A 52,807-nucleotide genomic window follows, 5' to 3' on the forward strand; every position below is an offset into this window, starting at 1 on the left:
GTTTCGGCGTGTTTCGTTTCTTTTCACTCACCCGCGGGGTGAGTGAAAAGTACGCTCGTGGCGTCAGCCGGTCAGCCAGCCATTGCGGCGGCGGGGTCGTCGGAGTCGAGCACGCTCTTTGCCCATGCCTCGAGCTTGCCGGTGTCGGCGCGCAGCACCTCCTGCTTGACCGCGAGGATGCGCGAGGGATGCATCGAGAAGCTGCGCAGGCCCAGGCCCAGCAGCAGACGCGTGAAGGCCACGTCGCCCGCCATTTCGCCGCACACGGCCACGCCCTTGCCTTGTCGGCGGCACTCGGCGATGGTGTCGGCCACCAGGCGCAGCACGGCCGGATGCGCCGGGTCGTAGAGGTGCGCCACCGATTCGTCGGCGCGGTCGATCGCCAGCGTGTACTGGATCAGGTCGTTGGTGCCGATCGACAGGAAGTCGAAGTGCTTCAGGAAGATGCGCAGCGTGAGCGCGGCCGCCGGGATCTCGATCATGGCGCCGAGCTTCACGTGGCCGTACACCGCGCCGCGGTTGTCGAGTTCGGCGCGCGCGAAGTCGATCAGCGAGAGCGTCTGCCTGATTTCGCTCGCGTGCGCGAGCATCGGGATGAGCAGATGGATCTCGCCATGCGCCGCCGCGCGCAGGATGGCGCGCAGCTGCGTGAGGAACATCGCCGGATCGGCCAGGCTCCAGCGGATGGCGCGCAGGCCCAGCGCCGGGTTCAGGTGCTCCTGCTTGTTGGCCGACTTGCTGTCCAGCGGCTTGTCGGCGCCCACGTCGATGGTGCGGATGGTGACCGGCATGCCCTGCATGCCCTCGACCGCGCGCCTGTAGGCCTGGTACTGCTCCTCCTCATCGGGCAGCCGGGTCTGGGGCGAGCCCGTGTCGCGGCCCATGAAGAGGAATTCGCTGCGAAAGAGGCCCACGCCCACCGCGCCGGCCTTGACCGCGCCCACGGTGTCTTCCGGCATCTCGATGTTGGCCAGCAGCTCCACCCGCTGGCCGTCGAGCGTGACGGCGGGCTTGTGGCGCAGCCGCGCGAGCCGGCCGCGCTCGAGGTCGCCCTGGCGCTGCTTGAAGCCGTACTCGGCCAGGATGATCGGCGACGGATCGACGATCACCACGCCGGCGTCGCCGTCGATGATGACCCAGTCGTCCTGCCGCACCAGCTGGCTCGCAGTGCGCGCGCCGACCACGGCCGGGATGTCCATGCTGCGCGCCACGATGGCGGTGTGCGAGGTGCGCCCGCCCACGTCGGTGACGAAGCCGGCGAACACGCTCTTCTTGAACTGCAGCATGTCGGCCGGCGAGAGGTCGTGCGCGATCAGCACCAGCGGCACGTCGATGCCGTCGCCCGCGGTGGGGTCGTCGTTGTCATCGTCAGCGGAGGCCGCGCGCTTGCGGCGCGGCGGGCTCGGCGCCAGCACGGCGGCCGTGCCCTTCATGCGGTGCAGCAGCCGCTCGACCACCTGCTCGAGGTCGGCCTTGCGCTCGCGCAGGTACGGGTCCTCCATCTCGTCGAACTGGCGCGCGATGATCTCCAGCTGCGTGGTCAGCGCCCACTCGGCGTTGTACAGGCGCTCGCTGATCCAGTGCTTGACGCCGCCGCTCAGGGCTTCGTCCTGCAGCAGCATCTGGTGCACCTCGAGCAGCGCCGCAAGCTCGTGCGGCGCGTCGTTCGGGCCCATCTGCGCGACGTTGGCCTGCAGCTTGGCCAACTCGTCGGCCACCGCGTTGCGCGCGGTGCGCACGCGGTCGATCTCGGTCTCGATCTCTTCGGGCTTGATGAAGTAGTGGGCGACGTCGATGCGGCTCGACACCACCAGCACGGCGCGCCCGATGGCAATGCCACGGGCAACGGGGAGGCCGTGGACTGCGAAGGTCATGGGACGGTCCTTATTCGCCTTCGCCGAACTTGTCGTCCATGAGCTGGACGATGGCGTTCATCGCTTCTTCTTCCTGCGGCCCGTTGGTTTCGAGCTCGACGGTGGAGCCCAGGCCGGCAGCCAGCATCATCACGCCCATGATGCTCTTCGCGTTGATGCGGCGGTCGCCGCGGGAGAGCCACACCTCGCAGGGAAAGCTGCCTGCGAGCTTGGTCAGCTTGGCCGATGCGCGTGCATGCAGGCCCAGCTTATTGCTGATGGTCACGGATTTCTTGATCACTGTGCTTTCTTTTCGCCTGGTTCTGGGGAGCCGCCACCGCCACCTGCATCACGCCCGCGGTGCCGCCCGCGAGGGCGCGCTGCACCAGCGTCTCCAGGGGTTCGTGCCGGTAGGTGACGGCACGCAGCAGCATCGGAAGATTGACCCCCGCCACCAGCCGCGACCGGACGCCGTCCACCAGCTTCTGCGCCACGTTGCAGGGCGTGGCGCCGAACACGTCGGCCAGCACCAGCACCTGCGAACGCGGCGCGTGCAGCTGCTGCGCGAGGGTGATGCGCGCGGCCGCCAGCGTTTCTTCGGGCGACACGTTGGGCAGCACGTCGAGCGCGGCGATGGCCTGTTCGCAGTCGGGAAACACATGCAGCGCGCACTGCCGCATCGCATGGGCGAACGGAGCGTGGGCGATGATGAGGATGCTGTTCATGCAAAAGGGAGGACGACGCGTCGATTATGCGGGGGCGCCCAGGGGAAGTAGATATGCGACATAACGCGGCAGCCCCGGAAAACGGACAGGACCGTGCGGACGGTCTGGCCACCGCAGCTATCGGAACCATAGCAGGCGAGGCCGCCGCTCATGGAAGCCTGAGGCCCTCGAAGAAGGTCTTCGACGCCTCGGCCGAGGAAGGCTGGCCGAGCACCGTGGCCTGGTAGAGCGCCACCGAACCGTCTTTCTGCGACTGGGCGAACCAGAGCACCTGCAGGGGCGTGGCCGTACCTTTTTGCGGCGGCTGTGTTTCCAGGCGCAGCGGCGCGGGCACTGCCGTTGCGCGCAGCACGCTGGCGGCGGATTCCGTCACCTGCGCCTCGCCAAGTTGCCCGCGCGTGGCGGTGTGCCAGGCGCGCAGCCAGGCTTCGGCCTGCTCTGGGCCGTTCGCGGAGGCATGCGCGATGGCGAATGTCGCGCCGCCGGCTTCGCAGCCCGTCATGTCGACCTGCACCGATTCGGTGCCCAGCGGCAGCGCGCGGGTCGCACGGTCGGCCTTGCAGGGCAGCATCGCGACCAGGCCGGCCCCGGCGATCGGCACTTCGCGCCAGTTGAAGGCGGGGCTGCAGGCTGCGAGCAGGGCTGCCGCGGCCAGCACTGCGAACCTGGAGCGGGGAATGGCGGGGGACGGCGACGGCATGGGGCAGCGATTATCGAACCGTGCACGCCGGTCGGGATGTCGCCAGCACGATCGGGCACGCGGAACTAAAATCGCGCCGCCCTTCTCTTGCACCAAGCCATGAAGAAATACCTCGCCGCAGCAGCTGTCGTCGTCGCATTGGCCACCGGCGTGGGCGTGTACCTCGGCTCCGGCGCCACTGCCGCTCCCGCCTCCACCTTCGTGCTGCTGGACGGCTCGCAGAAGAGCACGGCGGACCTGAAGGGCAAGGTCACCCTGGTCAACTTCTGGGCCACCAGCTGCGTGACCTGCGTGGGCGAGATGCCCAAGGTCATCGCCACCTACGACAAGTACAAGGCCCAGGGCTACGACACCCTGGCGGTGGCCATGAGCTACGACCCGCCGAGCTACGTCGTCAATTTCGCCCAGACACGCAAGCTGCCGTTCAAGGTGGCGATCGACAACACCGGCAGCGTGGCGCAGGCCTGGGGCGACGTGAAGCTCACGCCGACCACCTATCTGGTCAACAAGCGCGGCGAGATCGTGAAGCGCTATGTGGGCGAGCCGGACTTCGCCGAGCTGCACAAACTGATCGAAAAACTCCTGGCCGAAGCCTGATCTCTCGCCAGCCCCAACGAAAAGGCGCCCCGAAAGGGCGCCTTTTGCTTTTGTCCTGTCGCGATCCGCTGCTTACTGCGCGCGGAAGCTGTCGTGGCAGGCCTTGCAGCTCGCGGCGGTCGGGCCGAACTGGGCCTTGAGGGCATCGAGATTGCCGGCCTTGGCGGCGGTCACCAGCTTGCCGGTTTCCTCGAGCAGCTTCTGCTGGCGTTCCTTGAACTTGGCGTCTTCCTTCCAGATGTCGGGCCTGGCCTTGCCGCCCTCGGCACCGGCGGAGAAGCCTGCCCAGGGCAGCTTCGCCATGTCGGCGACCACTTCGGCATTGGCCGCGGCGGCGGCTGCGTCGTAAGGCGCGCGGCCGTTGGCCATGGCGCCGAGGCGGCCGAAGTGCTGGCTCATCACGAACAGCGAACTCTGGCGGTACTTGATGGCGTCTTCGGGCTTGGCGAACTGGGCGGCCGCGGGAAGGGACATGGCCGCGCAGGCGGCTGCGACGGCCAGGGAGGCGAATCGTTTCATGGGTGATCCTCGTGTGGGGAAAAAACGCCATCGTGCGCGGCGCTGCGGGCGAGTGTAGGGGCGGGCCGTACCGGCCGCATAGCAACAACCCGAAGCGGCCTGGGGCCCGGACTTTGCTAATCTGCGCCTTCCGCAGCACCGCGCCCCCCAGCGCCTTCCTCGATGACCGACACCTCCGTGGCCGCCTTTCGCGCGGCCCCCGGCCCCGGCGCCCGCACCCGGGTCTGGGACCTGCCGACGCGCCTTTTCCACTGGGCGCTGGCCATCGCCGTCGTCGGCATGATCGGCACCGGCCTGAACGGGGCCATGGAGTGGCACTTCCGCATCGGCTACACGGTCCTGGCGCTGCTGCTTTTCAGGCTGCTCTGGGGCTTCATGGGCGGACGCTGGTCGCGCTTCGGGGCTTTCGTCTACGGGCCGGGCTCGCTGGCGGCCTACCTGCGCGGCCGGGCGCATCCGGACCACCTGATCGGGCACACGCCGCTGGGCGCGCTGTCGGTGTTTGCGGTGCTGGCCATCCTGGTGCTGCAGGTCGCGACCGGGCTGATGGCGGACGACGAAATCTCGGCCTCGGGGCCGCTCACCCGCTTCGTCTCCGGCGAGATCGTTGGCATGGCCACCGGCTGGCACAAGGCGCAGGGCAAGTGGATCGTGATCGCCCTTGCGAGCCTGCATGTGCTGGCCGTGCTGTTCTACGTGCTCATCAAGCGGCACCGCCTGGTGCGGCCGATGGTATCGGGCGACAAGCTGGTCCCTTCCGAAAGCGGCCAGGTGGCGCCCAGCCGCGACGATGCGGCCTCGCGCTGGCTGGCGCTGGTGCTGTTCGCGCTATGCGCGGGCGTGGCCTGGTGGATTTCCTCGTTGCGCGTATGAGCTTCTCTGTTTCACGCCCCCTGCCGCTGTCGGCCATGCCGGCGGTGGTGCTGCTCACCCCCGAAGAGGCCCACGAGATCGAGGCGACACGCACGATCTTCCGTGACTACGCGGCTTCGCTGGGCATCGACCTGGATTTCCAAGATTTCGACGGCGAACTGGCGCAATTGCCCGGCGAATACGCCGAGCCGCGCGGCACGCTGCTGCTTGCGCTGGTCGATCCCGCGAACGTCAAGGAAGACGCCGGACGGCGGGCTCCGACGCTGCAGCGCGCCGACGGCACGCTGGCCCATGTGGCGGGGTGCTGCGCGCTGCGTCCGCTGGACAACGCGGACTACGCGAACGCGGCGGAAATGAAGCGCCTGTACGTGCGCCCCGGCTTCCGCGGCCTCGGGCTGGGCCGCCAGCTGGCCGAGGCGATCCTCGATGCCGCACGCAGCGCGGGTTACGGCTGCGTGCTGCTGGACACCCTCGACGACATGGAATCGGCCCGGGCGCTCTACGAAGACCTGGGTTTCGTGGAGGTACCGCCCTACTATCACAACCCCGTCGCCGGGGCTCACTACTTGAAAGTAGATCTCTGACCCGTCGGCCTCAGCCGCGGGCCTGGGCCAGCAGCGTGCCGGCGTCGCTCACTTCGAACTTGCCCGGTGCCTCGACGTTCAGCGTCGCGACCTTGCCGTCCTTCACCAGCATCGAGTAGCGGTTGCTGCGCAGGCCCATGCCGCGTCCGGTCAGGTCGAGCGTGAGGCCGGTGGCCTTCGCGAAGTCGGCGCTGCCGTCGGCCAGCATGCGAACCTTGGCGCCGGTCTTCTGGTCGCGCGCCCAGGCGCCCATCACGAAGGCGTCGTTCACGCTGACGCACCAGATCTCGTCCACGCCAGCGGCCTTGAAGTCGTCGAAGTGCTGAACATAGCCCGGCACGTGCTTGGCCGAACAGGTGGGGGTGAAGGCGCCGGGCAGCGCGAACAGCGCGATGGTCTTGCCAGCCGTCGCCTTGGCCACGTCCACGGGGTTCGGGCCGATGCTACAGCCTTCGCCCTCGACTTCGGAGTATTCCTGCAGGGTGGCCGAGGGAAGGGTGTCGCCGACTTTGATCATTGAATGTGCTCCTGAAAAAGAAAAACGGCCCACATTGTGGGCCGTTTCCGGATTGGATGCCCCTGGGGGCTCCAATGATTGATCAGACCAGGACGGCCTTCTCGACCAGACGGGTCACGACCCAGTTCTTGGTCTTCGAGATCGGACGGCTTTCCGTGATCTCGATGGTGTCGCCCAGCTTGTACTCGCCCTTTTCGTCGTGGGCGTGGTACTTGCTCGTCTTGGCCACGATCTTGCCGTAGAGCTCGTGCTTCACACGACGCTCGACCAGCACCGTCACGGTCTTCGCGCGCTTGTCGCTGACCACCTTGCCGATCAAGGTGCGCTTGAGGGATTTTTTAGCTTCCGTCATGTTCACTCCTTACTTGGCGGCTTGGGCTTCTTGCTGCTTCTGGGCAAGAATGGTCTTGGCGCGCGCGATGTCGCGGCGGGTCACGCGCAGCGTCGAGGTGTTCGACAGCTGTTGCGTGGCCTTCTGCATGCGCAGGCCGAAGTGGGCCTTCTGCAGATCCTTGATTTCGGCTTGCAGGCCTGCGACGTCCTTCGTGCGCAGGGTTGCGGCCTTCGTCACCTTGGCCGGAGCCGCGGTTTCCTTCTTCTTACGTGTTGCCATGGATGTTCTCCTCTCAGGCGCCGAGCTGGCGAGCGACGAACGTCGTGCGCAGCGGCAGCTTGGCGGCAGCCAGGCGGAACGCTTCGCGGGCGAGCTCTTCGGGCACGCCGACGATCTCGAACACGATCTTGCCGGGCTGGATTTCGGCGACGTAGTACTCGGGGTTGCCCTTGCCGTTACCCATCCGCACTTCTGCGGGCTTGGTCGAGATCGGCTTGTCGGGGAACACGCGGATCCAGATACGGCCACCGCGCTTCACATGACGCGAAATCGCGCGGCGAGCGGCTTCGATCTGGCGCGCCGTCAGGCGGCCGCGGTCGGTGCATTTGAGACCGAAGTCACCGAACGCAACCGAGTTACCCGTGGTTGCGATGCCGGTGTTGCGGCCCTTTTGTTCCTTGCGGAACTTTCTGCGTGCAGGTTGCAGCATGTTTTGTTACTCCGTGAGGGCCCCAGGCGCTTGCGCGCCCGGGAGCGACCGATTACTCGGCCTTGGCACCGTCCGCTGCTGCAGCGGGCGCGGCTTTGCGGACGCGCTTAACGGCGGGTTTCGAGTCTGCACCGGCACCGCCGGTTGCTTCTGCGGGCTTGTCGCTGCCATCGGCCGGAGCGGTGTTGCCACCGATCGGACCGCGGGCACCGGCGCGCGGGCCGGGGCCACGGCGGTCGCTGCCCGGACGGTCGCCACCAGGGCGGCCATCGCGGCGGGGACCACGCGGGCGACGTTCTTCTTCAGGACGCGGCGTCTCGACGGCGGGCAGGTCGTTGCGACCCAGCGTGTCGCCCTTGTAGACCCACACCTTCACGCCGATGACGCCGTAGGTCGTCTTGGCTTCGGAGGTGCCGTAGTCGATGTCGGCGCGCAGGGTGTGCAGCGGCACGCGGCCTTCGCGATACCACTCGGTACGAGCGATTTCGATGCCGTTCAGGCGGCCAGCCGACATGATCTTGATGCCCAGGGCACCCAGACGCATGGCGTTCTGCATGGCGCGCTTCATGGCGCGGCGGAACATGATCCGCTTTTCGAGCTGCTGCGTGATGCTGTCGGCGATCAGCTGCGCATCGATTTCGGGCTTGCGCACTTCTTCGATGTTGACCGCAACCGGCACGCCGAGCTGCTTGCCCAGTTCGCGCTTGAGGTTCTCGATGTCTTCGCCCTTCTTGCCGATCACGACGCCCGGACGAGCCGAGAAGATCGTGATGCGTGCGTTCTTGGCGGGACGCTCGATCATGACGCGCGAGACCGAAGCGTTCTTCAGCTTCTTCTTCAGGTACTCGCGAACCTTGATGTCTTCGGCCAGCATGCCCGCGAAATCGCGGTCGCTTGCGTACCAGCGGCTGGACCAATTACGGGTAACCGCCAGGCGGAAGCCGGTTGGGTGGATTTTCTGTCCCATATTTCTTCCAGGCTTAGTTGCCAACCGTCACGTACACATGGCACGTGGGCTTGCTGATGCGATTGCCGCGACCCTTGGCGCGCGCCGTGAAGCGCTTGAGCGTGGCGCCTTGCTCGACGTAGATGGTCTTGACCTTCAGTTCGTCGATGTCGGCACCGTCGTTGTGCTCGGCGTTGGCGATAGCCGATTCGAGCACCTTCTTCACGATCACAGCGGCCTTCTTCTGCGTGAATTGCAGGATGTTGAGCGCTTGATCGACCTTCTTGCCGCGGATGAGGTCAGCGACCAGACGGCCCTTGTCGACCGACAGGCGGACACCGCGGAGGACTGCACGTGTTTCAGACATGGTCGTTCCTTACTTCTTCTGGACTTTCTTGTCCGCGGGGTGCCCCTTGAACGTGCGGGTGAGCGCAAATTCGCCGAGCTTGTGGCCGACCATCTGGTCGGTGATGTACACAGGCACGTGTTGCTTGCCGTTGTGCACGGCGATGGTCAGGCCGATGAACTCGGGCAGAACCATCGAGCGGCGCGACCAGGTCTTGATCGGCTTCTTGTCCTTGGTCGTCACGGCCTTGTCGGCCTTGGCCACGAGGTGGTGGTCGACGAACGGACCCTTCTTGAGAGAGCGAGTCATTGGCTATCCCTTACTTCTTGCGACGCGACACGATGAATACCTGCGTGCGCTTGTTGTTGCGGGTCCGATAACCCTTGGTCAGATTGCCCCACGGATCGACCGGATGACGGCCTTCGCCGGTACGGCCTTCACCACCACCGTGCGGGTGGTCGATCGGGTTCATCACCACGCCGCGGACGGTCGGGCGGATACCCATGTGACGCTTCACACCGGCCTTGCCGAGCTGGCGCAGGCTGTGCTCTTCGTTCGCCACTTCACCGATGGTCGCGCGGCACTCGATGTGAATGCGGCGGACTTCGCCCGAACGCATGCGGACCTGGGCGTAGACGCCTTCACGGGCCAGCAGCGTGGCCGAGGTACCGGCCGAGCGGGCGATCTGCGCGCCCTTGCCGGGCTGCAGTTCGATGCAGTGGATCGTCGAACCCACCGGAATGTTGCGGATCGGCAGGGTGTTGCCGGCGCGGATCGGGGCTTCTGCGCCCGACAGCAGCGTTGCACCGGCTTCCAGACCGCGCGGGGCGATGATGTAGCGGCGCTCGCCGTCGGCGTAGCAGACCAGAGCGATGTGGGCGGTACGGTTCGGGTCGTATTCGATGCGTTCGACCTTGGCCGGGATGCCGTCCTTGTTGCGCACGAAGTCGACGACGCGGTAGTGGTGCTTGGCACCGCCGCCACGATGACGGATCGTGATGTGGCCGTTGTTGTTGCGGCCGGCCTTCTGGAACTGGGGTTCCAGCAGGGGGGCGTGAGGAGCACCCTTGAACAGGTGGTCACGCGAGATCTTCACCGCGCCGCGTTGGCCCGGCGAAGTGGGTTTCATCTTGATGACGGCCATGATTAAGCGCCTTCCCCGACGAGGTTGAGCTCTTGACCGGCCTTCAGGGTCACATAGGCCTTGCGAACGTTGTCGCGGCGGCCGACGGACTTGCCGAAGCGCTTGGTCTTGCCCTTGGTGTTGAGCACCGACACGCCCTTGACTTCGACCTTGAACATCAGTTCGACGGCGGCCTTGATTTCGGGCTTGGTGGCGTCTTGCAACACCTTGAAAGTGACAGCGTTCGACTTCTCGCCGACCATCGTGGCCTTTTCGGACACAATCGGGGCGACCAGCACCGACATCAGTCGGCCTTCGTCGAACGTACGTTCAGCGGCGGTGGGGTTCACGCGGCTCATGCGAACATCTCCTTGAGCTTGTCGACGGCACCCTTGGTGACCAGCACCTTCTTGTAGTGAACCAGCGACACCGGATCGGCGTAACGGGGTTCGACCACGAGAACGTTGACCAGATTGCGCGAGGCAAGGTACAGGTTTTCGTCGACTTCTTCGGCGATCACGAGCACGGACTCGAGATTCATCGCCTTGAAACGGGCTGCCAGCGGCTTGGTCTTGGGCGAGTCGACCTTGATCGAGTCGACCACGGCCAGACGGCCTTCGCGAGCGAGCTGCGAGAAGATGGACGCCATGCCGGCGCGGTACATCTTCTTGTTGATCTTCTGCGAGAAGTTTTCGTCAGGCATGTTCGGGAAGATCCGGCCGCCCCCGCGCCACAGCGGCGAGGAAGTCATACCGGCACGGGCGCGGCCCGTTCCCTTTTGCTTGAAAGGCTTCTTGGTCGAGTGCTTGACCTGCTCGCGGTCCTTCTGGGCGCGAGTGCCTTGGCGTGCGTTGGCCTGGAAAGCAACGACGATCTGGTGGACCAGGTCTTCGTTGTAGTCACGGCCGAACACGGTCTCGGGGGCGTCGTACTTCGACGCGGCCTGGCCTTGTTCGTTCAGGAGTTCGAGTTCCATTACTTCGCTCCTTGGGCAGCCTGCGGCTTGGCCTTGATGGCGGGACGCACGGTGACGAAGCCACCCTTGGCACCCGGAATCGCGCCCTTGATGAGCAGCAGTTGACGTGCTTCGTCGATACGGAAGACGTCGAGGTTTTGCGTGGTGCGGGTGACGTCGCCGAGGTGGCCCGTCATGCGCTTGCCGGGGAACACGCGACCGGGGTCTTGCGCCATACCGATCGAGCCGGGCACGTTGTGCGAACGGCTGTTACCGTGCGACGCGCGCTGCGAGCTCATGTTGTGACGCTTGATCGTGCCAGCGTAGCCCTTGCCGATGGAAGTGCCCTGCACGTCCACCTTCTGGCCCACGGAGAAGACGCTTGCCACCGGGATCACGCCGCCAGCCTTGTGCTGACCAGCGGTATCGGCGGTAACGCGGAATTCCTGGATGATCTCACCGGCTTCGACACCCGCCTTGGCGAGGTGGCCGGCTTCGGGCTTGGTCACGCGCGATGCCTTGCGCGAACCGAACGTCACCTGCAGGGCGACATAGCCATCGTTCTCTTGGGACTTGATCTGGGTCACGCGGTTGTTGGACACATCCACCACCGTGACGGGAACTGCGTCCCCGTCATCGGTGAAGAGACGCATCATCCCCACCTTGCGGCCCAGCAACCCGAGGGAGTTGCTCAGACTCATTTGTTTTCTCCAAAATGGAAGCTTCCTTCGCCGCTGCCACTTCAATTGGCGACAGCGTTTGTCGGGCTTCCCCGAACTGCGGAAGAAGGTTGATAAATCTCTGCTCGCATAGCGCCCATGCGGGCGCAACAAGGGCAGAGCCAGCGATTATAGCCCGCGCTGCGGGCCTGGTGCAAGTGCCGCCATTGCGGCGCTTTCAGGCCTCGGAGGCCTGTTTTCGGGGCGTTTTCGAGCCTATTTCGGCTCTTTGGCCGGCATCGAGATGATCTTCTCGCCCTCCGCCGACGATTTCATCTCGCCCGCAGCCTTCATGGCGGGCGCAGCGGCCCCGGTCTGGATGGGGATGGCGACGATGCTCATGGCACCGTTCTGCGTGACGAAGACGTTCAGGTAGGCAAGGCCTTCCCGGTCGACGGTGACACGCGCGGTGGCCGTAGTACTCTGGCCTGCCGGCAGGGCAAGGCTGCTGCTCGTCGCCAGGGAAAGGCCCGCATCGGTCGTCAAACGTGCGGTAGCGCCGGCAGGATCGCTCACGCCATCGAACTGGAGAACGACGGCGACCGAGCGCCCGACCTGCGCCGCGCCCTCGACCCTGTACTGGATCGCCACGCCGGAATCATTGGGCTTGCGAGCCGCAGCCGTCATGGGTGCTGCGTTGCGGGAAGCGGCGGCCTGACTGGCCGCGCGCTGCCCCGGGGCACCGTCTGCGCACGCCGAAGCGGCAGCGAGCGCCAGAAGTGCAGCGGCGGTGGCAATCATCGGACTGGAACGGAGGTTCATGGTGGACTTCCTCGCTGCTGCTTATTGGATCAGCACGCCGAAGCAGGTGTTTGCGCCGGAGTTGTTGACATCATTGACGACCAGAACATGGTCGCCGGCCGACAGGTTGACCGAATTGGTGTTCCGGCTCACCACCCCACCCCTGTAGATCACGAAATTGGGGCTGGCGCCCGCAGGCGGGGTGATCGCGAACTGGTAGCTGCGGCTCGCGGGTGCCGTGAAGCGCAGGTAGGAGAAGCTGCCGAGCTTGTTTCCGTCGCGCTGGGGATCTTCTGCGTTCGTCACGCAAGCCGAGGTGCTCGCACCGACCGTCGCCTGGTTGTACATCGGCAACACGTAGTTCACGGTCGGCGACCCGCCACCGTTGGTTTCCTGCGTGCCGTAGGCATCGTTGGAGGCGGCGTTGATGCTCTGGCCCGCCAGCAGCGCCGCCAAAGCTGGCGCATTGCCCGACGCCACCACATTGAAAGCAGCAGTGAACGGGTGAATCGAGGTAACCGGCGCACCGCCCCTGAACAGCGCACTCGTCATCGTGTCGTGGATCGGCTTGAACCCGACCTGCTGGTTCAGGTTCCAGAAGATCGACTGGATCGAGGATTCGCGGAACCACCCTGGATTGGTCGTCGGCCCTCTCGTCAGATCGAGATTGCCGCCCTGCGCCTGGCCGGGCCCGCCCGAATCGACATAGTTGCTGCGCCCCAGCGCAATTCCCGACCAGCCGTTGCCCCACCCTTCGGAGAAGGCCAGCCGGCGATCGACGCGCTCGCTCGTGGAGTGCGCGCCGCCAGTCGAGTCGTCGCGGCTGAAGGAGGCCTGGTAATAGTGGCCCCACTCGTGGGCAATCACCGGCGCATCGAATTCGTCGGTATCCACGTTCTCCTTGCCGAGCACGTAGATCTCGGCGCCCGAGCTCCTGCCCACGAAGAAGGTGGTGCCGATCTGCCCCAGCGCGATGCTGCCGCCGGAGTTGGTGTTGTTGACGCTCCAGAACAACTTCAGCGAAGGGAATGCCGTCGCCGGAGCGGCCGTCATCACCTTCTGCATCGCGGTATAGACCGTGTCCATGATGGCGAACGGCCCCGACACGCGCTGACCGGTGTAGCTCGACCCGCCCCAGCCGCTGGCGGCGCGCAGATCACGGGTGAGCGCAGCGCTGCCCGTGGAGAACACCGAGGACTGCATGGAATAGATCGCGCTCGACTGCGTGTTGTCCCGGACGGTGACGTCCCAGGTCGGGAGCGCGCCGGTACGGGTCAGCTGGGCCCGCACACGCACGATGACGTTCGTGTTGCCCTGGACATTCACCGAATAGGCCCCGTTCTCGTCGGTGGCCGTCGTGGCAAGCTGGTTGCCGCTGGCCGCATCGAGCACTTCCACGAACGCGCCGCGCACCGGCTTGACCGTGGTGTCGGCGTACACGAGGCGGCCGCTGGGGTTGGGCACCGACTCGTAGGTGGCAGTGCCGCTCAGCGCGACGGGCGCGGTGGGAATCAGGGGGAGCAAGGGAATGCCGCCACCGCCGCCCCCTCCTCCTCCGCCACCGCAAGCAGTCAGAAGCGCTGCCGCGAAACAGGCAACCAGGCCCGACGAAAAAGAGATGCGTTGTCCCATAGTTGTGCTGCCCTCGCTTCAGCTACCCGACGCCTCGGAAATTGGCGGGCGTCGGCACGGGAGGATGCCACATTCGTGAGACATAAAGCACAAAACCCGCCTGCATTTCTGCAGGCGGGTTTTGCAGCACTTGCGGCGCGAAGCCGAATGGATTACTGCAGCTTGATTTCGACGTCCACGCCAGCCGGCAGGTCGAGCTTCATCAGCGCGTCCACGGTCTTGTCGGTCGGGTCGACGATGTCCATCAGGCGCTGGTGCGTACGGATTTCCAGCTGGTCGCGCGACGTCTTGTTGACGTGCGGCGAACGCAGGATGTCGAAGCGCTTCATGCGGGTCGGCAGGGGCACGGGGCCCTTGACGATCGCGCCGGTGCGCTTTGCGGTGTCCACGATTTCAGCGGCCGACTGGTCGATCAGCTTGTAGTCGAATGCCTTCAGGCGGATGCGGATCTTTTGCTTGGTAGCCATGGTGATTCCTTTGCTCCCGTCTTGATTACAGGTCGAGGATCTTCGCCACGACGCCCGAACCCACGGTGCGGCCGCCTTCGCGGATGGCGAAGCGCAGGCCTTCTTCCATGGCGATCGGGGCGATCAGCTTCACGGTGATGCTGACGTTGTCGCCGGGCATGACCATTTCCTTGTCCTTGGGCAGCTCGATCGCGCCGGTCACGTCCGTCGTGCGGAAGTAGAACTGCGGACGGTAGTTGTTGAAGAACGGCGTGTGACGGCCGCCTTCGTCCTTCGACAGAACGTACACCTCGGCGGTGAAGTGCGTGTGCGGCTTGATCGAGCCGGGCTTGCACAGCACCTGGCCGCGCTCGACTTCTTCGCGCTTCGTGCCGCGCAGCAACACGCCCACGTTGTCGCCGGCCTGGCCCTGGTCCAGCAGCTTGCGGAACATTTCCACGCCGGTGCAGGTGGTCTTGACCGTCGGGCGGATGCCCACGATTTCGATTTCTTCACCGACCTTGATCACGCCGCGCTCGACGGCGCCGGTCACCACCGTGCCGCGACCCGAGATCGAGAACACGTCTTCCACGGGCATCAGGAACGTGCCGTCCACGGCGCGCTCGGGCGTCGGGATGTACGTGTCCAGGGCTTCGGCCAGCTTCATGATCGAGCCTTCGCCCAGTTCGCCCTTGTCGCCTTCCAGGGCCAGCTTGGCCGAGCCGTGGATGATGGGGGTGTCGTCGCCGGGGAATTCGTACTTGTCGAGGAGTTCGCGGACTTCCATCTCGACCAGCTCGAGCAGTTCCTTGTCGTCGACCATGTCGCACTTGTTCAGGAACACGATGATGTAGCCCACGCCCACCTGGCGAGCCAGCAGGATGTGTTCACGGGTCTGGGGCATCGGGCCGTCGGCGGCCGAGCACACCAGGATCGCGCCGTCCATCTGGGCAGCGCCGGTGATCATGTTCTTCACGTAGTCGGCGTGACCGGGGCAGTCGACGTGTGCGTAGTGGCGGTTGGCCGTTTCGTACTCGACGTGCGCGGTGTTGATCGTGATGCCGCGTGCCTTTTCTTCAGGCGCAGCGTCGATCTGGTCGTAGGCCTTGGCTTCGCCGCCGAACTTCGACGACAGCACCGTTGCGATCGCAGCCGTCAGCGTGGTCTTGCCGTGGTCGACGTGACCGATCGTGCCCACGTTCACGTGCGGCTTGGTGCGGGTGAATTTACCTTTTGCCATTTTTCAATCCTTGAAAGAGCAGTCCCGTGTATTGGTTTTATGTCTGCATCCGGTTGCTGGTTCGCCCCGCACGGGAACAGGGCGGCACCGGATCGCAGACAAGAAGGGCCATGCACTGCATGACCCGACGTTCTTGAAAAGCTTACTTGGCGCGAGCGGCCACGATGGCTTCGGCAACGTTGCGCGGAGCTTCGGCGTAGTGCTTGAACTCCATCGTGTACGTTGCACGGCCTTGCGACATCGAGCGCAGCGTGGTCGAGTAGCCGAACATTTCCGACAGCGGCACTTCTGCCTTGATGGCCTTGCCGCCACCGACCATGTCGTCCATGCCCTGCACCATGCCGCGGCGGGACGACAGGTCGCCCATCACGTTGCCGGCGTAGTCTTCGGGCGTTTCCACTTCCACGGCCATCATCGGCTCGAGGATCACGGGGTTGGCCTTGCGGGCACCTTCCTTGAAGCCGAAGATCGCGGCCATCTTGAACGCCATTTCGTTCGAGTCCACGTCGTGGTACGAACCGAAGTGCAGCGTGACCTTGACGTCCACGACGGGGTAGCCCGCCAGCACGCCCTGGCCCAGCGCTTCCACGATTCCCTTCTCGACCGCGGGGATGTATTCGCGAGGAACCACACCGCCCTTGATGGCGTCGACGAACTCGAAGCCCTTGCCGGCTTCCTGGGGTTCGATCTTCAGCACCACGTGACCGTACTGGCCCTTGCCGCCCGACTGGCGAACGAACTTGCCTTCGGCTTCCTCGACGGTCTTGCGGATCGTTTCGCGGTAGGCCACCTGCGGCTTGCCCACGTTGGCTTCCACGCCGAATTCGCGCTTCATGCGGTCCACGATGATTTCGAGGTGGAGCTCGCCCATGCCGCCGATGATGGTCTGGCCGGATTCTTCGTCGGTGTTGACGCGGAACGAGGGGTCTTCCTGTGCCAGGCGGCCCAGTGCGATACCCATCTTTTCCTGGTCGGCCTTGCTCTTCGGCTCCACGGCCTGGCGGATCACCGGCTCGGGGAAGTGCATGCGCTCGAGGGTCACGACGGCTTCCGGATCGCACAACGTCTCACCGGTCGTCACGTCCTTCAGGCCCACGCAGGCTGCGATGTCGCCGGCGCGGATTTCGCTGACTTCTTCACGGTTGTTGGCGTGCATCTGCACGATACGGCCGATACGCTCCTTCTTGCCGCGCACGGGGTTGTAGACGCTGTCGCCCTTCGAGAGCACGCCCGAGTAGACGCGCACGAAGGTCAGCTGGCCCACAAACGGGTCGGTCATCAGCTTGAATGCCAGGGCCGAGAACTTCTCGTTGTCGTCTGCCTTGCGGGTCGTGGGCGTTTCGTCTTCCGACACGCCAGCCACCGGCGGGATGTCCAGCGGCGAGGGCATGTATTCGACGACAGCGTCGAGCATGGCCTGCACGCCCTTGTTCTTGAAGGCCGAGCCGCACAGCATCGGCTGGATTTCGCCTGCGATGGTGCGCTGGCGCAGGGCCTTCTTGATCTCTTCCTCGCTCAGCTCGCCGCCTTCGAGGTACTTGTTCATCAGGTCTTCGCTGGCTTCGGCAGCCGCTTCGACGAGCTTTTCGCGGTATTCGTTGCAGACGTCGACCAGGTTGGCGGGAATGTCGCCGTACTGGAAGGTCACGCCCTTGTCCTCGTCCCAGATGATCGCCTTCATCTTCACGAGGTCGACGATGCCCTGGAAGTGCTCTTCGGCGCCGATCGGGATCTGGATCACGACGGGGTTGGCCTTCAGGCGGTCGATCATCATCTGACGGACGCGCAGGAAGTCGGCACCGGTACGGTCCATCTTGTTGACGAACGCGAGACGCGGAACCTTGTACTTGTTGGCCTGGCGCCAGACGGTCTCCGACTGGGGCTGCACGCCGCCGACGGCGTCGTACACCATCACGGCGCCGTCCAGCACGCGCATCGAGCGCTCGACTTCAATGGTGAAGTCCACGTGGCCGGGGGTGTCGATGATGTTGATGCGGTGTTCGTCGAACTTGCCGGCCATGCCCTTCCAGAAGCAGGTGGTGGCAGCCGAGGTGATGGTGATGCCGCGCTCTTGCTCTTGCTCCATCCAGTCCATCGTGGCGGCGCCGTCGTGCACTTCACCGATCTTGTGGTTCACACCGGTGTAGAACAGGATGCGTTCGGTCGTCGTGGTCTTGCCAGCGTCGATGTGCGCGGAGATGCCGATGTTGCGGTAGCGCTCGATGGGGGTCTTGCGGGACATGATTTACTTTCGGGTTAAATGCGTTGAGCGCTGGGCCTCGAGAACGGGCCTTGCACCCGTCACCCGACACCCAACGCCCAAGCGAAGTTTGGTTTTTAGAAGCGGAAGTGGCTGAATGCGCGGTTGGCTTCTGCCATGCGGTGCACTTCGTCGCGCTTCTTCATTGCGCCGCCACGGCCTTCCGTGGCTTCCATCAGTTCGTTGGCCAGACGCAGGGCCATCGACTTCTCACCGCGCTTGCGGGCGGCTTCCTTGATCCAGCGCATCGACAGGGCGAGGCGACGGACGGGGCGGACTTCAACCGGCACCTGGTAGTTCGCACCGCCGACGCGGCGCGACTTCACTTCGACCATCGGCTTCACGTTGTTGATGGCAACGGTGAACGCTTCGAGGGGGTCCTTGTCCGGGTTCTTCTTCTCGATGAAGTCGAGCGCGCCGTAGATGATGCGCTCGGCAACAGCCTTCTTGCCGCCTTCCATGATCACGTTCATGAATTTGGACAGCTCGACATTGCCGTACTTGGGATCCGGCAGGATTTCACGTTTGGGGACTTCGCGACGACGTGGCATTTTTCTAACCTCTTTGCTTCAGTTGGCACCGTTTCCGGCACCGCGAGAGCCAGTCAGGACTCTCACTTACTCGACCCGACAGTGGGTCACTTCGTTCGATGTACCCGCCAAGGTAACCGAACACCGTTTGTTTTTGACGACAGGAAGACCTATCAGGCCTTCTTGGGACGCTTCGCGCCGTACTTGGAACGCGACTGCTTGCGGTCTTTCACGCCTTGCAGGTCGAGCGAACCGCGAACGATGTGGTAGCGAACACCGGGCAAGTCCTTCACACGACCGCCGCGGACCAGCACGACGCTGTGTTCCTGGAGGTTGTGGCCTTCGCCGCCGATGTAGGAAATGACTTCGAAGCCGTTGGTCAGGCGGACCTTGGCGACTTTACGCAGAGCCGAGTTCGGCTTCTTCGGCGTCGTGGTGTAGACGCGGGTGCAGACGCCGCGACGTTGCGGCGAGTTCTGCATGGCAGGGCTCTTCGAATTGATCTTTTCGACCGTTCGACCCTGACGCACCAGTTGATTGATGGTTGGCATGAATTAAAAAGTCCCCAAAACGAGAAACGCCCGGCCCTGGCTGTGAAGCCACCCTTGTCGTGACTCAAGGAGGCCGGGAATGACGAAAACGTGAAACCCTTCGGAAAATTCCGAAAAGCCCACGAGTATAGCAAAGGAGCCCCGAAACGGCAAAGTCGGCTGCCGCGGATGCCCGCCAGCAGCCCTTGCTTGGCTCTTTTCCCTCCCCCGGCTTACTTGATCCAGAGGCGCAGGGCGTCCCAGGCGCGGCCGAACACGCCGGCCTGCTCGACCGGCTCCAGGGCCACCAGCGGCACGTCGGCCAGGGGCTGGTCGTCCAGCGTGACCTTGAGCGAGCCGACCGCCTGGTATTTGGTGAACGGCGCCACGAGCGGGTCGGGGCGCGACACCTGGGTCTTGATCTTGTTGGCCGAGCCCGTCGGCACGGCCACCACGATCGGCTCGGGGCGGCCCAGCTTCAGGACGTTGGCCTTGCCCTTCCACACCGCCGGCGTGGCCGCCGGCTGGCCGCCATCGAACAGGCGCACGGCGTCATAGGCCGTGTAGCCCCAGTTCAGCAGCTTCTGCGACTCGTTGGCGCGCACGGTCTCGCCCGTGGTGCCCAGCACGATCGACAGCAGGCGGCGTCCGCCCGTCAGGTTGGGAAAGTCGCGCTTGGCGGTGGCGATCATGCAGTAGCCGGCCGCTTCGGTATGGCCGGTCTTCAGGCCGTCGACGGTCGGATCGCGGAACAGCAGCAGGTTGCGGTTGGTGTCGTTGGTCGAGGGGGTGCCCGGGTAGCGGTACTTCTTGATGGCGTAGTACTTGGCTTCCTCGGGAAAATCGCGCACCAGGCGAGTCGCCAGGATGCTCAGGTCGCGGGCCGTGGTGGTGTGGCCGGGCGCCGTCAGGCCTTCGGGGTTCTTGTAGGTGGTGTTCTTCATGCCCAGCGCCTTGGCCTGGGCGTTCATCATTTCGACGAAATGCTCCACCGTGCCGCCCACGCCTTCAGCCAGCGCGACCGTGGCGTCGTTGCCCGACTGCACGATCAGCCCCTTGATCAGGTCTTCCACCGGCACCTGCATCTTGGGGTCGATGAACATGCGAGAGCCGGGCATCTTCCAGGCGCGGGGACTGACCGGCAGGGTCTGGGTCAGCGTGATCTTCTTGGCCCGCAGCGCGTCGAACACCACGTAGGCGGACATCAGCTTGGTGAGCGAGGCCGGCTCGACCGGGCTGTCGATGTCCTTCTGGGCCAGGATCTGGTTCGCGGTCACGTCCAGCAGCAGATAGCTGCGCGCGGCGATTTCAGGCGGCGCCGGCATCTGGGCGGCGGCGATCAGGCTGAAGGAGGCGGCGGCGGTAAAGACCAGCGTGCGAAGCACGCCAAGAAAACGGTTCATTGGGAGTTCGGAAAGAGACGAAAACAAGCCGAAGAGGCTTTCAAGCGATGTCCGCGCGCAGATGGCGGACGACCAGACCCTTGAGCAGCGGCAATTGTCCGTGAAAGAAATGACCGCCCCCGGGGATGACTGTGACAGGAAGTGACTGCGGCCGCGCCCAGTCCATCACGGCGGACAGCGCCACCGTGTCGTCGGCCTCGCCATGGACCACCAGCGTGCGCTCATGCGCCTCCAAGGGCAGCGCCGCCACGTTGTTGCGCGCGGCGGCCGTGCCCACCAGCACGATCTGCCGGATCTCGCGCCCGGCCCACAGCTTTGCGACGGCACCGCTCGCGACGAAGGCGCCGAAGGAGAAGCCGGCGATCGCCACCGGTCCCTCGGGCGCGAGCTGGCCGACGACATTCAGCATGTCCTCCAACTCGCCGCGCCCCTCGTCGTGCACGCCTTCGCTGGCACCCACGCCGCGGAAATTGAAGCGCACCGTGGTCCATCCGCTGGCGACGAAGGCACGCGCGAGCGTCTGCACCACCTTGTTGTCCATGGTGCCGCCGAACAGCGGATGCGGATGCGCGATGACCGCGATTCCGCGCGGGGTTCCGGCGGGCTGGTCGCGCTGAACCTCGATCGCGCCGGCGGCGCCCTGGAGGCTGATCTTTTCGGTCTGGGAATTCATTGGCGCAGGTACGAGCAGGGGGCCGGCGTAAAAGTTCAGCGTCCGACGTTCGGGGGCAGCAGCAGCCGCTCGACGACCTTGCCGTTCTTCAGGTGCGACTCGACGATCTCGTCGATGTCCTCGCTGTCGACGAAGGTGTACCAGACGGCCTCGGGGTACACCACGGCCACCGGCCCGCCCGCGCAGCGGTCGAGGCAGCCTGCCTTGTTGACGCGCACCTTGCCGGGCCCCGATAGCCCCTCCTCCTTGACCTTCGCCTTGCAGCGGTCGAAGCCTTCCTGAGCGTTGTGCATGGCGCAGGAGTCCTCGCCGTTCTTGCGCTCGTTCAGGCAGAAGAAGATGTGGCGGCCGTAGTAGCCGGACGGTGCGGCTGAGGTGGAGCTGGGCATCGGCGGATTTTAGTGACCACCCTCGCTACCCTCGCTCCGACCGAGCAATCCGCACACACTCAACTCGTCGGAGCCGCACCGGACCGCCCGCGGCGCGACAGGGCCGCCACCACGTAGACCATCACCGCATAGGGCCACACCCAGCCCAGCCACTGCGCCAGCCCGTGGAAGCGGATGAAGCGCCCCTGCTCCCACGTGGCCAGCGTCTGCGCGAAGTACGCGCTTTCGGGAGCCTGGTTCAGCAGGCTCAGCTGCAGCACCAGCCCCATCAGCAGCAGCGCCGCGCACAGGCGGCGCGGCGCGAACAGCAGCAGCACGCCGGCGAAGAGCGCCGCCGCCATGCCGACCTGCACCGGCAGCCCGAGCCAGGCCCAGGCGTGCTCGGGCCCGTAGCTCAGCGCCGCCGAAAGCGCCGAGGCCGCAATGCCCGACAGCAGCGTCAGCGGCAGCAGCACCGCCCGCTGCACCACCGAGCGCGCCACCAGATAGCCCAGCAGGCAGGGCACCAGCGCGCCCAGCATCACGCACAGCAGCTCGACCGCCGGCACCAGCGGCTCGAGCTCGAACTGGCGCAGTGGCAGCCAGTCGATGAAGGGCGTGTCGAGCAGCCATTCGGAAATCGCAACCTCGAGCCGCTCGAACACCTGTCCCAGCCCGAAGGTGACGGCCGCCGGAAAGAGCAGCGCGAAGGGCCACAGCGCCAGCAGCACCAGCGCGCCGCGCGAATCCTCGGCGAACCACTGCGAGCGCGCGCGGCTCCAGTGCGCCACCGCACCCAGCCGCTCGAGCCCCGCCGCCAGCACGGCGCCGACGATCGCGCCGGCAGTGTTGAGCCCCAGGTCCACATTGGAAGGAATGCGCGCCGGCAGGTAGCTCTGCAGCGTCTCCATGGCGAAGGAAACCGCCGCTCCCGCCACGGTGGCGCGCAGCACCGCAGGCCATACCCCGGCGGCGCGCCCCGTGCGCAGCACCGCCAGCGCGCACAGGAAGCCGAAGGGCACGTAGCCCGCGACGTTGACCGCGAAGTCGAAGCCGGTCCAATATTTCGGCCAGGGCGCCGAGAGATACGCCCAGGGCGCGATTCCCTGGTCGCGCCAGTCGGCGAACGGATAGAGGCTGGCGTAGACGATCAGCGCCCCGTAGGCGAGCGCCAGCGGGAGCGCGGCTGACTTGTGCTGCGGCCGATCCACCGTGGGCATCGGTGCGCGGCTCAGAACGGCTTGACGACCACCAGGATCACGATGCCCAGCAGCAGCAGCACCGGAAGCTCGTTGAACCAGCGGAACCAGCGGTCGTTGCGCCGGTTCTCGCCGGCCGCGAAGCGGCGAAGCAGTACCGCGCAGCCGTGGTGGTAGCCGATCACCACCAGCACCAGCGCCAGCTTGGCGTGCATCCAGCCGTTGCCCGGGCCGCGCCCGATGCCGTAGCCCAGCCAGAGCCACAGGCCGAAACCGATCGCGGGAACCGCCAGGAAGGTCGTGAACCTCAGGAGCTTGCGCGCCATGAGCAGCAGGCGCTCGCGCTCGGCCACCGATTCGGGCGGAACCATCGCCAGGTTCACGAAGATCCGCGGCAGGTAGAACAGCCCCGCGAACCAGCTTGCAATGAAGACGATGTGTAGAGATTTGACCCAGAGCATGGCGGCAGTTTAGTGGCGCCCTCTCCGCGGCAAAGCCCTGTTTTGGGGCAGCCTACTCGTACGACAGGCAAAAAAAAGCCCGACGTCTTCACGTCGGGCTGGGAAGCCCTTTTGCTGTCACACATCAAGGCACCCGCTCAGGGAGGAAAAGCGGGGGGCGGCAAGCCGCCCGCGTCAGAATTTAACAAAGACGAAACAAGGTTTCAAGCGACTGCGCCACTTTCTTTGACATTTAAAGCAAAAAACTGAAAACCTTGGTTCTACTAATTTCCGTAGTTGTAGGACAACCGAACGCCCGTGCCGAGGAGTCGTAAACAGTCGCTTCAGGCACAATTTTGGATATATGACGTCATCATCTTCCCCCCTGGCCATGTTCCCCGCCGGGCGGCCGCGGCGCCTGCGCCGCGACGCTTTCACCCGCAACCTGGTGCGAGAGCACGCACTGACGGTCGACGATCTGATTTACCCGGTGTTCGTCCAGGAAGGCGAGAAGCGCCGTGATGCCGTCCCCTCGATGCCCGGCGTCGACCGCCTGAGCCTCGACCTGCTCCTGCCCGTGGCCGAGCAGTGCGTGGCGGCCGGCATCCCGGTGATGGCACTCTTCCCGGTGATCGACGCCAGTCTCAAGACGCCCGACGGCCGCGAGGCCTTCAACCCCGACGGGCTGATCCCCCGCGTGGTGGCCGCCCTGAAGGCGCGTTTTCCGGAGCTCGGCGTGATGACCGACGTCGCCCTCGACCCCTACACCAGCCACGGCCAGGACGGCCTGCTCGACGACACCGGCTACATCCTCAACGACGCGACCGTCGAGGTGCTGGTGAAGCAGGCGCTCGCGCAGTCGCAAGCCGGCGTGGACATCGTGGCGCCCAGCGACATGATGGACGGCCGTATTGGCGCCATCCGCAACGCCCTCGAGGCCCGCGGCGACATCCACACCCGCATCATGGCCTACAGCGCCAAGTACGCCAGCGCCTTCTACGGCCCCTTCCGCGACGCGGTCGGCTCGGCCGCCACGCTCGGCAAGGGCAACAAGAAGGTCTACCAGATGGACCCGGGCAACAGCGACGAGGCCCTGCGCGAAGTCGCCATCGACATCGCCGAGGGCGCCGACATGGTGATGGTGAAGCCCGGCATGCCCTACCTTGACATCGTGCGCCGTGTGAAGGACCAATTCCGCGTGCCCACCTTCGCTTACCAGGTGAGCGGCGAGTACGCGATGCTCAAGGCCGCCGCCCAGAACGGCTGGCTCGACCACGACGCCGTGGTACTCGAAAGCCTGCTGGCCTTCAAGCGCGCCGGCGCCGACGGCGTGCTGACCTATTTCGCGCTCGACGCCGCGCGCCTGCTGCAGAAGTAACGGCGCGCCGGCAACCGGGCATGCGCATCTTCGAAATCAACCGGTCACAGGTCAGCGAGCACGCCGCGCTGGCGCCGCTGGCCGTGCCGGGCGCCTGCGGCGCCAGCGGCTACCTCTGGATCTCGCTCACGCGGGATGAATTCCGGGCCTCGCTGGCCGAGGTCCAGCAGATCCTGCAGACGCTGTGCCTCACGCAGCTGGTCGACCTGCATGTGGCCGACCTGCTCAACGACCAGTTGCCCTCGCACTACGACTACACCTCGCTGTACGACGTGCTGGTGTTCCGGCGGCTGGCCAACGGCCAGGGCCAGGCGGCGCTGGGAAACGGCAAAGGCAATGGCAACGAGGCGCCGCCTGCCCCGGTCTCAGCCACCGCGCCGCGCCAGCCCCGCAGCGGCCCGCCCGTGCTGCGCCGCGTCGACACCCGGCCGGTGGGCTTCGCCGTGTTCGACCGCGTCCTGCTGTCGGTGCACCCCGAGGATGGCGCGGTGCGCGACGCCTTCGCCGCCCGGCTGCTGGCCGCGGCCTCGACCGACGGCGCCACCCCGGCGCTCGACGTGCGCGCCACCTCGGCCCGCCTGCCGACCAGCCCTTCAGACCTGATGCTGCGCGTGATCAACCAGATCGTCGACGGCTACCTCGACCTGCGGCGCGAGCTCACCAAGCAGCTCGACCACTGGCAGACCGAGCTGATCGACCCGCGCAGCCGCTTCACCAACTGGGGCGCGCTGATGGAGGCGCGCCAGTCGCTGCACCACCTGGACGAGATCTGCGAGGACCAGCGCGCCGCCATGCAGGACTGGATCGACTCGCTCGAAACGCTGCCCGTGCCCAAGGGCGAGACGGAGCAGCGCGAGCGGGAACTCATCATGATCCGCAGCCGGGACGTGCTCGAGCACATCGAGCGCGTGGTGCACCACGTGCACCGGCTGGAGCAGAACGCCGAGACGGCCGTGCAGATGCACTTCAGCGTCCAGGGCCACCGCGCCAACGACATCATGCGGGTGCTGACGGTGCTCACCGCCGTGTTCCTGCCACTGAACCTCATCGCCGGCATCTTCGGCATGAACTTCGAATTCATCCCGCTGGTGCACAAGGCCGACGGCTTCTGGATCGCGATGACATCCATGCTGGTCATCGCCGTGCTGCTGGTCGTGATCTTCTGGCGCAAGCGCTACCTCGCCCGCACGCGCTGACACGCCGACGCTCCAGATCTGTCGCGCCAAAGAAAAGGGCCACGCTTTCGCGTGGCCCTTTTCGATTTCGACGACCCCAGCGGGGCCGCTTCTATTACTTGGCGACGGCGCCCGAACCTTGCTGTGCCTGAACGCGAGCGTCCATCGGGTGCTGCATGGTCGAGATGACCTTGCTGTTCACGCGCGAACCGGAGGTCACGTTCTGGTCGGGAGCGTAGGCGGTGCGAACGGCTTCGGCTTCCACGATCGAGCGGTCCTTCGACACGGCAACCGTTTCCGCGCCGCGCGAACCGCGCACGACGTTCTGGTTCGGTGCAGCGGCGGTGCGCACGGCTTCGGCGTTGACTTCGTCGCGGCTCTTGGTCGTGACGGCGGTGTTCACGCCTTGGTAGGTTTCAGCCTGGGCGCCGGTGGCGGCGAGCAGGGCGAGGGCGGCGGCTGCGAGGATTTGCGAGGTCTTCATGGTCATTTCTCCTAGGGTGTTCTCTGGATGGTTCGTCCACCAGGCCTGCTGGTTCGCGAGCCTGTGCGGCGAGTTTCCGGGGGAACGGCGTTGCCAGAACACCCGGTTCAGAGACACCGTGTTTCCTCTATTGAAACAATGGCGACATGAAGGCATGCAAAACAAAAAGCCGGGCCCGGTTTTGCACCGGCCCGGCCTTGCCCGAGAGGAGAAACTTCCGGCCTAGCGCCTGGCGCCCTGGAATTGCGGCGGCACTTCGCTGTTGACGAAGGCGCGGCGGTCGAGGTTCTGGTTCGGCGCGTGGGCGGCGGCCACGGCCTCGGCGCGAATCGATGCCCGGTCGAGCGAACTGGGCCGCGAGGTCAGGGGCGCGGCGACCACGTCGCCGTAGACATTCCCGTCCCGCGCCGCGGCGTCGGCACCGGCGGCCACATCGCTGGGGCTGGTGACGGCCTTGAGCGGCTGCACCGGCTCGAAGCCCTGCGCCAGCGCGCCGGAGGCGGCAAAGAGCGACAAAAGGGCGGCAGCGACGATGTTCGGGGTCTTCATTTCAGTTCCTTCCAACGACCCAGCCAGGCTGGCGACGTCGGCGTGTAACGCAAGTGTCGCCCAAGCCAGCTAGGAAAAACCCGGGAGAATCGAACCATCGCGTTCCCAAAACGGAAACAATGGACCCATCCACATGGACAGTCTCGATCTGATCAGAACCTTCCGGGAGGTCGCCTCGCACGGCAGCTTCTCCCAGGCAGCCAAGAGGCTGGATATGTCGAAGGCCACCGTCAGCAAGTATGTGGCCGAGCTGGAAACCCGCTTCGGGGTGCGTCTTCTGAACCGCTCCACCCGCTCCGTGAGCCTCACCGACGCCGGCCAGCTGCTGCTGGAGCGCAGCACCCCGGTGCTGGAGATGGTCGAACTCACCCAGGCGGAACTGCAGGAGCGCGCCAGCCAGCCCGGCGGCCGGCTGCGCATCTCGGCCCCGCACGGCATGGGCAATGGCGAGTTCCCGAACCTGCTGGCCGACTTCATGCGCTACTACCCCGACGTGAGCATCAGCCTGCAGCTGACCAACCGCACCGTCGACCTCGCCGAGGAAGGCATCGACGTCGACATCCGCAGTGGCCCCGTGGAAGACGCCAACCTCATCGTGCGCAAGCTCCGGCTCATGGAAATGGTGGTTTGCGCCTCGCCCATCTACTGGAAGAAGCACGGCAAGCCCGAGCACCCGCGAGACCTGGCCAGCCACGAGGCCCTTACCCACTCGCTGCTCGGCGCGCAACCGGTATGGCGCTTCGACGACGGCGGCCAGCCTCTGGACGTGCACGTCAAGAGCCGCATGGACTGCACAGAGGGCGCGCCGCTGATCCGCGTCGCGATGCGCGGCTTCGGCGTGATCTACCTGCCCTCGATCCTCGTGCAGTCGCACATCGAGCATGGGGAGCTGGTGCCGGTGCTGCAGGGCTACACACGCAAGGACATGTGGCTTTCGGCCGCGTACCTGCAGCGACGCCACAACAGCGCCGCACTGCGCGCGCTGCTCGATTTCCTGCAGACCCGCGTGGGCGACGGGCCCGGCCTGAAGCGCAAACCGGCGTCCTGACAATGAAAGAAGCCCGGCATGCACCGGGCTTCCTCATTCGCGAGAAGGCCTCAGCCGAGGTGCTTCGCAAAGAAGGCCAGCGTGCGCTCGCGCGCCAGCTTGGCCGCGTCGGCGTCGTACGAACCGCGCTGGTCGCAGTTGAAGCCGTGGCCCACCGGGTAGACGTGCACTTCCACTTCGGGATGCGCCTTCCTGAACGCCTCGACGGTGTCCAGCGGAATCCAGTGGTCCTGGTTGCCGAAGTGGGCCAGTACCGGCACCTTGGGCTGGCGTGCCGTTTCCTCCGGCGAGGTCATGCCTCCGCCGTAGTAGGGCACCGCCGCCGACAGGCCTGGCAGCAGCGCGGCAGCGCGCCAGGTCAGCAGGCCGCCCCAGCAGTAGCCGACGATGCCTACCTTGCCCGCCTTCGACGCATAGGCGATGGCAGCTTCGATGTCCTGCAGCACGCCCGGTGCCGGCAACGCCTCGACAGCCGTCTTCAGGCCGAAGCCGTTCTTCATGTCGTCTTCCGAGTAGCCCAGCTCCACGCCCGGCTTCACGCGCTGGAAGGTCGAAGGCGCCACGGCGAGGTAGCCCTCGGCCGCGTAGCCGTCGGCCACCGAGCGGATGTGCGAGTTCACGCCGAAGATTTCCTGCACCACGACCACCGCGCCGCGCGGCTTGCCCGACGGCTCGGCCACGTAGGCGGGAAAGCTCAGGCCGTCCTTGGCCTTGAGATCGATGAATTGACCCATGTTGTCTTGCTCCTTGATGGCATCCGAAGAAAAGAAGGGATGCCGGGGTTACGGGCGCAGCGCGCGCTCGACGAAGTCGAGACGGTCCTGCCCCCAGAAAATCTCGCCGTCGATCACGTAGCTGGGCGCGCCGAACACCTGGATGTCGATGGCCTCCTGCGTGTAGGCCTCGTAGCGCTCCTGCACCGCCTGGCTCTGCGACTGCTCGCCGCGCTTGGGCGAGAGCCCGCATTCGACCACCAGCGAGTCGAGCACCTTCGGGTCGCCGATGTTGCGCTCCTGCACCCACACGGCCTGGAACACCGCCGCGCACATGCGCATGGCGGCCTCGGTGCCGTCGTGCATGTCGACCGCGATGATGACGCGCGCCGCGTCGTCGCTGGCCACCGGGAAGAACTTCGGCTTGACGTTCAGCGGCAGCCCCAGGTGTTTCGAGTAGCGCGCCAGGTCGACCAGCCGGTAGGCTTGCCGCTGCGGCGCCCGCTTGCCCAGCGGCAGCCCGCCCGACACCGGGAACACGCTGCCCATGTCGATGGGCCGCACCCGTACCGTGGCGCCCGCGGCCGCGGCGATCGCCTCGAAGCGGGAATGCCCCAAGTAGGTCCACGGGCTCTGGGGTGCAAAGTAGTAGTCGATGGTCTTGCCGGTGCTCATGTGCATGCCCCGATGATGTAATCCAAGCCAGTCGTTTTAACTGACACGCAGTTTCTCTGCAGGAGGTAGGTTTTGGACCAGGTGCTATTGATCACCGGCGGCGGTCGCGGCATCGGCGCCGCCACGGCCCTGCTCGCGGCCAGCCGCGGCTACGCAGTGGCCGTCAACTACGCCACCAACTCCCTGGCCGCCGACGAGGTGGTGCGCACCATCCGCGACAACGGCGGCAACGCCATGGCCGTGCAGGCCGACGTGGGCGACGAGGCACAGGTCCTGGCCATGTTCCGGAAGGTCGATGCCCGCTTCGGCCGCCTCACCGCGCTGGTCAACAACGCCGGCGTGGTCGACATGACTGCGCGCGTCGACGAAATGAGCTTCGCGCGGCTGGAGCGCATGTTCCGCATCAACGTGATCGGCAGCTTCATCTGCGCGCGCGAGGCGGTGCGGCGCATGAGCACGCGCTACGGCGGCTCGGGCGGCGCCATCGTCAACATCTCCAGCGGCGCTGCGCGGCTGGGCTCGCCGGGGCAGTACGTCGACTACGCCGCGAGCAAGGGCGCCATCGACACCTTCACCATCGGCCTGGCCAAGGAAGTGGCCGAGGAAGGCATCCGCGTCAACGCGGTGCGCCCCGGCCTGATCGACACCGAGATCCACGCCTCGGGCGGCCTGCCCGACCGCGCCTTCGAGCTCGCACCGACCGTGCCGATGAAGCGCACCGGCACCGCCGAGGAGATCGCCGGCGCCATCCTGTGGCTGCTCTCGCCCGAGGCGAGCTACACCACCACGGCCCTGCTCGACGTCACCGGAGGCCGCTGAGCATGAGCACATCGATGGACCTGATCAAGCCGCTGGTGACGCTGGTGGCCATCGTCAACCCGCTGGCCATCGTGCCCTTCTTCATCCACTACACGCAGGGCTACAGCGACGCGCAGCGCCGCCACACGGTGCGCATGTCGGCCTTCAGCGCCTTCGTGGTGATCGCCGTGAGCGCGCTGCTGGGGCTGCAGCTGCTGTCCTTCTTCGGCATTTCCATCGCGAGCTTCCAGGTCGGCGGGGGGCTGCTGCTGCTCATGAGCTCGCTGTCGATGCTCAATGCCAAGCCTGCCGAGAGCAAGACCAACGTCGAGGAGCTGCGCGCCACCGAGGTGAAGGCGTCGATGGGCGCGTCGATCGCGGTGGTGCCGCTCACCATCCCGCTGCTCACCGGGCCGGCCACCATCTCCACCGTGGTGATCTACGCCGACAAGGCGCAGCACCTGTGGGAGCTGGCGATCCTGGTCGGCTACGGCGTGGTGGTGGCGCTGGCCACCGCCCTGGCCTTCTCGCTCGCTCAGCCGATCGCACGCGTGCTGGGCAAGACGGGCATCAACATCATGACCCGGCTGATGGGCCTGATCCTCGCCGCGCTCGCCGTCGAGGTGATGGCCGACGGGCTCGGCAAGCTGTTCCCGATCCTGAACAAGCTCGGCTGAAAAGCCGACAGCCGGCAGCTGGTTCAGGCCAGCATCTTCTCGATGATCTTCCAGTGCGCCGGCTCTACCGGCGTGATCGACAGCCGGTTGCCCTTGCGCAGCACGACCAGTTCGGCCAGTTCGGGCCTGGCGCGCAACTCGGGCAGCGCCAGCAGGCGCGTCTTGCGCAGCGCCTGCACGTCCACCAGCAGCCAGCGCGGATCGTCCTTCTTCGACGCCGCGTCGTAGTAGGGCGACTTCGGATCGAACTGCGTCGGATCGGGCTTGATGCCCGAGGCCACCCGCGCGATGCCGGCGATGCCCGGCTCCGGGCAGCTCGAGTGATAGAACAGCACGCCGTCGCCGACCTTCATGCCGTCGCGCATGAAGTTGCGTGCCTGATAGTTGCGCACGCCGGTCCAGGCCACGGTGGCATCGGGCGCGGCGAGCGCATCGTCGATCGAGACCTCGTCGGGCTCGGATTTCATCAACCAGTAATTGGGCATGGTGCCCGCTATGGTGTCACATAGTCAGACACGACGACCCATTTCCCGTCCTTGATCTGCGACAGGCGCGACTGATCGTTGCCCAGGCGCTTGGTGGCCGTGTACGTGCTCTTCGGGCTGCCGAACATGTCGGGCTCGAAGGTCATGCTGTCCATGGCCTTGATGAAGCTGTCGGTCGTGAGGTTCGGGCCGGCCTTGGTGGCGGCCTTGATGAACGAGTCGACGATCACGTAGCCGTACACCGAGAACACCGTCGGATCCTCGTTGAACTTGGTCTTGTACTTGTTGGCCCAGAAGCGCAGCGGCTGCGACTGCTCGTCGGTGTAGGGATTCTGCACGGTCATGGTGGCGTAGATGCCGTCCATCGCCTTGCCGCCGAGCTTGTGGATCAGGTCGGTGTACGCCGCGCTGGAGCCCAGGAAGGTCGGATTGAAACCGGTCTTGCGTGCCTCGCCCACGGTGCCGATGGTCTCGCGGATGATGGTGCCGAGCACCACGAGGTCGCAATTGGCGGCCTTCATCTTCGCGACCTGCGAGCTGAAGTCGGTGGCGCCGCGCTTGAACGATGTCTTCTCCGTCAGCTCCATGCCCGCGGCCTTCAGGCCCGCCTCGGCGCCGCGCTGCACCTCCAGGCCGAACTCGTCGTCCTGGTAGATGGTGCAGACCTTCTTGGCTCCCTTGTCCTTGATCATCTTCGGCAGCGCCAGCCGGATCTGGTCGTAGTAGGTGGCCGCGAACGAATACTTCAGCCGGTTGAGCGGCTCGTACATCTCGCGCGCCGCGGTGATGGGCATGTAGTTGATGACGTTCTTGTCGAACTGCACCGGCATCGCCGCCATGTTCTGCGCCGTGCCGATATGGCCGGCCATGATGAAGATCTTCTCCTGGTTCACCAGCTTCTGGGCCGCCAGCACCGCCTTCTTCGGGTCGTAGCCCGAGTCCTCCACGAAGAGCTTGAGCTTGCGGCCGTTGACGTTGCCCTGCTCGTTGAGCTCGTCCACGCGCAGCTGCATGCCGTTGCGCGCCTGCTTGCCGAAGCCCGCGAGCGGGCCCGACAGGTCCTGGATGGTGCCGATGCGGATCTCGTCCTTGGTCACGCCCTGTTGCTGCTGGGCGGACGCGAGCGTCGCGGTCAGTCCCAGCACGGCCAGCGTCGTCAGTGTCTTGAGCTTCGTCATTGCGTTGTCTCCTTGCCTGTTGAAAAACACACTGCCTGGCCTTTTCCAGAAACACCGCGGAACCGGCTTCGCCGGGCCGCTGGTGTTGCCCCCGGTAGGGGGAAGGCGTGCGCGACACGAAGTGCGCGAAGCCTGGGGGCGAGCCTTATCCATACATGGCCTCGATGCGCTGCGCATACTTGGCCTGCACCAGCTTGCGCTTGAGCTTCATCGTGGGCGTGAGCTCCTCGTCCTCGGCGCTGAGCTGCGTCTCCAGCAGGAAGAACTTCTTGATCTGCTCCACGCGGGCGAACTTGGCGTTGACGCGATCGATCTCGCCCTGGATCAGCTCCTGCACTTCCTTGGCGCGCGTCAGGCTCTCGTAGTTGCTGAACGGCACGTCGTTGTCCTGCGCGAATTTCTCGACGTTCTCCTGGTCGATCATGACGATCACCGTGAGGTAGGGCCTCCTGTCGCCGATGACCACGGCATCGGTGATGTAGAGGCTGAACTTGAGCTCGTTCTCCAGCTCGCTGGGCGTCACGTTCTTCCCGCCCGCCGTGATGATGATGTCTTTCATGCGGTCGGTGATGCGGAAATACCCGTCCTCGTCCATCACGCCCACGTCGCCGGTGTGCAGCCAGCCGTCGGCATCGATGGTCTCGGCCGTCTTCTCCGGCAGGTTGAGGTAGCCCATGAAGACATTGGGGCCGCGCACCAGGATCTCGCCGGTAGCCGGGTCCACGCGCACCTCGTTGTAGCTGGTGGCCGGCCCGATCGAGCCCGGCTTGATGCGCGCGGCCGGCACCGCGGTGGAGGCGCCGCACGACTCCGTCATGCCCCACACCTCCAGCATCGGCACGCCCAGCGCGAGGTACCACTTCACCAGCTCCGGCGAGATGGGCGCCGCGCCCGTCACCAGGAAGCGCGAGCGGTGGATGCCGATGAGCTTGCGCGCGTTGTCCAGCGCGAGCGCGCGCGCCAGCCTGAACTTGAGCTTCAGCCCTGCCCCCACCGGCTGGCCTGCCAGCACGCGCTCGGCGATCCGTTCGCCCACGCCGATGCTCCACCTGTAGGCCGCCTGCTGCAGCGGGCTCGCTTCCTTCAGCGCGATCATCACGCCGGAATAGAACTTCTCCCACACGCGCGGAACCGCAGTGAACACGGTGGGTGCGATCTCGCGCACGTTCTCGGGCACCGTCTCCGGGTTCTCGACGAAGTTGAGGATCGAGCCGGTGTACATCGCGAAATACTCGCCGCCCATGCGCTCGGCGATGTGGCACAGCGGCAGGAAGCACATGCGCTCGTCCTTGTCGTCCTGCGCCACCAGCGTGTTGTAGCCGCGCGCCGTGTACACCAGCCCCGCGTGGCTGTGCATCGCGCCCTTGGGCTTGCCGGTGGTGCCCGAGGTGTAGACGAGGATGGCCAGGTCTTCCGGACGGCAGGCCGCGACCGTGCGCTCCACCGCCTGCGGGTCGGCCGACAGGCGCTCGCGGCCGAGGGCACGCAGCGCGTCGAGGCTCATCACGCCGGCGTCGTCGAGCTCGCGCAGGCCCTCCATGTCGAATACGATCACGCGGCGCAGCCCGGGCAGGCCGGCGCGCACCTCGAGCGCCTTGTCGAGCTGTTCGTCGTCCTCCACGAAAAGCACGGTGGTGCGCGAGTCCTCGCACAGGTAGTGCACCTGAGAGGCCGCGTCGGTCGGGTAGATGCCGTTGGACACGCCACCGCAGCTGAGCACCGCCAGGTCGGCGAGCACCCATTCGATGACGGTGTTCGACAGGATCGACGCGCACTCGCCCGGCGCGAAGCCGATGGCCTGCAGCCCCGCCGCGATCTCGCGCACCGCGTCGGCGGTCTGGTGCCAGCTCCAGCTGCGCCAGATGCCGAGCTTCTTCTGCCGCATCCAGATGTTGTCGCCGCGCTGCTTCACCGCGTTCCAGAACATCGCCGGGATGGTGTCGCCGGGCACGACCACGTCGAGCTTGGGCGCGAAGGTGTTCAGGTCCCAGAGTCCTTGCTGCATGGCGACTATCTCCAGGTCTTCTTCTTTTTCCAGCGCCGCTCGCCGCGCACGCCGTCGTCCTTCATGCCGAGGTAGAACTCCTTGATGTCCTCCTTCTCCCTCAGGCGCTCGCAGGAGTCTTCCATCACGATGCGGCCGTTCTCCAGCACGTAGCCGTGGTCGGCGGCGTTGAGCGCCATGTTGGCGTTCTGCTCCACCAGCAGGATCGTGGTGCCGCGCTCGCGGTTGATGCGCACCACGATCTCGAAGATCTCCTTCGTCAGCTTCGGGCTCAGGCCGAGGCTCGGTTCGTCCAGAAGAATCAGATGCGGCGCGGCCATGATGGCGCGCGAGATCGCCAGCATCTGCTGCTGCCCGCCCGACAGCAGGCCCGCGTCCTGCGCGGCCCGCTCGCGCAGGATCGGGAAGTAGGCATAGACCGTCTCGATGTCCCGCGCCACGCCGTCGCGGTCCTTGCGGGTGTAGGCGCCCATCAGCAGGTTGTCCTTCACCGACAGCAGCGGGAACACCTCGCGCCCCTCGGGCACGTGGCTCAGGCCCTGCTGGACGATGTAGGCCGGGTCCTTGGCCGTGATGTCCGCGCCCTGGAACTCGATGCTGCCCTTGCGCGGGTCGATGATTCCCGAGATGGTCTTCAGGATGGTCGTCTTGCCCGCGCCGTTCGAGCCGAGCACCGTCACGATCTCGCCCTTTCGGACCTTCAGGCTCACGCCCCGGATGGCCTTGATCGGGCCATAGGCGCTCTCGACGTTCATCAGCTGGAGAACGATGTCGCTCATGCCGCAACCCTCCTCAGGCTGCTCACGTCGTCCACCGTGCCGAGGTAGGCCTCGATGACACGCGGATCGGCCTGCACTTCGCCGGGAGATCCCGTCGCCAGAACCTCGCCCTGGTTCATGGCGAGCACCCGGTCCGACACCTTCGACACGAGCGACATGTCGTGCTCGACCATCAACACAGACACGCCCAGCTCGTGCTGGATGTCCTGGATCCAGAACGCCATGTCGGCGGTCTCCTCCACATTGAGGCCTGAGGAAGGCTCGTCGAGCAGCAGCAGCTTGGGCTCGGTGCACAGCGCGCGCGCCAGCTCCACCACCTTGCGCACGCCGTAGGGCAGCCCCGCCACCATCGAGTCGCGATGGTGCTGCAGGTCCAGCAGGTCGATCACCTGCTCGGCCTTCTCGCGCGCCGCGATCTCCGCGCGCCGCGTGGCCGGCGTGAAGAACACTTCGCTCCAGAAACCCGTCTGCCGGTGCGTGTGGCGGCCGATCAGCAGGTTGTGCAGCACCGTCGCGTGCTCGAACAGCTCGATGTTCTGGAAGGTGCGCGCGATGCCCAGCGCCGCGATGGCGTGCGGCGCCTGCTGAGTCAGCGCGAGCGGCCCGCCCGCCTCTCCATGCCACTCGATCGCGCCGGTGGTCGGCGTGTAGATGCGGCTGATGAGGTTGAACACCGTCGTCTTGCCCGCACCGTTGGGCCCGATCAGCGTGAACACCTCGCCGCGCCGCACGTCGAAGCTCACCTTGTTGACCGCGAGCACGCCGCCGAAGCGCACGCTCAGCTCCCTGGCCGAAAGAAGAATGTCGCCGCCGCTCATCTCAGACGATCCGACTTGGTGAACGACTTCTGCCGCTTGAACAGGCCCTTGCGGTAGAACGGAAAGAGCTGCAGCCAGGTGCGGATCTTCAGCCAGCGCCCGTACAGGCCCAGCGGCTCGAACAGCACGAAGGCGATCAGCACCAGCCCGTACACCAGACCTTGCAGGCCCGGCGCCTGTCCGATGGCCTCGGGCAGCCAGTCCTTGCCGATGGAAATGAGCTGCGGCATCGCGATCAGGAAGATCGCGCCCAGGAACGCGCCGTGCACCGAGCCCAGCCCGCCGATCACCACCATCAGCAGCAGGTCGATGGACTGCAGGATGCTGAACTGGTCCGGCGAGATGAAGCTCAGCTTGTGCGCATAGAGCGCGCCGCCCAGCCCCGCGAGCGCGGCCGAGATCGCGAAGGACATCGTCTTGTAGCGCGCGAGATGGATGCCCATGCTCTGCGCCGAGATCTCCGAATCGCGGATCGCGACGAAGGCCCGCCCGGTCGGCGAGCGCAGCAGGTTCAGGATGCCCAGCGTCGCGAGCACCGCCACGACGAGACAGAGGAAGTAGAAGCCCTCGCCCGAGCCCAGCGACCAGCCGAAGAGCTGCGGCGACTTCACATGCAGGCCGGCGTTGCCGCCCGTCACGCTTTCCCAGCGCGCGAACACCTCCTCGACAATGAAGCCGAAGGACAGCGTCGCGATGCCCAGGTAGATGCCCTTCACCCGCAGCGCCGGCAACGCCACGACCACGCCCACCGCCGCCGACAGCGCAGCGGCCGCGACAAGCGCCAGCGGAAACGGCACGCCGATGTTCGTCAGCACGCCCTGCGTGTACGCACCCGCGCCGAGAAAGGCCGCGTGCCCGATGGAGAACTGCCCCGTGAAACCCGCCAGCAGCATCAGCCCCAGGCCGACGATGCCGTAGATCAGCACGAAGGTCAGCTGCGCGAGCCAGTACTCGTCGATGATCCAAGGCGCGGCGAGCAGGAAGGCCACCAGCAGGCCGTACCAGAACACATGGCCGCCGTGGCGGGCGAGGCGGATGTCCTGGTCGTAACTCGTTTTGAAGATGAAGCGCATGGTTCAGGTCCGTCGCCGGGCCGCCCCAAGGCGGACCTGCGCCCCCTCGGGGGGCAGCGAGTACACGAAGTGACGAGCGTGGGGGCACATTTCTTCTAGACCTTCTTGCGCAGCTTTTCGCCGAACAGGCCGTTCGGCTTGATCATCAGCATCAGCAGCACCACGATGTACGGCGCCGTGTCCTTGAAACCGTCGGGCAGGTAGAAGCCCGCGAACGACTCGACGATGCCGATCACCAGCCCGCCGACGATCGCGCCCGGCAGGCTGCCGAAGCCCCCCACCACCGCCGCCGGAAAGGCCTTCAGCCCGATGAAGCCCATGTTCGCGTGCACGAAGGTGATGGGCGCCAGCAGCATGCCCGCGATGGCCGCCACAGCCGCCGCCAGGCCCCACACCAGCCCGTTGAGCCGCTTCACCGGAATGCCCATGTAGTAGGCCGCGAGCTGGTTCTGCGACGAGGCCTGCATCGCGATGCCCAGCTTGCTGTAGCGGAACATCGCGAACAGCAGGCCGCACAGGATGGCGGTGGCCACGATGATCACGAACTGCTCCAGGTTCACCACCAGCTCGCCCAGCTTCCAGATCTCGTCCTTGTAGGGCACGGCCAGCGTGTGCGTCTCGGTGCCGATGCCCGGCACCATGGTGACGAGCCCGCGCGCCACGTAGGCGATGCCGATGGTCAGCATCACGATCGAGAACTGCGGCTGCCCGAGGATCGGCCTGATCACCACCAGCTCCAGCAGCACGCCGAAGGCCGCCATCGCCACCACCGCGAGGATCGCCGCGAGCCAGAACGGCATGCCGAAGAGCGACATGCCCGCGAACGCCCCGAATGCGCCGAGCATCATCAAGTCGCCCTGCGCGAAGCTCACCGTCTCGGTGGCCTTGTAGATGAGCACGAAGCCCAGCGCGATCAGGCCGTAGATGCAGCCTTGCGCGATGCCCGACAGCAGCAGCTGAAGAATCTGCATGGATCCTGTTCCGCCGCGTTCATTGCCGGGTGAAACCGCCGCTGCCGCCGGCCGCGTCGTGCAGCACGAGGCGGCGCGAGCCGGCCACGATGTCGCTGGGCTTGAGGCCGTAGACCTGGCGGATCGAATGGCTGAAGTGCGTCGAGTCAGGGTAGCCGGTGTCGAGCGCGATGTCGGTCAGCGTGCTGCTCTGGCGCACGTAGCGCAGCAGGCTGCGCGCGCGCTTCCAGGCCCTGAATGCACGGAAGGCCATGCCGGTCTCCTGCTTGAACAGGTGCAGGAAGCGCGAGAACGACAGGTGCACCGAGGCCGCCCATTCCTCGGCCGAGGCCGGTGCGGCCGGATCGGCGTTGATGGCGTCGGCCACCTTGCGGATGCGCGCATCGAGCGCGCGCGGCGCGAGCGGCTCGCCGAAGAACATGGTGTCGAAGTCGAAGCCCTCGAAGTTCATGCCGCGCGCGGAGGCAGCGAGCAGGTTCGCATGGGCTTCGCGCACGCGCTGCACGAAGGCCGGCGCATCGACCGGGCCGCAGTGCTGAAGGAAGGCCGGCATGCGCGCCGGATCGACGGACTCCGACTCGATCAGCAAATTGAAGATCAGCGGATGCGCGGTTTCCACCTCGTGCGGCACGTGCGGCGGCACCACGATGAACTCGCCGCTCATCCAGGCTCCGCCGCCGATGCGGATGCGCGTGGGCGGCGCGCCGGCGGGCGACACGTACACGCCGTGCCCGCCCATCGTGCGCTCGGCAGCGGCACCGAGCAGGCCGGCGTAGAACACCCGGTGCGGCGTGAGCCACATCAGGCGTTGGCCTTGCCTCTCGGCACCGCGCGCGGGCGGCGGCGTCGTCCTCGTTCGCTGCATGGTGCTTGTCTCCTGCATCGGTGGACTGCCGCTTCGTGGCGGCGTCCTTTGTTGGCTGGATCGTAGCGGCGCGGGCCGCCAGCGCGATATGGGTTTGCGCCGATTTGCGCGAGGACTTTCCCTATGCCGCTGCGAACGCGCGGCGCAGTTCGGCGGCGCACAGCGCGACCGCCGCATTGGCCTCATCGAGCACCTTGCCCATCGGCACGAAGCCGTGGATCTGGCGCTCGAAGCACACGTAGACCGCGCTGTTGCCCGCGGCCGTGAGCGCCTCGGCGTACGCGGCGCCTTCGTCGCGCAGCGGGTCGTAGCCGGCGGTGAGCACCAATGCCGGAGGCAGCCTCGAAAGATCGGGGTGCAGCAGCGGCGAGGCGCGCCAGTCGAGGTCGTGCTTCGGGTCGGTGATGTAGTGGTCGTGGAAATAGCGGATGGTGTCCGCCGTGAGCAGGTAGCCCTGCCCGTTGCTCTGGTGCGATGCGTGGCCGCGCCGCATGTCGGTGGCCGGGTAGATCAGCAGCTGGTAGACGATGGGCAGGTCGCCCGCGTCGCGCGCGGCGATCGACACCACCGCCGCGAGATTGCCGCCCGCGCTGTCGCCGCCCACCGCGAGGCGGCTCGCATCGAGCCCCAGCGCGGCGGCCTCGCGGCGCACCCAGCGGGTGGCGGCCAGCACGTCGTCGACGGCGGCGGGAAAGCGGTGCTCGGGACCCATGCGGTAGTCGACCGCGACCACCGCGCAGCCGGCGCCATTGGCCAGCTGGCGGCACAGCACGTCGTGCGTGTCGAGGTCGCCGATGACCCAGCCGCCGCCGTGGTAGTACACCAGCACCGGCAAAGGCCCCACGCCGGAGCCCATCGGCCGGTACAGGCGCACCGGGATGGTGCCGTGCGGCCCGTCGGCGGCGAGGTCGCGCACCTCGGCCACTTCGGGCGGCAGCGGCTGCGTGGTGGTGCGGCGCTCGCGATAGAAGGCCCGCGCATCGGCGGGCGACAGGGTGTGCGTCGGCGGAATGCCGCGCGCCTCGATGAAGTCCAGCAGGGCGCGCGCCTGGGGGTGCAGCATGGTGTCTCCGGTGGATCGTTGCGAGCGTCCAGTGTGGGAGGCATCGGGTGCCCGCGGTATCCGCACGCACCCGCACCCGACTGGGCCCGGCAGCCCCCGCACCATGCCCGCGCCCTTGCGGCGCGGCTTGCGGAAACTGGCTACGCCTTGCGCGGCTTGACCAGGGAGGCCGCTTCCTTGGCCAGCTTGCGGGCGGTGTCGGTGTCGGCCGCATGCACCAGCGCCACGCCCATGCGGCGCTTGGTGAAGCTCTCGGGCTTGCCGAACAGGCGGATGTCGCTGCCCGGCACCCGCAGTGCATCGGCCACGCCGTCGAAGGCGATGCCGGTGGCGTCCACGCCGCCGTAGATCACCGCGCTGGCGCCCGGGCTCTTGAGCGAGGTGTCCACCGGCAGGCCGAGGATGGCGCGCGCGTGCAGCTCGAACTCGTTCTGCCACTGGGTGGCCATGGTGACCATGCCGGTGTCGTGCGGGCGCGGGCTGACTTCGCTGAACCAGACCTCGTCGCCCTTCACGAAGAGCTCCACGCCGAAGAGGCCCTGGCCGCCCAGGTCGGCCGTCACGGCCTGCGCGATCTGCTGCGCCTTCGCGAGCGCAGCGGGCGCCATGGGGTGGGGTTGCCAGCTTTCCACGTAGTCGCCGCTGACCTGCACGTGGCCGATGGGGTCGCAGAACTGCGTCTGCACGCCGCCGGTGGCGTCCTTGGCACGCACGGTGAGCAGGGTGATCTCGTAGTCGAAGTCGATGAAGCCCTCGACGATCACGCGGCCATGACTGACCCGCCCTCCGGCCATGGCGTAGTCCCAGGCCTTCTGCACGTCGGCGGGGCCGTCGATCTTGCTCTGGCCCTTGCCGGAGCTGCTCATCACCGGCTTGACGATGCAGGGATATCCGATGCCCCCGTCGATGGCGGCCTGCAGCTCGGCCAGCGAATCGCAGAACTTGTAGGGGCTGGTCGGCACGCCCAGCGTCTCGGCGGCCAGGCGACGGATGCCCTCGCGGTCCATGGTCAGGCGGGCGGCGCGGGCCGTGGGAATCACGCGCACGGTGCCGGCTTCTTCGAGCTCCTGCAGCATGGGCGTGGCGATGGCCTCGATCTCGGGCACCACCAGCGCGGGCTTCTCGGCCTCGATCAGCGCCTTCAGCTGCGCCGGATCGCTCATGGTGATGGTTCGTGCATGGTGCGCCACCTGCTGGCCGGGGGCGTTCTCGTAGCGGTCGACGGCGATGGTCTCGACGCCGAGGCGCTGCAGGGCGATCAGCACCTCCTTGCCGAGTTCGCCGGAGCCCAGGAGCATCACGCGGGTTGCGGAGGGAGAAAGGGGGGTGCCGAGGGTGGTCATGGTCGGGAGTCGAAAAAGGCTGGAAAAAGCAACCGCAGGACTGTAAGCCACCCGCAGCCGCCGGTGTCGCACGCGGGAACGGCGCGGGCGCGGTGCTGCTTCACAATCGATGTCTTTCGCCGTGGCGCCCGCCGCGCGCGCCCCTTTTCTTTTTGCTTTCTCCAAGGAGTTCTCTCATGGCTATCCAGACTGTAGGCATCATCGGCGCCGGAACGATGGGCAACGGCATCGCGCAGGCCTGCGCGGTGGCCGGCGTGAAGGTGGTGATGGTCGACATCGCCCAGGCGGCGGTCGACAAGGGCCTCGCCACGGTGTCGGGCAGCCTCGACCGCCTGATCAAGAAGGAAAAGCTCACCGCCGAGCAGAAGACCGCCGCGCTGGCGCTCATCAAGGGCTCGACCAACTACGAAGACCTGAAGAGCGCCCAACTGGTCATCGAGGCCGCCACCGAGAACCACGCGCTCAAGCTCAAGATCCTCAAGCAGGTCGACGAGATGCTGGCGCCCGAAGTCATCATCGCCTCCAACACCTCCTCGATCTCGATCACCCAGCTGGCCGCCGCCACCTCGCGCGCCGACCGCTTCATCGGCATGCACTTCTTCAACCCGGTGCCGATGATGGCGCTGGTGGAGCTCATTCGCGGCTACCTCACGAGCGACGCCACGCACGACACGGTGAAGGAACTGGCCGAGCGCCTGGGCAAGTCGCCGATCACGGTGAAGAACGCCCCGGGCTTCGTGGTCAACCGCATCCTGGTGCCGATGATCAACGAGGCCTTCTTCGTGCTGTCCGAGGGCATCGCCACGGCCGAAGACATCGACGCCGGCATGAAGCTGGGCTGCAACCAGCCCATCGGCCCGCTGGCGCTGGCCGACATGATCGGCCTGGACGTGTGCCTGGCCGTGATGGAGGTGTATCTGGAGCAGTTCGGCGATTCCAAGTACCGCCCCTGCCCGCTGCTCAAGGAAATGGTCGCCGCCGGCCAGCTCGGCCGCAAGACCGGCCGCGGCGTCTACACCTACTGACACTGGCTCGCCCCCAGTCTTCGCGCACTTCGTGTCGCTTCGCCAACCCCCTACCGGGGGCAACACCAGCGGCCCGGCAAAGCCGGTTCCGCGGTGTTCCTTGAAAAGATAAGAAAAGGAGACCGCTCACATGACCGCCACGCCCACCACCCCGCCGGCAGAAGGCTGCATCGACACCCAGGTGCTCGGCCACGTGCTGCTGATCGGCATCAACCGCCCGGCCAAGCGCAACGGCTGGACGCCGCCGATGTTCAGGCAGCTGGCCGAGGCCTACACCCGGCTCGACGACGACCCCGAGCTGCGCGTGGGCGTGCTGCATGCCTTCGGCGACCACTTCACGGCGGGCCTGGACCTGCCCGCGGTCACCGAGTACATGAAGCGCGGCGAGAAGGCGATTCCCGCCGGGCTGGTGGAGCCGCACGACTTCGGCCTGCCCGACTACCGCCGCCGCACCAAGCCGATGGTGGTGGCGGTCAAGGGCATCTGCTTCACGGTGGGCATCGAGCTGATGCTGGGCGCCGACATCGTGGTGGCGGCCGACAATTGCCGCTTCTCTCAGATGGAAGTGCAGCGCGGCATCATGGCCACGGGCGGCGCCACGCTGCGCATGGCCGAGCGCGCGGGCGTGGGCAACGCGATGCTGCACCTGCTCACGGCCGACGAGTTCGACAGCGCCGAGGCCTTGCGCCTGAACTTCGTGCAGAAGGTGGTGCCGGCCGGCCAGGAGCTCGACGCGGCGCTGGCCATCGCGCAGCGCATCGCGGCGCAGGCGCCGCTGGCGGTGGTGGCCACGCGGCTGAACGTGATCAAGGCCGTGGAGCAGGGGCCGCTGGCCGCCGTGTCGGAATTCATCGAGACGCAGAAGCGCCTGTCGAACAGCGAGGATGCCGCCGAGGGCGTGCGCTCCTTCATCGAACGCCGCCCGGCACGCTTCAGCGGCCGCTGACTCCTTTCACCGAGAACAACGACATGCCTCTTTCTCCAGCACGCACGGCGCTCGCCGCCGCATTCACCCTGCTCGCCGTGAACACCACTTCCGCACAGACGCCCACGCCTCCCGCGCTGCCAGACCCTGCCGCCACCTCGGTCGACGCCATGGGTTGGATGAAGGGCTTCCCGCCCCCGCCAGACAAGCTCATCACCTTCGACAACCCGGCCGGCGGCGTCTTCCCGCGCACGCGCTGGAGCTTCTCGCACGTGCGCGAGACGGTGCCCACGGCCAACGTATGGCGCGGCAGCGGCGCGGCCAGCCCGCTGCCTTCGGCGCCTGCCCGCTTCGACATCGAGGCCGTCACCTTCAAGCCCCTGGGCGGCGAGCAGACGCTGAACTTCGCCCAGATGATCTCCGGCACCTACACCGACGGCATCCTGGTGATGCACCGCGGCAAGGTGGTCTACGAGAAGTACTTCGGCGCGCTCACGCCCGAGCGCCCGCACATCGCGATGTCGGTCACCAAGTCCTTCGTGGGCACGCTGGCGGCCATCCTCGCGGACGAGGGCAAGCTGGACCCGGCCGCGCCGGTCACCAGGTACATCCCCGAACTCAAGGACAGCGCCTACGGCGACGCCACCGTGCGCCAGGTGATGGACATGACCGTGGGCGTGCACTACTCCGAGAACTATGCCGACCCCAAGGCCGAGATCTGGGACTACGCCCGCGCCGGCGGCATGCTCACCCAGGGCGCGAACTACACGGGCCCGAAGTCGTTCTACGAGTTCCTCGTCACGCTGAAGAAGGAAGGCGAGCATGGTGACGGCTTCGCCTACAAGACGGTCAACGCCGAGGTGCTGGCCTGGATCGTTCGCCGCGCCAGCAACCAGTCGCTGGCCGACCTGCTGAGCGAGAAGATCTGGCGCCGCATCGGCGCCGAGCAGGATGCCTACTTCATGGTCGACCGCATCGGCACCGAGTCGGGCGGCGGCGGCCTCAACACCGTGCTGCGCGACCTGGCCCGCTTCGGCGAGACCATGCGCAACGGCGGCCGCGCGGCCAACGGGCAGCAGGCGATTCCGAAGGCGGTGGTGGAAGACATCCAGCGCGGCGGCGACCCGGCCAGGTTCGTGAAGGCGGGCTACCCGCTGCTCAAGGGCTGGTCGTACCGAGACATGTGGTGGGTGTCGCACAACCCGCACGGCGCGTACATGGCGCGCGGCATCCACGGTCAGAGCATCTACGTGGACCCGAAGGCGGAGATGGTGATCGTGCGCTACGCGGCGCACCCGGTGGCGGCCAACGGCGCGAACGATCCGCTGACGCTGCCGGCGTTCCAGGCGATGGCCGAGGCGCTGATGCGCCCCTGAGCCTCTTCGCCTCTGTCTAGTTCGAAGCCCGCTCGCGGGCAATCACCAGGAGCCCGTCCATGATGAGGCTCTCGACCAGCTCGAAATGCCCGTTCATCACGGGCGCCATCTTCCAGCCCGCGCCGCCGGTCATGTAGCAGGCCGGCTCGGCGCCGCAGTGCGAGCGCACGTGCTGCACCATGCGCTCCACCGCGCCCGCGATGGCGTAGGTGCCGCCGCTGGTCAGCGCGTCGCTGGTGTTGGTGGGGAACTCGCGCACCTCGCCGGTGGGCACGTGCAGGCCCGCCGTGCCCGACTCGAGCGCGCGCAGCATGATGCCGTGGCCCGGCAGGATCAGGCCACCGAGGAACTTGCCGTCGGCGTCGATGGCCTCGACCGTCACGGCCGTGCCGATCAGCACCACCACCATCGGCCGAGGCGGCTGCCCCGGCTTCGCGGCAGCCAGCATGCGGTGGCGCGCGCCGATCATCGCCACGAAGCGGTCGGCGCCCAGGCGCGTGGGGTGGTCGTAGCCGTTGACGATGCCGGCCTCGCCCGCGCTCGACATCACCCAGCGCGGCGTGCAGTCGAAGCGCTCGACGATCTGCTCCTCGGCCCGGCGCCTGACTGCGTCGCCGGCCACCACGCAGCCCAGCATGGAGCCGGGCGAAGGCAGGTCGGCCCACGGGCCGTCGGCCAGCCGTTCGATGTGGTCGAGGAATTCGGCACCCTGCGCCTGCAACGCGGCGCCGGGGCGGGCCGAGTCGTAGAGCGCCCACTTGAGGCGGGTGTTGCCGATGTCGATGGCGAGGAAGGGGGATGACATGCGCGGGATTATTGCGACTTTGTTGTTATTCCGGCTGGCACGTCGTTGACACACGCGGCATGGGCCTACGCAGGCGCGCCAGCTTCCGCCTCTACATTGGCGGGTTCCACCCACCACCGCACAAGGAGAGAACCATGGGATTGCTCAGTTTCATCAAGGAGGCTGGTGAGAAGCTGTTCGGCGGCTCGTCGGCCCAGGCCGCCACGCCCGACGCCAACCAGGCCGCGGCCGCCGCCATCAAGACCTACATCGAGACGCAGAACCTCGGCCTCACGGGACTGGAAGTAACCTACACCGCGAGCACCGGCGTGGTCACCCTCGCGGGCCAGGCGCCGTCGCAGGAAGCCAGCGAGAAGGCATCGCTTGCCGCGGGCAACGTGGCGAACGTGACCAGCGTGGAGAACAACCTCGTCGCCCCCGCCGCGCCGCCCGCCCAGTACCACGACGTGGTGCGCGGCGACACGCTCTCGGCCATCTCGAAGAAGTACTACGGCGACGCCAACAAGTACAACGTGATCTTCGAGGCCAACAAGCCGATGCTGACACATCCGGACAAGATCTATCCGGGGCAGAAGCTGCGCATTCCGGCGCTCTGAGCAAGACCGGGGTCAGGCGCCGTTGTGCCGCCAGGCCCCTGGCGACACGCCGTACTCGCGCTTGAACGCGCGGTTGAAGGCGGCCTCCGATTCGTAGCCCACGCCTTCGGCGATGCGCGCCAGGTTGCACTGGTCCCTGCGCAGCATGCCGGCGGCCAGGATCATTCGCCAGCGCGCCAGGTAGTGCATGGGCGGCGCGCCCACCAGCTCGGTGAAACGGTCCGCCAGCACGCTGCGCGAGGTGTGGGTCTCCTGCGCCAGCTCATCGACCGTCCAGTTGCGCGCGGGCTCGGCGTGCATCAGCGCCAGGCAGCGGCTCACGTGGGGATCGCGCAGGCCCGCCAGCCAGCCGGGGTTGTTGGCGGGTGCGGACTCGATGTAGCCGCGCAGCACTTCGGCGAACAGCACTTCCGCCACCTTGGCGGCGACCATCTCCGAACCCGGAGAGCGTGAAGCCGCATCGCCCAGCACGAAGTTGACCGACTGCTCGATCCACGGGCCCGCCGGCCTGCTTCGCAGCTGCGTGGTGAACAGGCGCGGAATGTTCGCCATGACGGGGTTGGGCGCATCGCCCTCGTACGCGAACCAGCTGCACACCAGCAAGGTGCGATCTCCCTCGCCGCCATAGCGCACGCGCTCCAGTTCGGGCGCGCGCGGGCTCACCACATGCGACATGTCCACCGCCGCATGGTGCAGGCCGCTGCCCAGCACATGGGAGTCGCCGTGCAGCGCGGCGATCACTTCGCCCGCATGCGCCCGTATCGGCTCGCCGCCATCGACCTGGGCCCAGCATTCGCCCTGCAGCACCAGGTGGCAGATGGCCAGCCGGTTCGCGCCGGGCCTGAGCAGCTGGGCGATGTCTCTACCCTTGGGTACCTTGAAGCACCAGGGTGCATACATGTCCCCGTTGAGGAACAGCGCGCCCTCGAGGCGGATGGTCCGCAACACGTCCGACAAGACATCCATGGTCACCTCCCGGCAAGCGAGGACGGGGTTTCGGTCAACAAGTCAGGCGGAGCGGGCAATACGGGGCGGCTTCGCATCGGCACCATAGGACCTGGTCGCCTTCGACCGATTCTGACAGCCAGACAGGAGTACCACCATGCCCAAATTCGTCATCGAGCGAGACATCCCCGGCGCCGGCAAGTTCACCCCGTCGGACCTGAAGGCCATTTCGCAGAAGTCCTGCGGCGTGCTCAGCAGCATGGGGACCGACATCCAGTGGATCCACAGCTACGTGACCGACGACCGTGTCTACTGCGTCTACCAGGCCACCGACGAGGCACTGGTGCGCCGGCACGCGGAGCTCGGCGGCTTCCCTGCCAACCGCGTGGACCGGGTCTACAGCGTGATCGACCCGGCCACGGCCGAGTGAGACGAGCGGCTCTCTAGTTCTGCCGCCAGGGTAGCCCGCGCTTGCGCCAGCCGCCGGTCAGCCCGCGGTGGCCGTTCTCGTCCGGGTTGCCCTCGAAGCCTTCGAGGATGTTGTAGGCCTCCACGCCCAGCTCTGTCGCGCGCTTGGCCGCTGCGATGGAGCGCACGCCGCTGCGGCACAGCAGCACCACCTTCTTTCCGCCTTCAGCCGCGGCACGGATGCCTTCGTCGAAGGCCGGGTTCAGCGCCATGCCGGGCCATTGCTTCCATGCCAGCGGCACGGCGCCGGGCACGTAGCCTACCCATTCGCGCTCGGCGTCGGTGCGCACGTCGACCAGCACGGCTTCGCCGCTGGCGGTCCATTGGGCGGCCTGCTCGGGCGTCACGTCGCCGGCGTAGCCCTTGTTCTCGATGGGTTCGGTCATTTCTCTCGTGTCCTTGGGATGCGGGTTTTCATGGCCCGGAATTTTTCTCCGGTTCGTGAAAACCCTGTTTGTCGAGTGCTCCCGCGCGCCAAAGATGGCGCCTTGGGCCTGTCGAACCATAACTCCAAGACGGACAGCCTGGGTTTTCCCAACTCAGAACCGTTTGGAGAGAGACAAATGACAGACAGCAAGATGCCCCGCCGCCGCGGGCTGCTCAAGGGCGCGGCCGTGGCCGCCGGCGCCATGTCCGTGCCGATGGTCAGCATGGCCCAGACCACCACCCTGCGCTTCCAGAGCACCTGGCCCGCGAAGGACATCTTCCACGAGTACGCGCAGGACTACGCGAAGAAGGTCAACGACATGGCGGGCAGCCGCCTGAAGATCGAGGTGCTGCCCGCCGGCTCGGTGGTGCCCGCCTTCCAGCTGCTCGACGCGGTGGCCAAGGGCACGCTCGACGGCGGCCACGGCGTGGTCGCGTACTGGTACGGCAAGAACTCGGCGCTCGCGCTGTGGGGCTCCGGCCCGGGCTACGGCATGGACGCCAACATGGTGCTGGCCTGGCACACCTACGGCGGCGGCAAGGCGCTGATGGAGGAGATCTACAAGGGCCTGAATCTCGACGTGGTCTCGTACCTCTACGGCCCCATGCCCACGCAGCCGCTGGGCTGGTTCAAGAAGCCGGTGGCCAAGGCCGAGGACATGAAGGGCCTGAAGTTCCGCACCGTGGGCCTGGCGGTGGACGTGTTCACCGACATGGGCGCGGCCGTGAACCCGCTGCCCGGCGGCGAGATCGTGCCCGCGCTGGACCGCGGCCTGATCGACGCGGCCGAGTTCAACAACGCGTCGAGCGACCGCGTGCTGGGCTTTCCCGACGTCGCCAAGAACTGCATGCTGCAGAGCTTCCACCAGAGCGGCGAGCAGTTCGAGGTGCTGTTCAACGGCGGCAAGCTCAAGGCGCTGCCGGCGGAGCTCAAGTCGATCATCGAATACGCCACGCAGGCCGCGAGCGCCGAGATGAGCTGGAAGGCCATCGACCGCAACTCGAAGGACTACGAGGAGCTGAAGAAGGCCGGCATCAAGTTCTACAAGACGCCCGACACGGTGCTGCGCGCGCAGCTCGCATCGTGGGACAAGACCATCGCGAAGAAGTCGGCCGAGAACCCGATGTTCAAGAAAGTGCTCGACTCGCAGCGCGCCTTCGCCGAGCGCGCAGGCCAGTGGCAGAACGACTACGAGGTCGACTTCAAGATGGCCTACAACCACTACTTCGGACGGCAGGCGAAGAAGACCTGAGCCAACGGGATCGATGCGACGCGAGGGCACCCGGGCGGTGCCCTCTTCTCATGCCTGCGCCCAAGCTGCCGCGCAAGACACGGATGACGCGGCGAGGAGTTCGTTCCGATGCAATCTTTCCTGCTGGCGGTCGACCGGTTCTCCACATGGATCGGCAAGACCTTCGCCTGGTGCGCCCTGCTGCTCACGCTGCTGATCAGCTGGGAGGTGTTCTCGCGCTATGCGCTCAACAGGCCCCACGCCTGGGTGCTGGACGCGCAGATCATGCTGTACGGCACCATGTTCATGACCGCGGGCGCCTACACACTCTCGAAGAACGGCCACGTGCGCGGCGACGTGCTCTACGGCTTCTTCCGCCCGCGCACGCAGGCGCTGGTGGACCTGGTGCTCTACATCGTCTTCTTCCTGCCCGGCATCGTCGCGCTGACCTGGGCCGGATGGGTCTACGCGGGCGAGTCGCTCGCCATCCGCGAGCAGACCTTCTCGGCCGAGCCGCTGCCGCTGTACCCGTTCAAGTACGTCATTCCGCTGGCAGGCTTCACGCTGCTGCTGCAGGGGCTGGTGGAGATCATCCGCTGCGTGCGCTGCATCCGCGAGGGCGCCTGGCCCTCGCGCGAGCAGGACGTGGAGGAAGTCGACGTCGAGAAGCTCAAGGAGATGGTGCACGTGAAGGACGAGGACATCGCCGCGCTCGACCGCGTCGTCGCCTCGAAGGAGGCCGCGCGATGATCCGCCGCGAACTCTGGTTCGGCCTCTCGTTCATGGCGCTGATCGTGATCGGCGCGGTGGCGGTGCTGGCCAATGCGCCCACCATCACCAACGGCCACCTCGGCCTGCTGATGCTCTCGCTGGTGGTGGTGGCCATCATGCTGGGCTTTCCCACGGCGTTCACGCTGATGGGCATGGGCATGCTCTTCACCTGGCTGGCCTACGACCGCGACTGGCACCGAACGCTCGACCTGATGGTGCAGTCGGCCTTCAAGACCATGGCGAACGACGTGCTCATCGCGGTGCCGCTGTTCGTGTTCATGGGCTACCTGGTGGAGCGCGCGAACCTCATCGAGTCGCTCTTCAAGAGCCTGCACCTCGCGCTCGCGCGGCTGCCAGGTGCGCTGGCGGTGGCGACGCTGGTCACCTGCACCATCTTCGCGACGGCCACCGGCATCGTGGGCGCGGTGGTCACGCTGATGGGCCTGCTTGCATTGCCGGCCATGCTGCGCGCGGGCTACAGCGTGCCTCTGGCCGCCGGCTCGATCACCGCGGGCGGCTGCCTGGGCATCCTGATTCCGCCTTCGGTGCTGCTCATCGTCTACGGCGCGACGGCCGGCGTGTCGGTGGTGCAGCTCTATGCGGGCGCCTTCTTTCCGGGGCTGATGCTGGCCTCGCTCTATGTGCTGTACGTGATCATCGTCGCCTGGCTCAAGCCGCAGTGGGCGCCGCCGCTCTCGCAGGCGGAGCGCGTCGTGCCGCTGCCGCCGCTGTCGCAGCGGCTGGCCGACAGCCCCGCCGCGCATGCGGTGGTCGGCCTGCTGAAGGGACGGCGCAATGCCGGCGTGCCCTTCTCGCATGTGCTGAAGCAGCTCGGCATCGTTGCGATGCCGGGCGTGATCTTCCTGCTGCTGGCCGCCTTCAGCTACAAGGCCGTGACGACGGTGGAAGCGCAGGCGCGCTACGAGATCGAGGAAATCGGGGCCGTGCGCAGCGGCACGCCGGAGTCCGGCGGCCTGCAGGAGCCGCCGGTCGAAGGCGGGTTGCAGGAACCACCGCAGGAAGGTGGGCTGCAGGAGCCGCCCAGCGACGATACGCAGCCGTCGGCACCGGCCACTGCCTCCAGCCAGGCGGCGCTGTCCGAGCCGCCGGGTGCCCCGGCCGTTCCCCCCGCGCCCGCCGCAGGGACCGCAGAGCCCTCGGCCGCTGCTGCTACGGAGGCTGCCACGCAGCGACCCGCACCGACCTGGTGGTGGATCACCTTCGCCGTCTTCGGCGCCATCGTCACGCTGTTCTACCTGTTCCTGAGCTTCGCGCGGCTCGAGATCTTCAAGATGCTGCTGGCATCGTTCTTCCCGTTGGTGCTGCTGATCCTCTCGGTGCTGGGTTCGATCGTGCTGGGTCTTGCCACGCCCACCGAGGCGGCCGCCATGGGCGCGCTCGGCGGCATGCTGCTGGCGGCGGCCTACAGGCGCCTGAACCTCGCGGTGCTGAAGGAGTCGGTATTCCTCACGGCCAAGACATCGGCCATGGTGTGCTGGCTCTTCGTCGGCTCGGCCATCTTCTCTGCCGCGTTCGCGCTGCTCGGCGGGCAGGCGCTGGTGGAGGAATGGGTGCTCGGCATGAACCTCACCAAGGTGGAGTTCCTGATCCTGAGCCAGGTCATCATCTTCCTGCTGGGCTGGCCGCTGGAGTGGACCGAGATCATCGTGATCTTCATGCCCATCTTCATCCCGCTGCTCGACAACTTCGGCGTCGACCCGCTGTTCTTCGGGCTGCTGGTGGCGCTGAACCTGCAGACCGCCTTCCTCTCGCCGCCGGTCGCGATGGCAGCCTTCTACCTGAAGGGCGTGAGCCCGCCCCACGTGACGCTGAACCAGATCTTCCTGGGCATGCTGCCCTTCATGGGCATCCAGGTGCTGGCGATCGTGCTGCTTTACATGTGGCCGCAGATCGGGTTGTGGTTGCCGCAGTTGCTGTACAAGTAGAAGCGGCAGGCCGAACCGGGAGTGGTGGCGTCAGCGCCGTCTCTCCACATACGGCCGCGCCTGCAGGAGCACGATCCTGTCTCCCACCGTCGCCCACTCGATGTCCTGGTCGACGCCGTTGAAGGTGCGCTTGACCGCCACGCCCACATTGGCCAGCCGCACCACGAGGTCGTCGGTCAGCACGTTGCGGCCGGCCTCCACCGGCACCTCCTTCACGCCGCCGTCCTTGTCGAGCTGCAGCGCGGTGTCTTCGGCCGAGCGGCTGAGCACCTGGATGGCCTTGGACCAGCTGGAGTACATCACCTGCTCGGCGACGCGCCGACCCTCGACCACGCGGATGCCGATCCCGCGCTTGGCGGAGATGTAGGTGATGTGCGGATGCCCGGCGTCGAAGGGGTCGCGGGTGATCATCACGCCGGCGTTGGCCGAATCGATGGCGGTCTGCACGAACACGCCCATCAGTACCGATTCGGCGCCGAAGCCCGCCGCCGCGCGGGCCTCCCAGGCCTCGGGGTTGAACACCGAGGCCCAGACCTTCTTCACGGCCACTTCGAGCGCGTCGCCGGTCTTGACGTTGGGCACGGTGGTGTAGAGCCCCGCGCCGCTGAAGCCGGGCAGGTCTTCGGAGTTGGACGAGCTGCGCACGAACACGCCGCCGCCTCCGAGCTGCGACTGCCACGCCGCACGCCAGCCGGCTGCGGTGGCGGCATCGACGGGCCATTGCACGATCTCGTCGCGCAACTGCGCCAGCGCCTTCTGGCGCACCTTCGGATCGCTCGCGAAGCCCGGCTGCTGCTGCATGCGCGCGATGCGATCGGCCAGGCCGTTGGCGCGCATGAAGCGGTCGTAGTGCGCGAAGGGAATGCAGAAGCCGTCGGGCACCGAGGTGCCCGGGATGTGCGCGGCCTGCATGGCGCCGAGGTTCGCGGCCTTCACACCGCACTGCGCGCTGTTGCGCGCGCGCAGCGAAGCCAGCGGCAGCAGCCGGTTCTCGCGCAGGTCGGGCCTGATGGCGCGCGCGCTGCCGGGCACGGCGCCGGCGGCAGCGGTGCGCACCGCGCGCGGCGGCAGCGCGGCGACCTCCTCCGGCGTGAGCCGGCGCACCTGGTAGCCCGAGCTGGCCACCTTCAGCGCCACCCACTGGCCGGCATGCTCCTTCAGGACCGCGGCGGCATCGCGCACGTAGGCGTTGGGAATGCCCCAGCCCTTGGCCAGCAGGTTGACGTGCGACAGCGCGGTCGAGGGCCGCTCGG

The 52,807-nt window shown here is 66.6% G+C and carries 62 protein-coding genes (1 of these 62 cut by a window edge); 16 read left to right on the plus strand and 46 right to left on the minus strand.

Annotation, left to right across the window (positions count from 1 at the left end):
• Nucleotides 1-71 precede the first annotated feature (71 nt).
• From ptsP to ABL838_RS28980, 4 genes are all read right to left on the minus strand, one after another.
• Nucleotides 72-1,874, minus strand: coding sequence for a phosphoenolpyruvate--protein phosphotransferase (gene ptsP, locus ABL838_RS28965; RefSeq protein WP_184642139.1), 1,803 nt, complete (start codon nucleotides 1,872-1,874; stop codon nucleotides 72-74).
• A 10-nt stretch (nucleotides 1,875-1,884) separates the two neighbouring features.
• Nucleotides 1,885-2,154 (minus strand): HPr family phosphocarrier protein, encoded by a 270-nt coding sequence (locus ABL838_RS28970; RefSeq protein WP_057596164.1) that lies wholly within the window; start codon nucleotides 2,152-2,154, stop codon nucleotides 1,885-1,887.
• Nucleotides 2,123-2,578, minus strand: coding sequence for a PTS sugar transporter subunit IIA (locus ABL838_RS28975; protein WP_126025398.1), 456 nt, complete (start codon nucleotides 2,576-2,578; stop codon nucleotides 2,123-2,125). The genes ABL838_RS28970 and ABL838_RS28975 overlap by 32 nt, the downstream gene beginning before the upstream one ends.
• 148 nt (nucleotides 2,579-2,726) lie before the next feature.
• Entirely contained in the window at nucleotides 2,727-3,278 is a 552-nt protein-coding gene (locus tag ABL838_RS28980; RefSeq protein WP_418123102.1) for a hypothetical protein, read from the minus strand.
• Between the two features lie 99 nt (nucleotides 3,279-3,377).
• On the opposite strand from ABL838_RS28980, the gene ABL838_RS28985 reads away from it, so the two are divergent.
• Nucleotides 3,378-3,875, plus strand: a complete 498-nt coding sequence (locus ABL838_RS28985) for a TlpA disulfide reductase family protein (RefSeq protein WP_126025400.1) — start codon at nucleotides 3,378-3,380, stop codon at nucleotides 3,873-3,875.
• A 72-nt stretch (nucleotides 3,876-3,947) separates the two neighbouring features.
• On the opposite strand, the gene ABL838_RS28990 is transcribed toward ABL838_RS28985, so the two are convergent.
• Complete coding sequence (locus ABL838_RS28990; RefSeq protein ID WP_126025401.1) at nucleotides 3,948-4,394, minus strand: c-type cytochrome; 447 nt, start codon at nucleotides 4,392-4,394, stop codon at nucleotides 3,948-3,950.
• Nucleotides 4,395-4,556: 162 nt separating this feature from the next.
• Between ABL838_RS28990 and ABL838_RS28995 the strand changes: the two genes are divergently transcribed.
• Nucleotides 4,557-5,267 carry a cytochrome b/b6 domain-containing protein gene (locus ABL838_RS28995; protein ID WP_184642142.1) on the plus strand — a complete coding sequence of 237 codons (711 nt, stop codon included), beginning with the start codon at nucleotides 4,557-4,559 and terminating at the stop codon, nucleotides 5,265-5,267.
• Complete coding sequence (locus ABL838_RS29000) at nucleotides 5,264-5,851, plus strand: GNAT family N-acetyltransferase (protein ID WP_126025403.1); 588 nt, start codon at nucleotides 5,264-5,266, stop codon at nucleotides 5,849-5,851. The genes ABL838_RS28995 and ABL838_RS29000 overlap by 4 nt, the downstream gene beginning before the upstream one ends.
• 10 nt (nucleotides 5,852-5,861) lie before the next feature.
• On the opposite strand, the gene ABL838_RS29005 is transcribed toward ABL838_RS29000, so the two are convergent.
• From ABL838_RS29005 to ABL838_RS29115, 23 genes are all read right to left on the minus strand, one after another.
• Complete coding sequence (locus ABL838_RS29005) at nucleotides 5,862-6,368, minus strand: peroxiredoxin (protein WP_126025404.1); 507 nt, start codon at nucleotides 6,366-6,368, stop codon at nucleotides 5,862-5,864.
• Between the two features lie 82 nt (nucleotides 6,369-6,450).
• On the minus strand, nucleotides 6,451-6,720 hold the full coding sequence (gene rpsQ / locus ABL838_RS29010; RefSeq protein WP_015867662.1) for a 30S ribosomal protein S17: 270 nt from the start codon (nucleotides 6,718-6,720) through the stop codon (nucleotides 6,451-6,453).
• A gap of 9 nt (nucleotides 6,721-6,729) precedes the next feature.
• Nucleotides 6,730-6,939 (minus strand): 50S ribosomal protein L29, encoded by a 210-nt coding sequence (rpmC, locus tag ABL838_RS29015; protein WP_026346743.1) that lies wholly within the window; start codon nucleotides 6,937-6,939, stop codon nucleotides 6,730-6,732.
• 55 nt (nucleotides 6,940-6,994) lie between these two features.
• Nucleotides 6,995-7,411: a 50S ribosomal protein L16 gene (rplP, locus tag ABL838_RS29020; RefSeq protein WP_007838137.1), complete on the minus strand. Its 417-nt coding sequence runs from the start codon at nucleotides 7,409-7,411 to the stop codon at nucleotides 6,995-6,997.
• Between the two features lie 52 nt (nucleotides 7,412-7,463).
• A complete protein-coding gene (gene rpsC / locus ABL838_RS29025; protein WP_126025405.1) occupies nucleotides 7,464-8,378 on the minus strand; it encodes a 30S ribosomal protein S3 in 915 nt (304 codons plus the stop codon).
• A gap of 13 nt (nucleotides 8,379-8,391) precedes the next feature.
• Nucleotides 8,392-8,724 (minus strand): 50S ribosomal protein L22, encoded by a 333-nt coding sequence (gene rplV / locus ABL838_RS29030; protein ID WP_019657678.1) that lies wholly within the window; start codon nucleotides 8,722-8,724, stop codon nucleotides 8,392-8,394.
• A gap of 9 nt (nucleotides 8,725-8,733) precedes the next feature.
• Nucleotides 8,734-9,012 (minus strand): 30S ribosomal protein S19, encoded by a 279-nt coding sequence (gene rpsS, locus ABL838_RS29035; RefSeq protein WP_007838132.1) that lies wholly within the window; start codon nucleotides 9,010-9,012, stop codon nucleotides 8,734-8,736.
• 10 nt (nucleotides 9,013-9,022) lie between these two features.
• Complete coding sequence (gene rplB / locus ABL838_RS29040; RefSeq protein ID WP_126025406.1) at nucleotides 9,023-9,847, minus strand: 50S ribosomal protein L2; 825 nt, start codon at nucleotides 9,845-9,847, stop codon at nucleotides 9,023-9,025.
• 2 nt (nucleotides 9,848-9,849) lie between these two features.
• A complete protein-coding gene (rplW, locus tag ABL838_RS29045) occupies nucleotides 9,850-10,185 on the minus strand; it encodes a 50S ribosomal protein L23 (RefSeq protein WP_126025407.1) in 336 nt (111 codons plus the stop codon).
• Nucleotides 10,182-10,802 (minus strand): 50S ribosomal protein L4, encoded by a 621-nt coding sequence (rplD, locus tag ABL838_RS29050; RefSeq protein WP_019657681.1) that lies wholly within the window; start codon nucleotides 10,800-10,802, stop codon nucleotides 10,182-10,184. Before rplD ends, rplW begins: the two co-directional genes overlap by 4 nt.
• Nucleotides 10,802-11,482: a 50S ribosomal protein L3 gene (gene rplC / locus ABL838_RS29055; RefSeq protein WP_126025408.1), complete on the minus strand. Its 681-nt coding sequence runs from the start codon at nucleotides 11,480-11,482 to the stop codon at nucleotides 10,802-10,804. The genes rplD and rplC overlap by 1 nt, the downstream gene beginning before the upstream one ends.
• A 234-nt stretch (nucleotides 11,483-11,716) precedes the next feature.
• On the minus strand, nucleotides 11,717-12,262 hold the full coding sequence (locus ABL838_RS29060) for a hypothetical protein (protein ID WP_184642143.1): 546 nt from the start codon (nucleotides 12,260-12,262) through the stop codon (nucleotides 11,717-11,719).
• A 21-nt stretch (nucleotides 12,263-12,283) separates the two neighbouring features.
• Nucleotides 12,284-13,873: a hypothetical protein gene (locus ABL838_RS29065; protein ID WP_418123105.1), complete on the minus strand. Its 1,590-nt coding sequence runs from the start codon at nucleotides 13,871-13,873 to the stop codon at nucleotides 12,284-12,286.
• A 152-nt stretch (nucleotides 13,874-14,025) separates the two neighbouring features.
• Nucleotides 14,026-14,340, minus strand: coding sequence for a 30S ribosomal protein S10 (gene rpsJ / locus ABL838_RS29070; RefSeq protein WP_007838118.1), 315 nt, complete (start codon nucleotides 14,338-14,340; stop codon nucleotides 14,026-14,028).
• Nucleotides 14,341-14,365: 25 nt separating this feature from the next.
• Complete coding sequence (gene tuf, locus ABL838_RS29075; RefSeq protein WP_093210122.1) at nucleotides 14,366-15,559, minus strand: elongation factor Tu; 1,194 nt, start codon at nucleotides 15,557-15,559, stop codon at nucleotides 14,366-14,368.
• Nucleotides 15,560-15,701: 142 nt separating this feature from the next.
• Nucleotides 15,702-17,801 (minus strand): elongation factor G, encoded by a 2,100-nt coding sequence (gene fusA, locus ABL838_RS29080; protein WP_126025518.1) that lies wholly within the window; start codon nucleotides 17,799-17,801, stop codon nucleotides 15,702-15,704.
• Nucleotides 17,802-17,896: 95 nt separating this feature from the next.
• Entirely contained in the window at nucleotides 17,897-18,370 is a 474-nt protein-coding gene (rpsG, locus tag ABL838_RS29085) for a 30S ribosomal protein S7 (RefSeq protein WP_007829591.1), read from the minus strand.
• Between the two features lie 152 nt (nucleotides 18,371-18,522).
• Nucleotides 18,523-18,900: a 30S ribosomal protein S12 gene (gene rpsL / locus ABL838_RS29090; protein WP_013543948.1), complete on the minus strand. Its 378-nt coding sequence runs from the start codon at nucleotides 18,898-18,900 to the stop codon at nucleotides 18,523-18,525.
• 212 nt (nucleotides 18,901-19,112) lie between these two features.
• Nucleotides 19,113-20,282: a D-alanyl-D-alanine carboxypeptidase family protein gene (locus ABL838_RS29095; protein ID WP_418118221.1), complete on the minus strand. Its 1,170-nt coding sequence runs from the start codon at nucleotides 20,280-20,282 to the stop codon at nucleotides 19,113-19,115.
• A gap of 40 nt (nucleotides 20,283-20,322) precedes the next feature.
• Complete coding sequence (locus tag ABL838_RS29100) at nucleotides 20,323-20,955, minus strand: alpha/beta hydrolase (RefSeq protein WP_418118222.1); 633 nt, start codon at nucleotides 20,953-20,955, stop codon at nucleotides 20,323-20,325.
• A gap of 35 nt (nucleotides 20,956-20,990) precedes the next feature.
• Entirely contained in the window at nucleotides 20,991-21,344 is a 354-nt protein-coding gene (locus tag ABL838_RS29105; protein WP_369660553.1) for a (2Fe-2S) ferredoxin domain-containing protein, read from the minus strand.
• Nucleotides 21,345-21,403: 59 nt separating this feature from the next.
• Nucleotides 21,404-22,543 (minus strand): VanZ family protein, encoded by a 1,140-nt coding sequence (locus ABL838_RS29110; RefSeq protein ID WP_126025514.1) that lies wholly within the window; start codon nucleotides 22,541-22,543, stop codon nucleotides 21,404-21,406.
• Between the two features lie 11 nt (nucleotides 22,544-22,554).
• The gene (locus ABL838_RS29115) at nucleotides 22,555-22,983 is read right to left on the minus strand and encodes a CopD family protein (protein WP_176664998.1); all 429 of its coding nucleotides are present in this window, start codon (nucleotides 22,981-22,983) and stop codon (nucleotides 22,555-22,557) included.
• Nucleotides 22,984-23,326: 343 nt separating this feature from the next.
• On the opposite strand from ABL838_RS29115, the gene hemB reads away from it, so the two are divergent.
• On the plus strand, nucleotides 23,327-24,340 hold the full coding sequence (gene hemB, locus ABL838_RS29120; protein WP_240650835.1) for a porphobilinogen synthase: 1,014 nt from the start codon (nucleotides 23,327-23,329) through the stop codon (nucleotides 24,338-24,340).
• Between the two features lie 20 nt (nucleotides 24,341-24,360).
• On the plus strand, nucleotides 24,361-25,536 hold the full coding sequence (locus tag ABL838_RS29125; protein WP_184639780.1) for a magnesium transporter CorA family protein: 1,176 nt from the start codon (nucleotides 24,361-24,363) through the stop codon (nucleotides 25,534-25,536).
• 94 nt (nucleotides 25,537-25,630) lie between these two features.
• Here ABL838_RS29125 and ABL838_RS29130 read toward each other — a convergent pair whose 3' ends face one another.
• Nucleotides 25,631-25,999, minus strand: a complete 369-nt coding sequence (locus tag ABL838_RS29130; RefSeq protein WP_418123108.1) for a DUF4148 domain-containing protein — start codon at nucleotides 25,997-25,999, stop codon at nucleotides 25,631-25,633.
• A 222-nt stretch (nucleotides 26,000-26,221) separates the two neighbouring features.
• A complete protein-coding gene (locus tag ABL838_RS29135; protein WP_184639776.1) occupies nucleotides 26,222-26,548 on the minus strand; it encodes an alpha/beta hydrolase in 327 nt (108 codons plus the stop codon).
• Nucleotides 26,549-26,681: 133 nt separating this feature from the next.
• On the opposite strand from ABL838_RS29135, the gene ABL838_RS29140 reads away from it, so the two are divergent.
• Nucleotides 26,682-27,596: a LysR family transcriptional regulator gene (locus tag ABL838_RS29140; protein ID WP_369660552.1), complete on the plus strand. Its 915-nt coding sequence runs from the start codon at nucleotides 26,682-26,684 to the stop codon at nucleotides 27,594-27,596.
• A 50-nt stretch (nucleotides 27,597-27,646) separates the two neighbouring features.
• Here the strand turns inward: ABL838_RS29140 and ABL838_RS29145 are convergent, their stop codons facing one another.
• Together ABL838_RS29145 and ABL838_RS29150 are read right to left on the minus strand one after the other, a co-directional pair.
• The gene (locus ABL838_RS29145; protein WP_184639772.1) at nucleotides 27,647-28,330 is read right to left on the minus strand and encodes a dienelactone hydrolase family protein; all 684 of its coding nucleotides are present in this window, start codon (nucleotides 28,328-28,330) and stop codon (nucleotides 27,647-27,649) included.
• A gap of 48 nt (nucleotides 28,331-28,378) precedes the next feature.
• Nucleotides 28,379-28,984 (minus strand): 2-hydroxychromene-2-carboxylate isomerase, encoded by a 606-nt coding sequence (locus tag ABL838_RS29150; protein ID WP_126025508.1) that lies wholly within the window; start codon nucleotides 28,982-28,984, stop codon nucleotides 28,379-28,381.
• A gap of 72 nt (nucleotides 28,985-29,056) precedes the next feature.
• On the opposite strand from ABL838_RS29150, the gene ABL838_RS29155 reads away from it, so the two are divergent.
• Both ABL838_RS29155 and ABL838_RS29160 read left to right on the plus strand, forming a co-directional pair.
• Entirely contained in the window at nucleotides 29,057-29,803 is a 747-nt protein-coding gene (locus tag ABL838_RS29155; protein ID WP_126183867.1) for an SDR family oxidoreductase, read from the plus strand.
• Nucleotides 29,804-29,805: 2 nt separating this feature from the next.
• Nucleotides 29,806-30,459, plus strand: a complete 654-nt coding sequence (locus tag ABL838_RS29160) for a MarC family protein (RefSeq protein ID WP_019657800.1) — start codon at nucleotides 29,806-29,808, stop codon at nucleotides 30,457-30,459.
• A gap of 23 nt (nucleotides 30,460-30,482) precedes the next feature.
• Here ABL838_RS29160 and ABL838_RS29165 read toward each other — a convergent pair whose 3' ends face one another.
• The 10 genes from ABL838_RS29165 to purT form a co-directional block, all read right to left on the minus strand.
• Complete coding sequence (locus ABL838_RS29165) at nucleotides 30,483-30,944, minus strand: EVE domain-containing protein (RefSeq protein ID WP_184607608.1); 462 nt, start codon at nucleotides 30,942-30,944, stop codon at nucleotides 30,483-30,485.
• 8 nt (nucleotides 30,945-30,952) lie between these two features.
• Entirely contained in the window at nucleotides 30,953-32,122 is a 1,170-nt protein-coding gene (locus ABL838_RS29170; RefSeq protein WP_019657798.1) for an ABC transporter substrate-binding protein, read from the minus strand.
• 145 nt (nucleotides 32,123-32,267) lie between these two features.
• Entirely contained in the window at nucleotides 32,268-34,127 is a 1,860-nt protein-coding gene (locus ABL838_RS29175; protein WP_418123111.1) for an AMP-dependent synthetase/ligase, read from the minus strand.
• Nucleotides 34,128-34,132: 5 nt separating this feature from the next.
• On the minus strand, nucleotides 34,133-34,906 hold the full coding sequence (locus ABL838_RS29180) for an ABC transporter ATP-binding protein (RefSeq protein WP_126025503.1): 774 nt from the start codon (nucleotides 34,904-34,906) through the stop codon (nucleotides 34,133-34,135).
• Nucleotides 34,903-35,724, minus strand: coding sequence for an ABC transporter ATP-binding protein (locus ABL838_RS29185; RefSeq protein WP_418123113.1), 822 nt, complete (start codon nucleotides 35,722-35,724; stop codon nucleotides 34,903-34,905). Before ABL838_RS29185 ends, ABL838_RS29180 begins: the two co-directional genes overlap by 4 nt.
• Nucleotides 35,721-36,797, minus strand: coding sequence for a branched-chain amino acid ABC transporter permease (locus tag ABL838_RS29190; RefSeq protein WP_369660544.1), 1,077 nt, complete (start codon nucleotides 36,795-36,797; stop codon nucleotides 35,721-35,723). Before ABL838_RS29190 ends, ABL838_RS29185 begins: the two co-directional genes overlap by 4 nt.
• A 95-nt stretch (nucleotides 36,798-36,892) precedes the next feature.
• Nucleotides 36,893-37,768, minus strand: coding sequence for a branched-chain amino acid ABC transporter permease (locus ABL838_RS29195; RefSeq protein ID WP_418123115.1), 876 nt, complete (start codon nucleotides 37,766-37,768; stop codon nucleotides 36,893-36,895).
• A 19-nt stretch (nucleotides 37,769-37,787) separates the two neighbouring features.
• The gene (locus ABL838_RS29200; RefSeq protein ID WP_418123116.1) at nucleotides 37,788-38,633 is read right to left on the minus strand and encodes a helix-turn-helix domain-containing protein; all 846 of its coding nucleotides are present in this window, start codon (nucleotides 38,631-38,633) and stop codon (nucleotides 37,788-37,790) included.
• Nucleotides 38,634-38,754: 121 nt separating this feature from the next.
• On the minus strand, nucleotides 38,755-39,696 hold the full coding sequence (locus ABL838_RS29205) for an alpha/beta hydrolase (RefSeq protein WP_418123117.1): 942 nt from the start codon (nucleotides 39,694-39,696) through the stop codon (nucleotides 38,755-38,757).
• 140 nt (nucleotides 39,697-39,836) lie between these two features.
• Nucleotides 39,837-41,039 carry a formate-dependent phosphoribosylglycinamide formyltransferase gene (purT, locus tag ABL838_RS29210; protein ID WP_369660541.1) on the minus strand — a complete coding sequence of 401 codons (1,203 nt, stop codon included), beginning with the start codon at nucleotides 41,037-41,039 and terminating at the stop codon, nucleotides 39,837-39,839.
• Between the two features lie 176 nt (nucleotides 41,040-41,215).
• Between purT and ABL838_RS29215 the strand changes: the two genes are divergently transcribed.
• From ABL838_RS29215 to ABL838_RS29225, 3 genes are all read left to right on the plus strand, one after another.
• A complete protein-coding gene (locus tag ABL838_RS29215) occupies nucleotides 41,216-42,064 on the plus strand; it encodes a 3-hydroxybutyryl-CoA dehydrogenase (protein WP_369660540.1) in 849 nt (282 codons plus the stop codon).
• Nucleotides 42,065-42,194: 130 nt separating this feature from the next.
• Nucleotides 42,195-43,010 (plus strand): crotonase/enoyl-CoA hydratase family protein, encoded by an 816-nt coding sequence (locus ABL838_RS29220; RefSeq protein ID WP_126025497.1) that lies wholly within the window; start codon nucleotides 42,195-42,197, stop codon nucleotides 43,008-43,010.
• Nucleotides 43,011-43,033: 23 nt separating this feature from the next.
• Nucleotides 43,034-44,365: a serine hydrolase domain-containing protein gene (locus tag ABL838_RS29225; protein ID WP_369660539.1), complete on the plus strand. Its 1,332-nt coding sequence runs from the start codon at nucleotides 43,034-43,036 to the stop codon at nucleotides 44,363-44,365.
• Nucleotides 44,366-44,381: 16 nt separating this feature from the next.
• On the opposite strand, the gene ABL838_RS29230 is transcribed toward ABL838_RS29225, so the two are convergent.
• Nucleotides 44,382-45,170, minus strand: a complete 789-nt coding sequence (locus tag ABL838_RS29230; protein ID WP_126025495.1) for a type III pantothenate kinase — start codon at nucleotides 45,168-45,170, stop codon at nucleotides 44,382-44,384.
• Nucleotides 45,171-45,304: 134 nt separating this feature from the next.
• On the opposite strand from ABL838_RS29230, the gene lysM reads away from it, so the two are divergent.
• Nucleotides 45,305-45,766 (plus strand): peptidoglycan-binding protein LysM, encoded by a 462-nt coding sequence (gene lysM, locus ABL838_RS29235; protein WP_184639759.1) that lies wholly within the window; start codon nucleotides 45,305-45,307, stop codon nucleotides 45,764-45,766.
• A gap of 12 nt (nucleotides 45,767-45,778) precedes the next feature.
• Here lysM and ABL838_RS29240 read toward each other — a convergent pair whose 3' ends face one another.
• Complete coding sequence (locus tag ABL838_RS29240; protein WP_126025493.1) at nucleotides 45,779-46,732, minus strand: AraC family transcriptional regulator; 954 nt, start codon at nucleotides 46,730-46,732, stop codon at nucleotides 45,779-45,781.
• Between the two features lie 136 nt (nucleotides 46,733-46,868).
• Between ABL838_RS29240 and ABL838_RS29245 the strand changes: the two genes are divergently transcribed.
• Nucleotides 46,869-47,141, plus strand: a complete 273-nt coding sequence (locus ABL838_RS29245) for a DUF4242 domain-containing protein (protein ID WP_184639758.1) — start codon at nucleotides 46,869-46,871, stop codon at nucleotides 47,139-47,141.
• Between the two features lie 13 nt (nucleotides 47,142-47,154).
• Here the strand turns inward: ABL838_RS29245 and ABL838_RS29250 are convergent, their stop codons facing one another.
• Nucleotides 47,155-47,565: a rhodanese-like domain-containing protein gene (locus ABL838_RS29250; RefSeq protein ID WP_418123118.1), complete on the minus strand. Its 411-nt coding sequence runs from the start codon at nucleotides 47,563-47,565 to the stop codon at nucleotides 47,155-47,157.
• Between the two features lie 177 nt (nucleotides 47,566-47,742).
• Here ABL838_RS29250 and ABL838_RS29255 point away from each other — a divergent pair, with 177 nt between their 5' ends.
• The 3 genes from ABL838_RS29255 (at nucleotide 47,743) to ABL838_RS29265 (ending at nucleotide 51,554) form a co-directional block, all read left to right on the plus strand.
• Nucleotides 47,743-48,858 carry a TRAP transporter substrate-binding protein gene (locus tag ABL838_RS29255; RefSeq protein ID WP_418123119.1) on the plus strand — a complete coding sequence of 372 codons (1,116 nt, stop codon included), beginning with the start codon at nucleotides 47,743-47,745 and terminating at the stop codon, nucleotides 48,856-48,858.
• A gap of 108 nt (nucleotides 48,859-48,966) precedes the next feature.
• A complete protein-coding gene (locus tag ABL838_RS29260; protein ID WP_369660538.1) occupies nucleotides 48,967-49,587 on the plus strand; it encodes a TRAP transporter small permease subunit in 621 nt (206 codons plus the stop codon).
• Complete coding sequence (locus ABL838_RS29265; protein ID WP_418123120.1) at nucleotides 49,584-51,554, plus strand: TRAP transporter large permease; 1,971 nt, start codon at nucleotides 49,584-49,586, stop codon at nucleotides 51,552-51,554. Before ABL838_RS29260 ends, ABL838_RS29265 begins: the two co-directional genes overlap by 4 nt.
• A gap of 30 nt (nucleotides 51,555-51,584) precedes the next feature.
• On the opposite strand, the gene ABL838_RS29270 is transcribed toward ABL838_RS29265, so the two are convergent.
• Nucleotides 51,585-52,807, minus strand: the 3' portion of a protein-coding gene (locus ABL838_RS29270; RefSeq protein ID WP_418123121.1) for a PEP/pyruvate-binding domain-containing protein. It continues 826 nt past the right edge of the window; the window shows 1,223 of its 2,049 coding nt (coding positions 827-2,049); the start codon falls outside the window, past its right edge; the stop codon is at nucleotides 51,585-51,587.

The organism is Variovorax sp. 160MFSha2.1 (genome assembly GCF_048305075.1).
In the GTDB taxonomy this organism is placed as follows: Bacteria; Pseudomonadota; Gammaproteobacteria; order Burkholderiales; family Burkholderiaceae_C; genus Variovorax; species Variovorax guangxiensis.

Excerpts from the sequence above, each read along its gene's own strand:
- ABL838_RS29195 (WP_418123115.1), bottom strand. The coding sequence starts at position 37,768 with ATGCAGATTCTTCAGCTGCTGCTGTCGGGCATCGCGCAAGGCTGCATC.
- rplW (WP_126025407.1), bottom strand. The coding sequence starts at position 10,185 with ATGAGCCGCGTGAACCCCACCGCCGCTGAACGTACGTTCGACGAAGGC.
- ABL838_RS29115 (WP_176664998.1), bottom strand. The coding sequence starts at position 22,983 with ATGCTCTGGGTCAAATCTCTACACATCGTCTTCATTGCAAGCTGGTTC.
- ABL838_RS29200 (WP_418123116.1), bottom strand. The coding sequence starts at position 38,633 with ATGCAGCGAACGAGGACGACGCCGCCGCCCGCGCGCGGTGCCGAGAGG.
- rplB (WP_126025406.1), bottom strand. The coding sequence starts at position 9,847 with ATGGCCGTCATCAAGATGAAACCCACTTCGCCGGGCCAACGCGGCGCG.
- ABL838_RS28990 (WP_126025401.1), bottom strand. The coding sequence starts at position 4,394 with ATGAAACGATTCGCCTCCCTGGCCGTCGCAGCCGCCTGCGCGGCCATG.
- ABL838_RS29135 (WP_184639776.1), bottom strand. The coding sequence starts at position 26,548 with ATGAAGACCCCGAACATCGTCGCTGCCGCCCTTTTGTCGCTCTTTGCC.
- ptsP (WP_184642139.1), bottom strand. The coding sequence starts at position 1,874 with ATGACCTTCGCAGTCCACGGCCTCCCCGTTGCCCGTGGCATTGCCATC.
- lysM (WP_184639759.1), top strand. The coding sequence starts at position 45,305 with ATGGGATTGCTCAGTTTCATCAAGGAGGCTGGTGAGAAGCTGTTCGGC.
- rplD (WP_019657681.1), bottom strand. The coding sequence starts at position 10,802 with ATGGAACTCGAACTCCTGAACGAACAAGGCCAGGCCGCGTCGAAGTAC.
- rpsL (WP_013543948.1), bottom strand. The coding sequence starts at position 18,900 with ATGCCAACCATCAATCAACTGGTGCGTCAGGGTCGAACGGTCGAAAAG.
- rplV (WP_019657678.1), bottom strand. The coding sequence starts at position 8,724 with ATGTCTGAAACACGTGCAGTCCTCCGCGGTGTCCGCCTGTCGGTCGAC.
- tuf (WP_093210122.1), bottom strand. The coding sequence starts at position 15,559 with ATGGCAAAAGGTAAATTCACCCGCACCAAGCCGCACGTGAACGTGGGC.
- ABL838_RS29065 (WP_418123105.1), bottom strand. The coding sequence starts at position 13,873 with ATGGGACAACGCATCTCTTTTTCGTCGGGCCTGGTTGCCTGTTTCGCG.
- ABL838_RS29190 (WP_369660544.1), bottom strand. The coding sequence starts at position 36,797 with ATGCGCTTCATCTTCAAAACGAGTTACGACCAGGACATCCGCCTCGCC.
- ABL838_RS29245 (WP_184639758.1), top strand. The coding sequence starts at position 46,869 with ATGCCCAAATTCGTCATCGAGCGAGACATCCCCGGCGCCGGCAAGTTC.
- ABL838_RS29230 (WP_126025495.1), bottom strand. The coding sequence starts at position 45,170 with ATGTCATCCCCCTTCCTCGCCATCGACATCGGCAACACCCGCCTCAAG.
- ABL838_RS29225 (WP_369660539.1), top strand. The coding sequence starts at position 43,034 with ATGCCTCTTTCTCCAGCACGCACGGCGCTCGCCGCCGCATTCACCCTG.
- ABL838_RS29260 (WP_369660538.1), top strand. The coding sequence starts at position 48,967 with ATGCAATCTTTCCTGCTGGCGGTCGACCGGTTCTCCACATGGATCGGC.
- ABL838_RS29170 (WP_019657798.1), bottom strand. The coding sequence starts at position 32,122 with ATGACGAAGCTCAAGACACTGACGACGCTGGCCGTGCTGGGACTGACC.
- rpsJ (WP_007838118.1), bottom strand. The coding sequence starts at position 14,340 with ATGGCTACCAAGCAAAAGATCCGCATCCGCCTGAAGGCATTCGACTAC.
- ABL838_RS29175 (WP_418123111.1), bottom strand. The coding sequence starts at position 34,127 with ATGCAGCAAGGACTCTGGGACCTGAACACCTTCGCGCCCAAGCTCGAC.
- ABL838_RS29105 (WP_369660553.1), bottom strand. The coding sequence starts at position 21,344 with ATGCCCAGCTCCACCTCAGCCGCACCGTCCGGCTACTACGGCCGCCAC.
- rpsC (WP_126025405.1), bottom strand. The coding sequence starts at position 8,378 with ATGGGACAGAAAATCCACCCAACCGGCTTCCGCCTGGCGGTTACCCGT.
- rplC (WP_126025408.1), bottom strand. The coding sequence starts at position 11,482 with ATGAGTCTGAGCAACTCCCTCGGGTTGCTGGGCCGCAAGGTGGGGATG.
- ABL838_RS29220 (WP_126025497.1), top strand. The coding sequence starts at position 42,195 with ATGACCGCCACGCCCACCACCCCGCCGGCAGAAGGCTGCATCGACACC.
- rpsG (WP_007829591.1), bottom strand. The coding sequence starts at position 18,370 with ATGCCACGTCGTCGCGAAGTCCCCAAACGTGAAATCCTGCCGGATCCC.
- fusA (WP_126025518.1), bottom strand. The coding sequence starts at position 17,801 with ATGTCCCGCAAGACCCCCATCGAGCGCTACCGCAACATCGGCATCTCC.
- ABL838_RS29125 (WP_184639780.1), top strand. The coding sequence starts at position 24,361 with ATGCGCATCTTCGAAATCAACCGGTCACAGGTCAGCGAGCACGCCGCG.
- rpsQ (WP_015867662.1), bottom strand. The coding sequence starts at position 6,720 with ATGACGGAAGCTAAAAAATCCCTCAAGCGCACCTTGATCGGCAAGGTG.
- ABL838_RS29000 (WP_126025403.1), top strand. The coding sequence starts at position 5,264 with ATGAGCTTCTCTGTTTCACGCCCCCTGCCGCTGTCGGCCATGCCGGCG.
- ABL838_RS29140 (WP_369660552.1), top strand. The coding sequence starts at position 26,682 with ATGGACAGTCTCGATCTGATCAGAACCTTCCGGGAGGTCGCCTCGCAC.
- ABL838_RS29110 (WP_126025514.1), bottom strand. The coding sequence starts at position 22,543 with ATGCCCACGGTGGATCGGCCGCAGCACAAGTCAGCCGCGCTCCCGCTG.
- ABL838_RS29265 (WP_418123120.1), top strand. The coding sequence starts at position 49,584 with ATGATCCGCCGCGAACTCTGGTTCGGCCTCTCGTTCATGGCGCTGATC.
- ABL838_RS29250 (WP_418123118.1), bottom strand. The coding sequence starts at position 47,565 with ATGACCGAACCCATCGAGAACAAGGGCTACGCCGGCGACGTGACGCCC.
- ABL838_RS29240 (WP_126025493.1), bottom strand. The coding sequence starts at position 46,732 with ATGGATGTCTTGTCGGACGTGTTGCGGACCATCCGCCTCGAGGGCGCG.
- hemB (WP_240650835.1), top strand. The coding sequence starts at position 23,327 with ATGACGTCATCATCTTCCCCCCTGGCCATGTTCCCCGCCGGGCGGCCG.
- ABL838_RS29150 (WP_126025508.1), bottom strand. The coding sequence starts at position 28,984 with ATGAGCACCGGCAAGACCATCGACTACTACTTTGCACCCCAGAGCCCG.
- ABL838_RS29165 (WP_184607608.1), bottom strand. The coding sequence starts at position 30,944 with ATGCCCAATTACTGGTTGATGAAATCCGAGCCCGACGAGGTCTCGATC.
- ABL838_RS29060 (WP_184642143.1), bottom strand. The coding sequence starts at position 12,262 with ATGAACCTCCGTTCCAGTCCGATGATTGCCACCGCCGCTGCACTTCTG.
- ABL838_RS29145 (WP_184639772.1), bottom strand. The coding sequence starts at position 28,330 with ATGGGTCAATTCATCGATCTCAAGGCCAAGGACGGCCTGAGCTTTCCC.
- ABL838_RS29215 (WP_369660540.1), top strand. The coding sequence starts at position 41,216 with ATGGCTATCCAGACTGTAGGCATCATCGGCGCCGGAACGATGGGCAAC.
- ABL838_RS28975 (WP_126025398.1), bottom strand. The coding sequence starts at position 2,578 with ATGAACAGCATCCTCATCATCGCCCACGCTCCGTTCGCCCATGCGATG.
- ABL838_RS29095 (WP_418118221.1), bottom strand. The coding sequence starts at position 20,282 with ATGAACCGTTTTCTTGGCGTGCTTCGCACGCTGGTCTTTACCGCCGCC.
- ABL838_RS29180 (WP_126025503.1), bottom strand. The coding sequence starts at position 34,906 with ATGAGCGACATCGTTCTCCAGCTGATGAACGTCGAGAGCGCCTATGGC.
- ABL838_RS29205 (WP_418123117.1), bottom strand. The coding sequence starts at position 39,696 with ATGCTGCACCCCCAGGCGCGCGCCCTGCTGGACTTCATCGAGGCGCGC.
- ABL838_RS29005 (WP_126025404.1), bottom strand. The coding sequence starts at position 6,368 with ATGATCAAAGTCGGCGACACCCTTCCCTCGGCCACCCTGCAGGAATAC.
- ABL838_RS29130 (WP_418123108.1), bottom strand. The coding sequence starts at position 25,999 with ATGAAGACCTCGCAAATCCTCGCAGCCGCCGCCCTCGCCCTGCTCGCC.
- ABL838_RS29185 (WP_418123113.1), bottom strand. The coding sequence starts at position 35,724 with ATGAGCGGCGGCGACATTCTTCTTTCGGCCAGGGAGCTGAGCGTGCGC.
- ABL838_RS29255 (WP_418123119.1), top strand. The coding sequence starts at position 47,743 with ATGACAGACAGCAAGATGCCCCGCCGCCGCGGGCTGCTCAAGGGCGCG.
- rplP (WP_007838137.1), bottom strand. The coding sequence starts at position 7,411 with ATGCTGCAACCTGCACGCAGAAAGTTCCGCAAGGAACAAAAGGGCCGC.
- purT (WP_369660541.1), bottom strand. The coding sequence starts at position 41,039 with ATGACCACCCTCGGCACCCCCCTTTCTCCCTCCGCAACCCGCGTGATG.
- ABL838_RS28985 (WP_126025400.1), top strand. The coding sequence starts at position 3,378 with ATGAAGAAATACCTCGCCGCAGCAGCTGTCGTCGTCGCATTGGCCACC.
- ABL838_RS29100 (WP_418118222.1), bottom strand. The coding sequence starts at position 20,955 with ATGAATTCCCAGACCGAAAAGATCAGCCTCCAGGGCGCCGCCGGCGCG.
- ABL838_RS28995 (WP_184642142.1), top strand. The coding sequence starts at position 4,557 with ATGACCGACACCTCCGTGGCCGCCTTTCGCGCGGCCCCCGGCCCCGGC.
- rpsS (WP_007838132.1), bottom strand. The coding sequence starts at position 9,012 with ATGACTCGCTCTCTCAAGAAGGGTCCGTTCGTCGACCACCACCTCGTG.
- ABL838_RS29160 (WP_019657800.1), top strand. The coding sequence starts at position 29,806 with ATGAGCACATCGATGGACCTGATCAAGCCGCTGGTGACGCTGGTGGCC.
- ABL838_RS28980 (WP_418123102.1), bottom strand. The coding sequence starts at position 3,278 with ATGCCGTCGCCGTCCCCCGCCATTCCCCGCTCCAGGTTCGCAGTGCTG.